This window comes from Micromonospora sp. NPDC049004, from assembly GCF_040649315.1.
Lineage (GTDB): Bacteria > Actinomycetota > Actinomycetes > Mycobacteriales > Micromonosporaceae > Micromonospora.
In genome coordinates this window covers 1-57,671 of sequence record NZ_JBEZFG010000006.1, presented here as the reverse complement: position 1 = coordinate 57,671, position 57,671 = coordinate 1, and the positions used below count along the sequence as shown (strand labels likewise).

The 57,671-nt window shown below is 70.5% G+C and carries 40 protein-coding genes and 1 pseudogene (1 of these 41 running past the window's edge); 20 read left to right on the top strand and 21 right to left on the bottom strand.

Annotated elements, in window-relative coordinates; genetic code table 11:
- On the top strand, nucleotides 1–519 hold the final stretch of the coding sequence (locus tag AB0B97_RS19035; RefSeq protein ID WP_357495060.1) for a CDP-glycerol glycerophosphotransferase family protein. Its footprint begins 1,227 nt before the window's first position; the window shows 519 of its 1,746 coding nt (coding positions 1,228–1,746); the start codon falls outside the window, past its left edge; it ends in the stop codon at nucleotides 517–519.
- Between the two features lie 53 nt (nucleotides 520–572).
- Here AB0B97_RS19035 and AB0B97_RS19030 read toward each other — a convergent pair whose 3' ends face one another.
- Together AB0B97_RS19030 and AB0B97_RS19025 are read right to left on the bottom strand one after the other, a co-directional pair.
- A complete protein-coding gene (locus AB0B97_RS19030) occupies nucleotides 573–1,115 on the bottom strand; it encodes an acyltransferase (protein WP_357495058.1) in 543 nt (180 codons plus the stop codon).
- Nucleotides 1,116–1,275: 160 nt separating this feature from the next.
- The gene (locus tag AB0B97_RS19025; protein ID WP_234582185.1) at nucleotides 1,276–1,614 is read right to left on the bottom strand and encodes a DUF952 domain-containing protein; all 339 of its coding nucleotides are present in this window, start codon (nucleotides 1,612–1,614) and stop codon (nucleotides 1,276–1,278) included.
- A gap of 103 nt (nucleotides 1,615–1,717) precedes the next feature.
- On the opposite strand from AB0B97_RS19025, the gene AB0B97_RS19020 reads away from it, so the two are divergent.
- The 3 genes from AB0B97_RS19020 to AB0B97_RS19010 all read left to right on the top strand — a co-directional run bounded on the left by AB0B97_RS19020 (nucleotide 1,718) and on the right by AB0B97_RS19010 (nucleotide 4,212).
- On the top strand, nucleotides 1,718–2,029 hold the full coding sequence (locus AB0B97_RS19020; protein ID WP_234582184.1) for a hypothetical protein: 312 nt from the start codon (nucleotides 1,718–1,720) through the stop codon (nucleotides 2,027–2,029).
- A gap of 83 nt (nucleotides 2,030–2,112) precedes the next feature.
- Nucleotides 2,113–2,769: a response regulator transcription factor gene (locus AB0B97_RS19015; protein ID WP_357495056.1), complete on the top strand. Its 657-nt coding sequence runs from the start codon at nucleotides 2,113–2,115 to the stop codon at nucleotides 2,767–2,769.
- Between the two features lie 9 nt (nucleotides 2,770–2,778).
- On the top strand, nucleotides 2,779–4,212 hold the full coding sequence (locus AB0B97_RS19010) for a HAMP domain-containing sensor histidine kinase (protein ID WP_357495054.1): 1,434 nt from the start codon (nucleotides 2,779–2,781) through the stop codon (nucleotides 4,210–4,212).
- Between the two features lie 37 nt (nucleotides 4,213–4,249).
- Here AB0B97_RS19010 and AB0B97_RS19005 read toward each other — a convergent pair whose 3' ends face one another.
- The 4 genes from AB0B97_RS19005 to AB0B97_RS18990 all read right to left on the bottom strand — a co-directional run bounded on the left by AB0B97_RS19005 (nucleotide 4,250) and on the right by AB0B97_RS18990 (nucleotide 8,630).
- Nucleotides 4,250–5,212, bottom strand: coding sequence for a TAXI family TRAP transporter solute-binding subunit (locus AB0B97_RS19005; RefSeq protein WP_357495052.1), 963 nt, complete (start codon nucleotides 5,210–5,212; stop codon nucleotides 4,250–4,252).
- 73 nt (nucleotides 5,213–5,285) lie between these two features.
- Nucleotides 5,286–5,978 (bottom strand): hypothetical protein, encoded by a 693-nt coding sequence (locus AB0B97_RS19000; RefSeq protein ID WP_357495050.1) that lies wholly within the window; start codon nucleotides 5,976–5,978, stop codon nucleotides 5,286–5,288.
- A gap of 107 nt (nucleotides 5,979–6,085) precedes the next feature.
- The gene (gene yaaA, locus AB0B97_RS18995; protein ID WP_357495048.1) at nucleotides 6,086–6,883 is read right to left on the bottom strand and encodes a peroxide stress protein YaaA; all 798 of its coding nucleotides are present in this window, start codon (nucleotides 6,881–6,883) and stop codon (nucleotides 6,086–6,088) included.
- Between the two features lie 52 nt (nucleotides 6,884–6,935).
- On the bottom strand, nucleotides 6,936–8,630 hold the full coding sequence (locus AB0B97_RS18990) for a hypothetical protein (protein ID WP_357495686.1): 1,695 nt from the start codon (nucleotides 8,628–8,630) through the stop codon (nucleotides 6,936–6,938).
- 123 nt (nucleotides 8,631–8,753) lie between these two features.
- Here AB0B97_RS18990 and AB0B97_RS18985 point away from each other — a divergent pair, with 123 nt between their 5' ends.
- Nucleotides 8,754–9,794 carry a phosphatase domain-containing protein gene (locus AB0B97_RS18985; RefSeq protein ID WP_357495046.1) on the top strand — a complete coding sequence of 347 codons (1,041 nt, stop codon included), beginning with the start codon at nucleotides 8,754–8,756 and terminating at the stop codon, nucleotides 9,792–9,794.
- Between the two features lie 69 nt (nucleotides 9,795–9,863).
- Here the strand turns inward: AB0B97_RS18985 and AB0B97_RS18980 are convergent, their stop codons facing one another.
- Nucleotides 9,864–14,312 (bottom strand): LamG-like jellyroll fold domain-containing protein, encoded by a 4,449-nt coding sequence (locus tag AB0B97_RS18980; protein WP_357495044.1) that lies wholly within the window; start codon nucleotides 14,310–14,312, stop codon nucleotides 9,864–9,866.
- A 406-nt stretch (nucleotides 14,313–14,718) separates the two neighbouring features.
- Here AB0B97_RS18980 and AB0B97_RS18975 point away from each other — a divergent pair, with 406 nt between their 5' ends.
- A complete protein-coding gene (locus tag AB0B97_RS18975) occupies nucleotides 14,719–21,033 on the top strand; it encodes an RHS repeat-associated core domain-containing protein (RefSeq protein WP_357495042.1) in 6,315 nt (2,104 codons plus the stop codon).
- Nucleotides 21,034–21,044: 11 nt separating this feature from the next.
- Nucleotides 21,045–21,392, top strand: a complete 348-nt coding sequence (locus tag AB0B97_RS18970) for a hypothetical protein (RefSeq protein ID WP_357495040.1) — start codon at nucleotides 21,045–21,047, stop codon at nucleotides 21,390–21,392.
- Between the two features lie 82 nt (nucleotides 21,393–21,474).
- On the opposite strand, the gene glgB is transcribed toward AB0B97_RS18970, so the two are convergent.
- Nucleotides 21,475–23,577, bottom strand: coding sequence for a 1,4-alpha-glucan branching protein GlgB (gene glgB, locus AB0B97_RS18965; RefSeq protein ID WP_357495038.1), 2,103 nt, complete (start codon nucleotides 23,575–23,577; stop codon nucleotides 21,475–21,477).
- A 251-nt stretch (nucleotides 23,578–23,828) separates the two neighbouring features.
- Nucleotides 23,829–25,877: pseudogene (locus tag AB0B97_RS18960) on the bottom strand (maltotransferase domain-containing protein); the annotation flags it as partial.
- Nucleotides 25,878–26,137: 260 nt separating this feature from the next.
- On the opposite strand from AB0B97_RS18960, the gene AB0B97_RS18955 reads away from it, so the two are divergent.
- The gene (locus AB0B97_RS18955) at nucleotides 26,138–27,082 is read left to right on the top strand and encodes an inositol-3-phosphate synthase (RefSeq protein ID WP_357495036.1); all 945 of its coding nucleotides are present in this window, start codon (nucleotides 26,138–26,140) and stop codon (nucleotides 27,080–27,082) included.
- A 33-nt stretch (nucleotides 27,083–27,115) separates the two neighbouring features.
- Here AB0B97_RS18955 and glgA read toward each other — a convergent pair whose 3' ends face one another.
- Nucleotides 27,116–28,321: a glycogen synthase gene (glgA, locus tag AB0B97_RS18950; RefSeq protein ID WP_357495034.1), complete on the bottom strand. Its 1,206-nt coding sequence runs from the start codon at nucleotides 28,319–28,321 to the stop codon at nucleotides 27,116–27,118.
- A gap of 72 nt (nucleotides 28,322–28,393) precedes the next feature.
- Here glgA and glgC point away from each other — a divergent pair, with 72 nt between their 5' ends.
- Entirely contained in the window at nucleotides 28,394–29,626 is a 1,233-nt protein-coding gene (glgC, locus tag AB0B97_RS18945; protein ID WP_357495032.1) for a glucose-1-phosphate adenylyltransferase, read from the top strand.
- 29 nt (nucleotides 29,627–29,655) lie between these two features.
- Nucleotides 29,656–31,299, top strand: coding sequence for a phosphoglucomutase (alpha-D-glucose-1,6-bisphosphate-dependent) (gene pgm / locus AB0B97_RS18940; RefSeq protein ID WP_357495030.1), 1,644 nt, complete (start codon nucleotides 29,656–29,658; stop codon nucleotides 31,297–31,299).
- A 54-nt stretch (nucleotides 31,300–31,353) separates the two neighbouring features.
- Here the strand turns inward: pgm and AB0B97_RS18935 are convergent, their stop codons facing one another.
- Both AB0B97_RS18935 and AB0B97_RS18930 read right to left on the bottom strand, forming a co-directional pair.
- Complete coding sequence (locus AB0B97_RS18935) at nucleotides 31,354–32,274, bottom strand: NAD(+)/NADH kinase (RefSeq protein WP_234588068.1); 921 nt, start codon at nucleotides 32,272–32,274, stop codon at nucleotides 31,354–31,356.
- A 92-nt stretch (nucleotides 32,275–32,366) separates the two neighbouring features.
- A complete protein-coding gene (locus AB0B97_RS18930) occupies nucleotides 32,367–35,468 on the bottom strand; it encodes a M14 family zinc carboxypeptidase (protein WP_357495028.1) in 3,102 nt (1,033 codons plus the stop codon).
- Between the two features lie 299 nt (nucleotides 35,469–35,767).
- Between AB0B97_RS18930 and AB0B97_RS18925 the strand changes: the two genes are divergently transcribed.
- The 5 genes from AB0B97_RS18925 to AB0B97_RS18905 all read left to right on the top strand — a co-directional run bounded on the left by AB0B97_RS18925 (nucleotide 35,768) and on the right by AB0B97_RS18905 (nucleotide 41,389).
- Nucleotides 35,768–36,307, top strand: coding sequence for an acyltransferase (locus tag AB0B97_RS18925; RefSeq protein WP_357495026.1), 540 nt, complete (start codon nucleotides 35,768–35,770; stop codon nucleotides 36,305–36,307).
- A 146-nt stretch (nucleotides 36,308–36,453) separates the two neighbouring features.
- Nucleotides 36,454–37,416, top strand: coding sequence for an NAD-dependent epimerase/dehydratase family protein (locus AB0B97_RS18920; protein WP_357495024.1), 963 nt, complete (start codon nucleotides 36,454–36,456; stop codon nucleotides 37,414–37,416).
- Nucleotides 37,417–37,424: 8 nt separating this feature from the next.
- Nucleotides 37,425–38,861 (top strand): oligosaccharide flippase family protein, encoded by a 1,437-nt coding sequence (locus AB0B97_RS18915; protein ID WP_357495023.1) that lies wholly within the window; start codon nucleotides 37,425–37,427, stop codon nucleotides 38,859–38,861.
- A gap of 19 nt (nucleotides 38,862–38,880) precedes the next feature.
- Nucleotides 38,881–40,194, top strand: a complete 1,314-nt coding sequence (locus AB0B97_RS18910; protein WP_357495021.1) for a glycosyl transferase family 1 — start codon at nucleotides 38,881–38,883, stop codon at nucleotides 40,192–40,194.
- On the top strand, nucleotides 40,187–41,389 hold the full coding sequence (locus AB0B97_RS18905) for a glycosyltransferase (protein ID WP_357495019.1): 1,203 nt from the start codon (nucleotides 40,187–40,189) through the stop codon (nucleotides 41,387–41,389). Before AB0B97_RS18910 ends, AB0B97_RS18905 begins: the two co-directional genes overlap by 8 nt.
- Nucleotides 41,390–41,405: 16 nt before the next feature.
- On the opposite strand, the gene AB0B97_RS18900 is transcribed toward AB0B97_RS18905, so the two are convergent.
- Both AB0B97_RS18900 and AB0B97_RS18895 read right to left on the bottom strand, forming a co-directional pair.
- A complete protein-coding gene (locus AB0B97_RS18900; RefSeq protein WP_357495017.1) occupies nucleotides 41,406–42,611 on the bottom strand; it encodes an O-antigen ligase family protein in 1,206 nt (401 codons plus the stop codon).
- 182 nt (nucleotides 42,612–42,793) lie between these two features.
- Nucleotides 42,794–44,140, bottom strand: a complete 1,347-nt coding sequence (locus AB0B97_RS18895) for a glycosyltransferase (RefSeq protein WP_357495015.1) — start codon at nucleotides 44,138–44,140, stop codon at nucleotides 42,794–42,796.
- Between the two features lie 334 nt (nucleotides 44,141–44,474).
- On the opposite strand from AB0B97_RS18895, the gene AB0B97_RS18890 reads away from it, so the two are divergent.
- From AB0B97_RS18890 to wecB, 4 genes are read left to right on the top strand one after another with little or no spacing between them, the layout of a single operon-like run.
- Nucleotides 44,475–45,515, top strand: a complete 1,041-nt coding sequence (locus AB0B97_RS18890; RefSeq protein WP_357495014.1) for an SDR family NAD(P)-dependent oxidoreductase — start codon at nucleotides 44,475–44,477, stop codon at nucleotides 45,513–45,515.
- A complete protein-coding gene (locus tag AB0B97_RS18885) occupies nucleotides 45,509–46,636 on the top strand; it encodes an NAD-dependent epimerase/dehydratase family protein (RefSeq protein WP_357495013.1) in 1,128 nt (375 codons plus the stop codon). Before AB0B97_RS18890 ends, AB0B97_RS18885 begins: the two co-directional genes overlap by 7 nt.
- Nucleotides 46,633–47,871 (top strand): glycosyltransferase family 4 protein, encoded by a 1,239-nt coding sequence (locus tag AB0B97_RS18880; RefSeq protein ID WP_357495011.1) that lies wholly within the window; start codon nucleotides 46,633–46,635, stop codon nucleotides 47,869–47,871. The genes AB0B97_RS18885 and AB0B97_RS18880 overlap by 4 nt, the downstream gene beginning before the upstream one ends.
- A complete protein-coding gene (gene wecB, locus AB0B97_RS18875; protein ID WP_357495010.1) occupies nucleotides 47,868–48,992 on the top strand; it encodes a UDP-N-acetylglucosamine 2-epimerase (non-hydrolyzing) in 1,125 nt (374 codons plus the stop codon). Before AB0B97_RS18880 ends, wecB begins: the two co-directional genes overlap by 4 nt.
- A gap of 103 nt (nucleotides 48,993–49,095) precedes the next feature.
- Here wecB and AB0B97_RS18870 read toward each other — a convergent pair whose 3' ends face one another.
- The 5 genes from AB0B97_RS18870 to AB0B97_RS18850 form a co-directional block, all read right to left on the bottom strand.
- Nucleotides 49,096–50,970, bottom strand: coding sequence for a nucleoside-diphosphate sugar epimerase/dehydratase (locus AB0B97_RS18870; protein ID WP_357495008.1), 1,875 nt, complete (start codon nucleotides 50,968–50,970; stop codon nucleotides 49,096–49,098).
- Nucleotides 50,971–51,108: 138 nt separating this feature from the next.
- On the bottom strand, nucleotides 51,109–51,888 hold the full coding sequence (locus AB0B97_RS18865) for a GNAT family N-acetyltransferase (protein ID WP_357495007.1): 780 nt from the start codon (nucleotides 51,886–51,888) through the stop codon (nucleotides 51,109–51,111).
- On the bottom strand, nucleotides 51,885–52,517 hold the full coding sequence (locus tag AB0B97_RS18860; RefSeq protein WP_357495005.1) for a sugar transferase: 633 nt from the start codon (nucleotides 52,515–52,517) through the stop codon (nucleotides 51,885–51,887). The genes AB0B97_RS18865 and AB0B97_RS18860 overlap by 4 nt, the downstream gene beginning before the upstream one ends.
- Entirely contained in the window at nucleotides 52,514–53,551 is a 1,038-nt protein-coding gene (locus AB0B97_RS18855; protein WP_357495003.1) for a GNAT family N-acetyltransferase, read from the bottom strand. The genes AB0B97_RS18860 and AB0B97_RS18855 overlap by 4 nt, the downstream gene beginning before the upstream one ends.
- A 14-nt stretch (nucleotides 53,552–53,565) precedes the next feature.
- The gene (locus AB0B97_RS18850) at nucleotides 53,566–54,693 is read right to left on the bottom strand and encodes an aminotransferase class I/II-fold pyridoxal phosphate-dependent enzyme (RefSeq protein ID WP_357495001.1); all 1,128 of its coding nucleotides are present in this window, start codon (nucleotides 54,691–54,693) and stop codon (nucleotides 53,566–53,568) included.
- Nucleotides 54,694–54,935: 242 nt separating this feature from the next.
- On the opposite strand from AB0B97_RS18850, the gene AB0B97_RS18845 reads away from it, so the two are divergent.
- Nucleotides 54,936–55,868: a DUF389 domain-containing protein gene (locus AB0B97_RS18845; protein WP_357494999.1), complete on the top strand. Its 933-nt coding sequence runs from the start codon at nucleotides 54,936–54,938 to the stop codon at nucleotides 55,866–55,868.
- Here the strand turns inward: AB0B97_RS18845 and AB0B97_RS18840 are convergent.
- Nucleotides 55,798–56,265, bottom strand: a complete 468-nt coding sequence (locus AB0B97_RS18840; protein ID WP_357494997.1) for a hypothetical protein — start codon at nucleotides 56,263–56,265, stop codon at nucleotides 55,798–55,800. The genes AB0B97_RS18845 and AB0B97_RS18840 overlap by 71 nt on opposite strands.
- Before the next feature lie 21 nt (nucleotides 56,266–56,286).
- On the bottom strand, nucleotides 56,287–57,171 hold the full coding sequence (locus AB0B97_RS18835; RefSeq protein WP_357495684.1) for an aminoglycoside phosphotransferase family protein: 885 nt from the start codon (nucleotides 57,169–57,171) through the stop codon (nucleotides 56,287–56,289).
- Nucleotides 57,172–57,671: the final 500 nt, after the last annotated feature.

Below are 57,671 nucleotides of genomic sequence, written 5' to 3'. Positions count from 1 at the left end.
ATCGTGTCGGGCGTGCTCGCCGCGAACGTGCGCCTGATCTACAAGCCGCACCCGCTGACCGGCACCCGCTGGAACAAGGCCCGGGCGGCCAACGACCGGATCATCGACCTGATCCGGGCCGCCGGCGGCGAGGTGGACGTGAACTCGCTGGACGGCGACGCCCACCTGGTCGTCACCGGCCGGGTGCCGGCCCTGTTCGACTGCTTCACCGTCACCGACCTGCTGATCAGCGACGTGTCCAGTGTGGTCTCCGACTTCGTGCAGAGCCAACGGCCGTACGTGGTGGCCAACCCGGCGGGCCTGCCGGAGGACGAATTCCGTAGCTCGTACCCCACGTCCCGGGCGGCGTACCTGCTCTCCGCCGACTGCGGTGAGCTGGGGAAGATCCTCGACCTCGCCCGAGCTGGCGACGACCCAATGACCGAGGCTCGGCGTGAGCTGAAGGAGTACCTGCTCGGCCCGGACGAGCCTAACCCGATGGATCGTTTCCGCGCGGAGATCGAGCGTCTCTGCGCCTGAACTGCGCCCGGTCGCCGGTGAGCGGCGCTCCGCTCACCGGCAACCGGTGCCGGTCAACCCCGATGCGGCGGGTTCGTCACGTCCCGGGAGATGACCTCGCCCTTCTCGTCGACCCAGCCCTTCGGTCGGGCCGGGTTGCCGGCCACCAGCTGGTACGGTGCCACGTCCCGGGTGACGACCGAGCCAGCGGCGATCATCGCGTACTCGCCGACCTCGATGCCGCAGACCAGGGTCGCGTTCGCGCCGATGGAGGCGCCCCGCCGGACCAGGGTCGGCGTGATCGTCCAGTCCGGATTCTGCGCCCGCGGCCGGAAGTCGTTGGTGAAGACCGCACACGGGCCGACGAAGACCTCGTCCTCCAGCGTGACACCCTGGTAGACGGAGACGTTGTTCTGGATCTTCACGCGGTCGCCGACCGTCACGGTGGCGTCGACGTACACGTTGCGCCCGATCACGCAGCCCGCACCCACCTGGGCCGACGATCGGATGTGGGCCAGGTGCCAGACCTTCGTGCCGTCGCCGACCTGGGCGCCGTCCTCGACGTCGGCGGTGGGGTGGACGAAGACCGAGGGGGCCGGTGAGGTGCTGTCAGTCATCCTTCAACTCGCATGGGTCGCAGGGCGCCGGGCGCCGTCGGTGACCCGCGCCGCCTCGGGCCGGAGACCGGGCACCGGGCGCGCGGATCGGGGCTGCCACGCTGCCCCGGGCACGGAACGTGTCGTCGGGGCGCGGGACTCGGCGTAGCATATCGACCGCTCAGCCGAGCAGCGCCGCCACCGCCTCGGCGGCCGGGGTGTCCACCGGCAACGCCTGCGCCGTCACCACCGCCGCAACGGGCAGCGACCCGTACAGGTGGGGGAAGAGTTGCCCGCCGCGGGACGGCTCCCAGCGCAGCGCGTCGCCCAGTCGCTCCTCCTCGACGCTGAGCAGGGTGAGGCCGGTGACGCCGGTGAAGTGCCTCCGGGCGGTCTCCACCACCTGGTCGCCGGCGGAGAGGTGGATGAAACCGTCCTGCCGGTCCACCGCCGAGCCGGTGAAGGTGCCGGCGGCCCGGGCGTCGTCCCACTCGGTCGTGGGCAGCAGCTTGTAGATCATCTCCGCAGCCTACGTCGGCCCGGTGGGCGTTTCGGCCGTACCGCCGCCGTCCTCGGTCGCGGCCCGGCATGCTCAGGTGGAGCGGCCCGTGAAGGGATGGACGATGGCGAGCTACGACGACGACTGGACCGACACCCAGCGCGGGTTGTACGACGAGTGCTACCGGGCCGGCGGTGAGTGGGCCGGGGACCCGGACACCCCGTCCGACGACGTACAGCATGTGATCAACCTGGCCGAGGCGGACGACGACGCCTTCGACGACGCCGAGATCGACTTCCCGCCCCTGGTCGACGCCGTCACCCAGGCCAGCGGGGTCAACGTCACAAGCGTGCCGGCCCGGCACGACGACCCCGGATTCCGGGGCTTCGCCGACGGCGTCCGCGACGCGGTCGCCGACGACGTCTTCGGTCTGTAGCCGACCCGACCGGGAGGCGGCCTTCCCGCTCGCGGCCTGCTTCTGCCACCATTCGCAGGACGGCTGCGACGGATGGGGGCACGGTGCGGATCCTGCTGGTGGAGGACGACCGCCGGGTGGCCGCCGCGCTCTCCTCCGCCCTGACCCGCCGCGGCTACGAGGTCGAGCACGCGGCGACCGTCGCCGCGGCGCTCTCCGCCGCCCCCTGCGACCTGGTGCTGCTCGACCTCACCCTGCCCGACGGGGACGGCACCGACGTGTGTCGGGAGCTGCGCCGGCGCAGCAGCCAGCTCGGCATCATCGCGGTGACCGCGCGGGGTGAGGAACGCGACCGGGTGCTCGGGCTGCGCCTCGGCGCGGACGACTACGTGGTCAAACCGTTCTCGATGGTGGAGTTGCAGGCCCGGATCGAGGCGGTGCTGCGCCGGGCCGCGCACACGGCGCCCGAGCGGCACCTGATCGAGGCGGGGGCGGTACGCATCGACGTGGCGGCCCGCACGGTGACGGTCGCGGGGCGCGCGGTCGCGCTGACCCGCAAGGAGTTCGACGTGCTGCTGTCGCTGGCCCGCCAGCCGGGGGTGGCGGTGCCCCGCGACCGCATCCTGCTCGACGCCTGGGGCACCACCTGGGCCGACCGGCACACGGTCGAGGTGCACGTCGGGTCGTTGCGCGGCAAGCTGGGCGACGCGCGCCTGGTGGAGACCGTCCGCGGGGTCGGCTACCGGCTGCGCGATGCGTGAGGGGCCGCCGTGCGCCGTCGACTGGTGATCAGTTATCTGCTGCTGATGGTGCTCGTCCTCATCGCGTTGGAGAGCCCGCTCGCCGTCACCCTGGCCAGCCGGGAGACCGAGCGGGTGCGCGCCGACCGGCTCGCCGACGCCACCCGGTTCGCCTCGCTGGCCGGGCCGACGTTGCGCGGCGGCGAGCCCGGCCCGATCGGGGCGGAGCTGCGCAGCTACGACGAGCTGTACGGGATCGGCGCGGCGGTCGTCGACCGGGACCGGGGCATCGTCGTCGACTCGGCGAGCTGGCAGTCCACGGGGACCGCCACGGTGCTGGACGTCGCCCTGTCCGGCCAGCAGGCCAGCGCGCCCGAGTCGGTCTGGCCGTGGTCGGCGGGGCCTGTGGTGGTGGCGGTGCCCATCAACGACGGCGGTGAAGTCCTCGGCGCGGTGGTGATCGTGACCCCGGCCGGCGAGATCCGCCGGGCCGTGAGCACCTGGTGGCTGCTGCTCACCATGGCCGGCCTGCTCGTCGTGCTGGCCTGCGTGCTCACCGCGTTCGGGCTGGCCGGGTGGGTGCTGCGCCCGGTGACCGAGCTGGACGCGGTCACCCACGAGATCGCCGAGGGCGACCGGGGCGCGCGCGTGCAGCACCGGCTCGGCCCGCCGGAGCTGCGCCGACTCGCCGCCAGCTTCAACCACATGGCCGACGTGGTCTCGGACGTGATGGACCGACAGCGCGCGTTCGTCGCACACGCCAGTCACCAGCTGCGCAACCCGCTCACCGCGCTGCGGCTGCGGGTGGAGGAGCTGGGTCCCAGCCTCACCGACGCGGACGGGCGCTTCGAGCACCAGTTGGCGTTGGAGGAGACCGACCGGTTGGCGCTGGTGCTCGACGCGCTGCTCACCCTGGCCCGCGCCGAACGGGAGGAGAACGAGCGCGTCACCGTGGACGCCGCCGCCGTCGCCGCGTCCCGGGTGGCCGCGTGGGCGCCCCTGGCCCGGCACCGGTCGGTCGCGCTGCGGCTGGCCACGAGCGACGCCCCGGCGTACGCGCGGACCGTGCCGACAGCCGTCGACCAGGCGCTGGACGCGCTGATCGACAACGCGGTGAAGTTCAGCGGGGCCGGCGGGGCGGTGACGGTGACAGTGGCCCGCCGTGCCGACGGGGTGGCGCTGGAGGTGCGCGACACCGGCCCGGGGATGACCGAGAGTCAGCTCGGCCAGGCCACCGAGCGGTTCTGGCGAGCGCCGGACGCACAGAACGTCGACGGCGCCGGGCTCGGCCTGACCATCGCTGCCGTGCTGGTGGACGCCTCCGACGGGCGGCTCACCATGCGGCCGGCGCACCCGCGCGGGCTGGTCGCCGGCCTGTGGTTCCCGGCGCCGGAGCCCGAGCCGGCGGGGGAGCCGGCGGACGAGGACACGGCCGCCGACCTGCGGCCCGCCCCGGCGCGCTAGCGGCCCGAGCCGGGTGCGGGGCGGCCTCCGGCGACGGTCAGGGCTTGGCGGCCCGGTACCAGGCGGCGGCGCCGGGGTGCAGCGGCAGCGGCGCGGTGGCGATCGCCGAGCGGGGGCTCATCCGTCCCGCCGCCGGATGCGCCGCGCCCAGCTCGGCCCGCCGCTCCATCAGCAGCCGGGTCACCTCGCGCACCAGCGGCTCCGGCAGGTCGGCCCGCACGATCAGGTAGTTCGGGTCGGCGACGGTGGTCACCGGGTTCATGCCGTACACCGAGCGGGGGATGTCCCGGGAGACGTAGACCTGGCCGTAGCGGGCGCGCAGCGGCTCCGTCCACTCACCGAGGTCCACGATCCGGGTGGCGCTGCGCCCGGCCAGCTCCTCGATGCCCCGCACCGGCAGACCCCCCGAGAAGAAGAACGCGTCGATACGCCCCGAGCGCAGGGCCGCGACCGAGTCGTCCAGGCCGAGCCGCTCCCGGCGTACCGTGTCGCCACCGAGCTGGGCCACCTCCAGCAGCCGGGTGGCGGTGATCTCGGTGCCGGAGCCGGGCGCACCCACGGAGACCCGTCGGCCGCGCAGGTCGCCGATCGTGCGGACCGGCCCGCCGTCGGTGGTGACCAGGTGCAGCTGGTCGTCGTACACCCGGGCCACCGCATCCACCGACGGGCTCTGCGCCGGGGTGGTGGGCAGCACGTCGGCCTGGGTGAAGCCCAGCTCGGCAGCACCGGAGCCGACCAGGCGTACGTTCTCCGCCGAGGCTGCGGTGATCACCACGCTGGCCTGGACCCCGGGCAGTTCCCGGTTGAGGATTGTCGCGAGGGACTGTCCGAACGCGTAGTAGACGGCGGTGGGGCTGCCGGTGGCGATCCGGATCTCGACCGGCGTGCCCGGGTCGTCCCGGCAGCCGGCGACGGCCAGGGCCGCGACCAGCGCCAGCGCCGCCGCCCCCGCGCGGCGTCGACCGGCCCGAGGGGACGAGGTACGACTCACGCGGTGCACTGTGCCGCGCTCCGGCGGACGCGCGCAAGCCCGTACCCGTCAGTGCCGCCGGTGGCTGCGGCGCCGGCGTCGCTCAGCAGGCCGGACGGCGGGCTGGCTCCAGCACCGCGTCGCGGGCCGGTTCCATCGACGCGCTGCGCAGGATGCGCTCCCGGTCCGGCCCGTCGGCCACGCTGACCAGGAAACAGCCGGTGCCCGGGCGGAGCACCGCCGGCACGTCGAGCACTGCCGCGCTGCGGATCAGCACGGCGGCCAACTCCCGGTCGGTGAGCCGTACACCGAGGATGTGCCGCCGTACGTGTCGCCCGCCGGCCAGCAGCGCCGAACGCCACGCCGCCGCCGCGAGCCGGGACATCCACCGGCGGCGGGCCGGCGAGGCGCCCGGCACGGGACCACCCAGCAGCTCCCGTCGCCCCTGCCACCAACCGGCGTCCACCATCCGGGCGTACGCGCCGCGGTGCTCCGGCGGCACCCAGAGCCGATGCAGCTCGTAGCGGCGGCGCAGGCCGCCGACGGCCACCTCCTGGGTGACCGGGATGTCGAGACGGGCGAGCAACTGCCGCATCCGCTGGGCGGCGTCCTCCCGGTTGAACTCGACGCTCGGCGCGTGCGACGGCGGCGCCGCGCCCGAGCGGGCAGCGGACGGCGGTGCCGTGCAGCGCAGCAGACAGGCGGCCTCGAACGCGTCGCCCAGGGTCAGCCAGTCCAGCGGGGGTGGCGTCGCCGGCGAACGGGGCCGGTCGAGCAGGGCGGGATCGCGGGCCAACTGAAGGCTCCCTTGTCGGAGTCTGGGTTCCCCTACCGTGGCCCCTGCGCGGCCGTTGCGGAACGCATCCCGCCCAGCCTTGAGGAAAACTTGCGGCTCCCGCGCCGCTACAGGTCGGTGACCACCAGGTCCACCTGCCGAACCCGGCCGGGAGCGGCGGGCTCGGCCACCACTGTGTGCTTCAGCTCCCGCAGCGTGCCGATCAGCTCCGCGGCGGTACGCGGTCGGGCCCCGGCGACCAGCAGGTCACGCACCAGCCGCCCCTTGGTCGCCTTGTTGAAGTGGCTCACGACCGAGCGGACCGGCACGCCGTCGACCTCCCGCTCGTGCAGCACCCGCACGGTCACCGTCCGCTCGGCCAGCGCGCCGCGCGGCGTCCAGGTGGCGGCGTACGCGCCCGAGCGCAGGTCGAGCACCGGGCCCCGACCGGCCGCGCCGGCCAGGACCGGCGCCAGCTCCTTTCGCCAGTACGCGGACAGCGCCCCGACGCCCGGCAGGCGGGCGCCGATCGGGCAGCGGTACGGCGGGATCCGGTCGGCGAGACGCACCGCCCCCCACAGCCCGGAACTGATCAGGATCGACCGGCGGGCCGCCCGCAGCGCCGCCGACGGGAGCGTGGCCAGCTCCAGCGCCTCGTAGAGCACCCCGGTGTAGAGCCGCTCGGCCGGCGCGGTGGCCGCCGTACGCAGCCGGGCGTTGCGGCGCAGCTCGCCGCGCTGGCCGTCGCTGAGCCCGAGCGCGGCCAGCGCGGCCTGCTCGTCCGGCCCCGCGCTGAGCGCCACGAGCGCGTCGAGCACCCGCTCGCGGGCCGGGTTCAGCTCCGGCAGCGAGAGCTTGTCGGGGGCCCACCGCCGTCCGGTGCCGGCGTCGGCCTTGCCCTCCGAGGGCGGCAGCAGGATGAGCATCGGGTCTCCTCGAACACGTGCGACGGCGGCCCGGCCAGCGTACGACCCGCCGTTACCGCCAGGGCCGCACCGGGGTGTCGGGGTGGTACACGCGATAGCCACCCACCTCGCGTACCGGTGCGGCGTCGGGCCGGTCGGCGAGCAGCCGGCGCAGCCGCCGGTCCATCGGCGAGTCGACCTGGACCACGTAACCCGGTCGGGCGGCCCGGCCGACCTGCCGCCAGTACGGGCGGTAGCGGTTCTGCCCGGGGGACAGGTCCCCGTCGAGCACACCGCAGATCACCGTCTCATCGGTGTTGAAGATCAGCCGGTTGCAGGTCCAGTAGTCTCCGTACACCTCGTGCGGCCCGTCGGCGCGCAGCGCGGCGGCCAGTTCCCGGGCCTGACGCTCCTCGGTCCGCGACGCGGCGACGCCTGTGGTCGCGAAGAGCACGGTGACCACCAGCGCCGTCGCGGCCAGCGCCGCCAGCACGGCGGTGGCGAGCGCGCCGGCCAGCCGACCCAGCGCGCCGACGGTGCCCCGCCAGCAGGCGACCGCTGCCACCCAGAGCGGCCAGAGCACCGCCGGCAGCGACAGTTGCAGCACCGACAGGTAGCGGGCGTTGTCCAGGGGACTCGTCGCGGCGAGCGGGCTGCGCACGTACGACAGCAGGGTCAACGCCGCGCCGACGACAAGCGCGAGCTGCACCACGGCCCCGACCCGCGCGCCACGTGGCGTGCCGCCGACCCGCGTGCCGGGCCCCGCGCCCTGCGTGCCGCTCGCTGCGACGGCGCCCTGCGTGCCGCTCGTCGTGCGGGCGGCCCGGCGGTACGCGAGCACCGCGAGCGCGGCGGCGGCCACCAGCAGCACCGGATAGAGCAGCCCGAACCACTGCTGCCACCTGCCGCAACCGTCGACCGGGCACAGCCCGTGCGCCAACGGCACCCCCTCCAGCAGGCCGCCGGAGATCCGGTCGGACCACTGCGGCATCGGGCCGGCTTTCGTGCTGACCTCCCGGAACACCGTCAGCGAGTCCTCACCCGGCCCGGCGCGCAGGTTGTCGACGAGCATCGGCGCGATCCCGACCACGAAGCCCGCCACCAGCAGCAGCCCGGACCAGCCGAGCAGCTCCCGCCGCACCGCCCAGAGCAGGGCCACCGCGGCGACCGCCAGGTACGGCAGGATCAGCCAGTCCGACCAGGCGGCCAGCCCGGCCAGCAGCCCGAACAGCGCGACGGCGAGTCGACGGTGGCGCACCGTCCCGGCGGCCAGCCCCACCGTGATCAGCAGCATCAGCAGCACCGCCGGCTTCACCTCCGGCCGGCCGCCGACCACTGTGAGCTGGTCGCGCACCACCCGCTCCGGTCCCAGCGCCAGCAGGCCGACGACGAGGACGGCGAACCACGGCGTGTAGAGCCGGCGGGTGAGCCGGTACACGAGGTAGAGGAAGATCGCGTACAGGGCGAGCATCGGCAGCCGCAGCACCGGCCAGCTCGGCCCGGCCACGGCGAGCAGCGGCGCGGCCAGGTACGACTCCAGCATGCCCATGTAGTGCTGGCCGTAGAGGAAGATGGGGCGTTCCCGGCCCTGCGCGATGTGCAGGGCGGCCAGGCCGAAGGTCGCCTCGTCGCTGTTCGACACCGGCACGGTGTACAGCGTGAGGACCAGCCGGTACCCGACGCCGACGAGACCGAACACCAGCGCGACGAGCGCCGGCCGGTCGAGTCGCGGACGCCACCGCCCGCGGTGCTGCTCTGGATGCGACACGACCACGCCCCCGTCGTCGTCCCGACCGGAGTGTTTCACGGACCACGGGCTGGTCGGGGTGGTTCGGCGCAGTCCGGACCGGCTCGCGTGGCCGTGTCCGTCGACGTGTGGCAGGGTTGGCGCGTGCCACCCACTCCCGCCGGCCAACTGGCCGTGCCGAACCTGCACCGGGCCGCGCGGATCGAGGACGCCGTGCACCAGCTCGTGGAGCGCCGGCTGCGGCGCACCGGCTGGCGGATGAACATCGTCGCGTACACCGGTTACGGCCGTCCGGGTTGGGTGCGGGTGATGTGCCGGGTGCTGCTGGGACGTCCGGACACCCGCCAGCGGGGCCGGCTGGACAAGGTCCGTGGTTGGCGCAGCTTCACCACGCTGCCCGCCAAGCACGTCACCGTGCAGATCGAGGCCGGCGGGGTGCGGCACGAGGCCCAGGCCGACCGCAGCGGCTTCGTCGACACGCTCGTCGAGGCCGACCTGCCGCCCGGGTGGGGCACCGTCCGGCTCAGCGTGCCCGACGCCGAGCCGGTCGACGCGCCGGTACGCATCATCGACCCGGACGTGAAGTTCGGCATCCTCTCCGACATCGACGACACGGTGATGGTGACGGCGCTGCCCCGGCCGCTGCTCGCCGCGTGGAACACGTTCGTCCTCGACGAGCACGCCCGCGCCGCCGTGCCCGGCATGGCGGTGCTCTACGAGCGGCTGGTCACCGCGCATCCCGGCGCCCCGGTCTTCTACCTGTCCACGGGCGCGTGGAACGTGGCGCCGACGCTCACCCGGTTCCTGTCCCGGCACCTCTACCCGGCCGGGCCGCTGCTGCTCACCGACTGGGGTCCGACCGCCGACCGCTGGTTCCGCAGCGGCATGGAGCACAAGCGCTCCACCCTGGCCCGGCTGGCCAAGGAGTTCCCCGACGTGCGCTGGCTGCTGGTTGGCGACGACGGCCAGCACGACCAGGAGATCTACCGCGAGTTCGCCGCCGCCCACCCGGAGAACGTCGCCGGGGTGGCGATCCGCAGGCTGTCCCCGACGCAGTCGGTGCTGGCCGGTAGCCTGCCCGCCCCGGCCGGCCGCCCCTCGTCGGGGCCGGTGGGGCAGAAGTGGCTGTCCGCGCCCGACGGCGCCGGCCTGTGGCAGTTGCTCCGCGACGCCGGCCTGGTCTGACCGCACGACACATACACGAAACCCCCGGGCACCGCGACTTTTGCGGCACCCGGGGGTTCTCGTCGCGTACTACATCAACGAGGGTGAGCCCCAGGTGACGGTGCCGATGGCGCCGTTGCCCGGGTAGAGGGTCATGGTGCCGTTGCTCCGGCGCCGGACCATTAGGTCGACCTTCCCGTCGTTGGTGACGTCGCCGAGGCTGCTCATGTCGAAGTCACGGCAGATGCCGCAGATCAGGATGCGGGGACCCCAGGTGGGGGTTCCGTTGGCGGCGGTGTTGGGGTAGACCCACATGTCGCCGGTCCCGCTGTTGCGCATGATCAGGTCGACCTTGCCGTCGTTTGTCGCGTCCTCGACGCTCACGTTGTCGTACCCGCCGCAGGAGCTACAGAGCAGCACCCGGTTACTCCAGGTGATCGCGCCGCCAGTGGGTCCGTTGCCGAGGTACGCGTACATGTCGCCGGTGCTGTTCTCCCGGATGAAGAGGTCGGTCTTGCCGTCCCGGTTGACGTCGCCGAGATCGGATACGCCGAAGTTGAAGCAGCCGCCACAGACCAGCTGGCGGGTGGTCCAGATCGGGTCTCCGACGGCGACGGTGTTCGGGTAGACGTACATGTCGCCGGTGCTCTTCTGGCGCATGAACAGGTCGACCTTGCCGTCGTTGTTGGCGTCGGCGATGTTGAACGAGTCGTAGCCGCCGCATTTGCCGCACACCACGATGCCGGCGTCGAACGTCAGCGTGCCGTCCAGGTTCGTCCCGCGGCGCAGCAGCACGTCGCCGTTGCTCTGCATGATGAGCATGTCGGTCCGGCCGTCACCGGTGACGTCGCGGATGTTGGGCGCGATGACCTGCTGGGCGTAGTTGCCCGGCGCGCTGGCCTCGGCGGGGTTGAGGGCGCGGTCCCAGTGCTGCACGTTGCTGATCTGGCCCGAGTAGTACGAGCTCGGCGCGCCCTGGTAGCGGTAGTGGCCGATCACGAAGCGCCCGGTGCTCGGCCAGGACACGGCGGCAGCGTGCTGCGCGGTGCCGGCCAGGTTGTTGTTGACGTACAGGGCCATCGTGCTCGTGGTGGCGTTGTAGGTCGCCACCAGGTGCGTCCACACGCCGAGCTGCGCGTTGGGAGCGCTCTTGGCCTGGTCGTACGACCAGGCGTCGCTGTCGGAGCGGGCCATCCCGAACCGCCAGGTGTTGTCGCTCTGCTCCTGCCAGAGGATGAAGCGGGCGGATCGTGCCCCCTCCTCGGAGAGGATGATCTTGCCGGCGGTGGTGGGTTTCACCCAGGCGGCGACGCTGAACGACTTGGTGGTGTCGATCAGAACGGGACTGGCGGCGCTGACCAGGCTGCCGGTGCCGCTGGCGTCCACGCCCGTGCCGGTGGCATCGCTGTTGAGCCGCAGGTCCGGGCTGAAGAGGTCACCCTCGTGCCATTTCGCGTTGCCGGTGCCGGTGAGGGTGCTGCCGCCGGAGATGTCGACAGCGGTCGCCGCGGTCTCTCCGGCCGCACCGCCGTTGAGCGGCCAGGTGTGCTTCGCGGTGACCAGGCCCTGCGCCTGCTGGGTGGCGATGGTGGGCGTGGTGCCGAGGCCAGTAACCAGGTACGCGGTGGTCAGGCCGTTGCCACCGACGGTCCACAGGTCGGGGGTCCCGTCGGAGTTGGCGTCGGCGGCCTGCAGGTTCAGTGCGGCGTTGCGGTTCCAGTTGGTCGAGAGCGTGTACGGCGTGTAGGTGAGCTGGGTGGTGTCCTGGTTGTAGGCCAGGTTGGTCCAGAGGTGCAGGGCGCCGGTGCTGCTGTTCCAGAGGAACATCGCGGTGCCGCTGCTGAGCTGGGCGGTGGTGATGGTCCAGTTGTTCCAGTCCACGCCGCCGGCCGGGGTCAGGGTCGTGGTGCTGCCGCCGTAGGAGTAGCCGCCGGGCGCGGAGGCCACGGGGTAGTAGTTGAGGAAGTACCCGTTCGTGGCGTCGCCGCTGGTGCCGATCAGGTCGGGAATGGTGCTTCCGGTGCCGCGGGAGTCGCCGGCGTTGGCCAACTGGAGCGGGGCGTTGCCGTTGCCGTCGACCAGCAGCTCACCCGAGACGCTCACCTGGTTGTCGTAGGGCTCGATGACCGAGCCGTCGCCGCTGCCGCGCAGGACGGTTCCGTTGCCGGCGTTGGCGCCAGCGGTGTAGTAGACGAGGACGTCCTGGAACCCGGTGCCGAAGAAGTGGCCGGAGATCGCCTGGCCGTCGTTGAAGTCGGACGGGTTCTCGTCGCCGGTGACCCCGTTACCCCGCGCTCCGAGGTCGTTCACCGTGGTGCGCACCGCGCCGCTGTTCATGCCCGTGCCGAGCCAGAGGCCGGAGGGCAGCCCGTTGCGCGCGCCGACGGTCAGCAGGTCGGCGACACCGTCACCGGTGAGGTCCGCGTCAGCCGCCGTGTCGGCGGGATTGGCGTTGAAGGCCACGGTGGCGGTCTCGCCGAAGTTGCCACCCGCCGAGAGGCTGGTCACCGCCAGCGTGTTGGTGAACCGGGTCGGCGTCGTGATGACGGTGGCTGCACCGGCCGTGGCGGAGACGGTGACCGGGGGCAGGCCGTTGAGCTGGTAGCTGTAGCTGGCCGGCTGGGTGCCGGTACTCGGCGGTGTGATGGCGAAGCTGACCTCTTCGCCGATCTTCGACTGTCCCTGCGGCCGGCTGATGTCCGGAGCGCCGGTCCGGGTGGGGTCGAAGGTGAAGCTGCAGGTCGCCGACCAGTCGCTGGACGCCCCGAAGTCGGTCGCCTGGACCTTCCAGGAGAAGTTGGTGATGGCGCCGCCAGCGGCGGCGCGCAGCGTGGCAACCGGCACGACCAGCACGCCCGTGCTGCCCGACGAGTAGGTCAGCAGGTTCGGGTTGGACGATGCCAGGGCGGTCTGCGCGGAGTCGGAGGTCTTCCAGAGCTTGAAGCTCACTCCGAGGGTGCCACCGTCGGGGTCGGAGACCGGGGCGTAGAGGTAGACCGGGTTGTCACCGATCGTCGATCCACCGGCACAGGCGGTACGCGGTGAGGTGGTCATACCGGTCGGCTTGTTGGGTTTGTGGTTGTAGCGGATTTCGAGCGTGGGGCTGGTTTCCAGGAACTCTTTCCAGCTCTGGGCGTCGCTGGCCTCGTTGGCGGCGACCATCCACAGGGTGCGGGTGGCTCTCTTGTTGGTGACGTCGGTTTTGATCTGGCCGGTGATGTCGAAGGACACGCCTGCGGCGTTGCAGCCGCTGTAGCCGTAGGCGAAGCTTTGCGAGGCGGCGAGGGGGCTCTTGCTCTGGCCTTCCCAGTAGTTCCAGGTGGCGTTGGACTTGCTCAGCGTCGCCGCGGGGGCGTAGACGTTGACTGTCTTCTTGGTGCAGCTCCAGGACCGGGTGTTGGTGATCTTGAAGGTGGCGTCGTTGATCTCCGCGCCCGCGAGGGTGCCGTAGGGCACCGGGAAGTTGATCAGCGTGTTCGAGCGCTGCTCACCGGAGTTGCCGACCTGCATCCGGCCGATGGGGTCGGGGGTGTTGTTCCAGTAGTTCGAGGACTGGTGCTGGTAGGAGATGCTGGCCCAGCCGGACATCCTCGGTCCGGTGACGCTCCAGTTGAAGCTCGGGTCGATGTAGACGGGGTAGACGGTCGCGGTATCGGTGAGGAGCGTGCGGTCGGGCCTCAGACCGAGCTTGCCGGGGGCAATGGAGACGCCGATGGCGGCGGTGCGAGCGGCCCGGCCGGGTGCTGCGGTCGTGGAAGCGGCGCCGCTGCGCGCGGTTGGTCCGCCCGTGCTCCGCGCGGAGGAGTCCCACATGACGGGTGCGGGTGCGGTGATGACGGCGTCGCCGGTACGGTCCCGACCGCTGATGTTTCCGGCGGCGTCAGCGTCGAGGGTGAAGCCTGTGGCGGTGGTGGCCAGTTCGAGGTTGGCCAGCTTCGGGTTCGCCGCGGCTTTGGCATCCTTGACCACGAAGACGTGGGAGAACCCGCCCTGTGCGTTGACCGTCACGGTCAGGTCCACACCGGGCAGGACGTTGGCGTACGTCGCGGTCGGCCCGGCGAGCGTGGGCGCGGGCAGGGCGACGGGGGCGGTCAGGGTCAGTGAACGGTCGCCGCTGACCAGGTGGGCCATCGGGCCGCTGCCACTGCCGGACAGCGTGATGTCGTGTGTGGTGGTGATCGCGGTGACGGCACCGTCGGCCCGTCGGTAGAGGGTGGGATCGAGCTGCTTCCAGTCGGTGCCCACGCGTTTGCGGGTCGGCACGGCGCTTTGGCTGAGCAGGATCTGGCCGTTGGGAAGGGCGGTCAGTTTCTCCGTCGAGGTGGTGGCGGCGGTCGCTTCGACCTGCTTGTCGGTTTGCTTGGCGTGGGCCAGGGCCGCGTCGACCCCGAGCGGTGCGGCCGGGGCGGCAGCGGGTTTCGGCGGGGCGGGGGCGGCAGCGGCGGCCGGTGTCGTGAGCGGGGCCGTGGCCGTGGCGATAGCGACGGCGGCCACCGCACCCGATGCGACAGCGCGTAGGCGCAGTCGTCCTCTGATCATGTGACGTACTCCCCGTGAGTGACGTGAACGCGCGGACGCATCCGATCGAGCGGCCACAGTGAAGCAGTCGCGGCGGCCTACGGGAAACGTCTCTGGTCACTCGGTGCTGTCCTTTTGGCACTCACTGAGATGGGTTTGATGGCATCGGAAGCTGATCATCGTTATCGTTTCGTGACCTAGCGGGATGGTTGGACATGAAACATTGTTCGCGCCACGGGGGTGCATGATCGATCACTCTGTGTGGCCTCTCATTCCATCGCGCAGAGGTGAGGTCAGCATGGCCGTCCACGGGGGATCCCGCCTGCTCAAACGTCCCAGACGTCTGGTTGCGACTGTCGCGGCCGCGGCGGTCGCGGCCAGCCTGTTGTCGGGTTCGCCCGCGGTAGCGAAGCCCAAGGGTCCGGAGGTGGCGAAGGCGCCGGCGACATCGCCGGGCCAGTCGGTCAAGGGTGTGAAGCCGTTGCCGACGAAGTTCGTCACGCCGCCTGATGACGCGAAGTCGACGTACCGGCCGACGCGTACGGCGTGGCCGAAGGCCGTGTCGGCGAAGGTCGACCTGCCGGCCGCACCGCTTGCTGGGGCGCGGGGCGCGGCTGCGGCGAAGGTGCGCGTGGCGGATGCGCCGGTGTGGGTTCAGCCGGTCAGGGAGAAGGCTGGTCCGCGCAGCCTGGCGGTGAAGGTCGCCGACCGCAAGGCGGCCGAAGCTGCCGGCGTGGACGGCGTGCTGCTTTCGGTGGCTCCGGACGTGTCCTCAGGCGCCGTGCGGGTGGGTGTGGACTACGCGGGGTTCGCCGAGGCGTTCGGCGGCAACTACGGTTCGCGACTGCGGCTGGTACGCCTACCATCGTGTGTCCTGACGACGCCGACCCGCAGCGAGTGTCGGGTGGCGACGCCGTTGGCGTCGACGAACGACGCCGCGGAGAAGTCGGTGTCGGCGGAGGTGCCGATGGCGACGGACGCGCGGGCGCAGGCGGTCGGCGGCATGACCGTGTTGGCGGCGGTTGCCGCGGCCGGCGAGGAGGGCGGCAAGGGCGGCACGTACGCGGCCACGGACCTGAAGCCGTCGGGTTCCTGGACCGGCGGGGGTAGCACGGGTTCGTTCACGTACTCGTATCCGGTGACCGTGCCGCCGGCGGCGTCGGATCTGGTGCCGACGGTGGCGTTGTCGTACGACTCGGGCAGCGTGGACGGGCAGACGGCGTCGACGAACGCGCAGGCGTCGTGGGTGGGTGACGGCTGGTCGACGCCGCGCTCGTTCGTGGAGCAGACGTTTGCGTCGTGCATGGACGATCCGGGTGGCAGCGCGTCGCCGGTGAAGACGCCGGACCGCTGTTACGACGGCCCGATGCTGACGCTGTCGTTGAATGGTTCGTCGACGGCCCTGGTGTGGGACGCGTCCAAGAATGTGTGGAAGCCGGAGTCGGACAACGGTGAGGTCGTCACCCACGTCGAGAATTCCAACAACGGTTCGGGGACATACAACACCGACTACTGGCGGGTGACGCTGCGCGACGGCACGAGCTACGAGTTCGGCCGCAACCGGCTGCCGGGCTGGGCCTCGGGCAAGGCGGAGACGAAGTCGGTGGACCACTCGCCGGTGTACTCGCCGCACTCGGGCGACCCGTGTTACAACTCGGCGGGATTCTCGTCGTCGGTGTGCACCATGGCGTACCGGTGGAACCTGGACTACGTCACCGACACCCACGGTAACGCGATGGCGTACTACTACAACCAGGCTACGAACTTCTACGGCCGCAACAAGGGCGCCTCGGACGTGTCCTACATCCGGGACAGCAACCTGGCACGCATCGACTACGGCTTCACCGACGGCGGCGCGTACGGCACGGTGGCGAACCGGGTGGTCTTCAACACCGGCGACCGCTGCCTGTCGGGGACGTGTCAGCCGTTGAACTCGACGAACAAGGCGAACTGGCCCGACGTGCCGTTCGACCTGATCTGCGCCTCGGGAACCGACTGTGACGACTGGAGCCCGTCGTTCTTCTCCACGGTGCGCCTGACCTCGATCGAGGCCCAGCAGTACAACACGGCCACCAGCCAGTACGAGAAGGTCGACTCCTACGCCCTGTCGCACAGCATGCCGGCGACCGGTGACGGCACGTCGCCGACGTTGTGGCTGACCTCGATCGCGCGTACCGGTCACGACACCAGCGCCGGCGGCTCCACGGCGGCGATCACGTTGCCATCGGTGTCGTTCACCGGCATCAAGCTGCCCAACCGGGTCGACATCACCGGCGGGCTGCCATCGTTCTACCGGCAGCGCATCGCCACGATCACCACCGAGACCGGTTCGGTCATCTCTCCGTCCTACGAGCTGCCCGTGCCGTGTACCGCCCCGGTCACCACCGACCCGGCGACGAACACGAAGTCGTGCTACCCGGTCTACTGGACCCCGGACGGCTACGTGAACCCGTTCAAGGACTGGTTCAACAAGTACGCCGTCACCCGCGTCACGTCCACCGACCCGACCGGCGGCGCGGCGGCCCTGTCGACCAGCTACAAGTACCTGGACGGCGCGGCCTGGCACTACGACGAGAACGAGGTCGTCAAGGCCAAGTACCGCAGCTACGGCCAGTTCCGCGGCTACGGCAAGGTCCAGACGTTCACCGGCGACGGCGTCAACGACCGCCGCACCCAGGCCGAGACCGTCTACTACCGCGGCATGTCCAAGAACAACAACACCACCGTGCTGAACCTGACCGACTCGGTCGGCGGCAAGCACGAGGACGTCGACGAACTCGCCGGCAAGGAACTGGAGAGCACGAAGTACCTCGGCGAGAACGGTCGCGTCGACTCCTCCACCATCACCTCCTACTGGGTCTCCGGGGCCACCGCCACGCGCTCGCGCACGGGACTGTCGGCGTTGACGGCGCAGTGGGTCGCACCGATTAAGACGTACACCCGCCAAGCCGTCACCAGCGGCGGCTCGGTGACCTGGCGCAACACCGGAACCGACAACAGCTACGACGCGAACATCACCAGCGCCACCTTCGGTGAGCTGAAGAACACCTACACCTACACGGTGCCGATCGACGCGGCGTACAACCAGTGCACCACCTACACCTACGCCCCGACCAACACCAGCAAGAACCTCGCCGGCCTGGTCAGCCAGACCGAAACCGTGTCGGTGGCCTGTGGCGGCTTCACCCAGGGCAGCCCCGCCTCGGTGCCCGGCAGCGTCAACACCCTGACCGCCCCCGGGACGGTCAACCGCCCCGCCCAGGTGGTAAAGGCCGAACGCAGTTTCTACGACGACCAGACCTTCGCCACCACCTTCCCTCAGACGACCGCCCCGTCCAAGGGCGACGTCACCCTCACCCAGGCCGCCAAGGACTACACCTCCGGCGCGTACGTCTGGCAGACCACCGAACGGTCGACCTACGACAGCTACGGCCGGGTCACCGACTCCTACGACGCCAAGGGCAACAAGACAAGCAGCGGCTACACCATGAACGCCGCCAAACTGGTCACCGCCACCTCCAGCACGAACGCCGCGGGGCACGGTGGGTCCGTCACGCTCGACACGAAGCGCGGCATCCCGCTGATCAGCACCGACGCCAACGGCATCATCACCACCCAGCAGTACGACGCGATCGGTCGCGCGACGTCGGTATGGCTGAACTCGCGGGCCACCAGCCTCGGTGCGAATCACAAGTTCAGCTACACGGTGTCGAAGACCGGGGTGTCCGCCACCACCGCGGAGACCCTGAACAACTCCAACGGCTATCAAAAGTCGGTCACCATCCTCGATGCCCTGCTGCGGCCGCGGCAGACCCAGTCGGTCACGCCGACGGGCGGCCGGATGATCACTGATACGTTCTACGACACGCACGGGTGGACCCGCGCGTCGTACAACGGCTGGTGGGACGACGGGTCGTTGCCGACGGTCAGTACGCCGGTGTCGGCGGCGGACCTGAGCAAGCAGGTGCCGAATCAGACCTTCACCACCTACGACGGTCTGGGCCGAGCGGTCATCGTGACGTCGGCCAAGAACGGCGTCACGGTGTCGACGACGACCACCGTGCACGGCGGCGATCGCACCACAGTCGTTCCGCCCACCGGGGGCGTCGTCTCCGCCACCCTGACCGACGCGATCGGTCGGAAGAAGGAGTTGCAGGAGTACAGCGTTCGTCCGACGGTGACCACGCCAGCGGACACCTTCACCGGCACGTTCACCGTGACCGGTGGCACCGCGACGGTCAGCAAGTACGGCTACGACGAGCACGGCAACCAGTCGACGCTCACCGACGCCAGCAACAACGTGTGGACCTCGACGTACAACCTGCTCGGTCAGGTCGTGGCGAAGTCTGACCCGGACGCCGGCGCCAGCAGCATGAGCTACGACGCCAACGGCAACCTCGAGCAGTCCACCGACGGCCGCGGTAAGACCCTGTCGTTCACCTACGACGTCCTCGGCCGCAAGACCGGCGAGTACGCGTCCGCCGTGGCGAACCAGTCGTCGGCGAACCAGCGCGCGGCATGGGTGTACGACAACAGCAACAACGTCGCGGGCGTCACCAACGCGCTCGGGAAGCTGACCACCACCATCGCCTACCGGGGTGGACAGGCGTACACCACGCAGCAGAAGGCGTTCAACGTCTTCGGCAGCTCGCTGGGCACGACGGTCACCATCCCCGACACCGAGGGCGCCCTCGGCGGGTCGTACGTGTTCGGGCACACCTACTCCTCGACGCTGGGCCTGCCCCTGAGCGACACCTACCCCTCCAAGGGTGGCCTGCCCTCGGAGACCGTGCTGCACGGCTACACCGGGGTCATGGACCTGCCCACCACCCTCGGCGGGTTGGCCGGCTACAGCCAGAGCGTCAGCTACGACGCCTACGGCCGGGCCAACCAGCAGACCCTCGGCATGAACACCAACCTGGCGTATGTCACCAACACCTACGACCCGCACACCAGCCGGCTGACCAACCAGCTCGTCACCCGTTCGACGGCAACCCCGTCGAATGTCGACGAGCAGGAGTACAAGTACGACCTGGTCGGCAACATCACCCGCAAGATCAGCAAGCGGCTGGGTGCCACCACCCCGGCGGAGACGCAGTGCTACGGCTACGACGGCCTGGCCCGCCTCACCGAAGCCTGGACCGGCACCGACGCCTGCGCCGCAACGCCCACCGACGCCAACAAGTCAATGGTCGGCAACAGCATCGGCGCGGGTAGCGCCTACTGGACCAGCTGGCAGATCGACCTGATCGGCAACCGCACCCAGCAGACCGAGCACAGCCTGACCGGCGGTACCGACACCAAGACCACCTACACCTACAACGGCAACGGTCAGAACAAGCCCCACACCCTGACCTCGACCACCACGACCGGCGGAGCAACCGGCACCACGTCGTACACCTACGACAACGCCGGCAACACCACCGGTCGCAACGCCGCCCAGGGCAACCAGACCCTCACCTGGGACGACGCTGGCAAGCTCGCCGACGTCACCGGTGGCACGAGCGGCAACAACAGCTTCATCTACGACGCCGACGGCAACCTGCTACTGCAGAAGGAGCCGGGCAAGAACACCCTGTACCTACCCGGGCAGCAACTCACCCTCAACACCGCCACCAGTGTCGTCACCGGCAGCCGCTACTACGCCCTTCCTGGCGGCGGTAGCTGCATCCGCACCGGCAGCGGCACGGCGTACACCTTCGCCATCGCCGACCACCAGGGCACCCCGTCGCTCTACCTCGACAGCACCGCCCAGAACCCGACCTGGCGGCAGTACACCCCGTACGGCGGTGCCCGAGGTGCTGCCGTCGCCGCACCCGACAACCGCGGTTTCCTGAACAAGCCGATGAGCCCGACCGGACTCACGACCGTCGGTGCCCGATCCTACGATCCCGCGATCGGCAAATTCACCTCCGTTGACCCACTGCAGGCAGCCGGGCAGCCGCAGCAGTGGAACGGCTACTCCTACTCCAACAACACGCCGGTCACGTCGAGCGATCCGACCGGTCTGATCCCGGAAGACTGTCGGCACTTCGACTGCTACGGCTACGACCCCCGGCCTCTGAAGAAGGGCGATGGCCGCGGCGCTGGCGGTTGTCCCGGTGGCTGTGGAACTGCGAAGAACAAGGCTTGGGGGAAGGCGAACCACAAGTCCTCCACTAAAGCAAAGATCGTTGACAAGCATGTTCCGCCGCGGCGCGAGAAGCCGAAGCCGGGGCCTGGGCAGGACCCGAACCCGGACGTGTCCCAGCGTCTGGCGGGCACCCCCGATTCTGGCCCGATTGGTTGTTGGGCGGCGAAGCCGACGGACTGTACGGCCGAAGAGCCGCTGATCGCGAATGTTAAAATGGAAGGAATTTGCCTGACGGGAAGTTTCGCGGGCATTCTGGGCGGTGGGGTCACGGGGTGTGTGGCTTTCGATCGCCAGGGCGTGGGTTGGACCTACACGAAGAGCATCGACATCGGGCCCAACTTTGGAGTGTTCGGAGGTGTGGGCTCTGTGGCTTCCGACGGGAACATCGACGATCAGCCCGGCGTGTCCCAGTATTGGCAGGCCGGCGCCGGCGCCGAGACCTCCGGCAGCGTGTCCTTCACGGCTGGCACCGGTAAGTACGGGCAGCCGGTCCACAGCGTCGGCGCGAGCGCCGGAGTGGGCGTCGGCGGCGGCTATACGGAGGGCGGCTCAAAAACGGCTTCGGGCCGCTGGTTTGATTGGTCCGATCTGACAGGTCTACTTGGATGAGGAGTTAGGCCTTGAGCGACATCATGGCTGAGGCGAGAGGACGAAAGTCCTACCGCCTGCTGGTATGGGCTGGGCGAGCGGTGCTTCTGTCGGCTACCGTGCTGGTTCTGACGCAGGTCCTGTGGGCCAACCACTTGATCAGTCGTCCGACGATGGTGGCGGTGATCGCGCCGGCCGTGTTGGTATTCCTTACATCCGTGCTGGTCGCGATCCCGGCGCTCGCTATTCAGGCTGCGTACTTCTCTGCCAATCCACTGGGCAGGGGGCCGATCGAACGTCAGACACGTTTTAGCCAGATGTTCGTGACGGATCTCCTGGCCATTCCGCCGAGCCGCGCTAGCAAAGGCGGCAAGAAATAGGTTGCGCCCCCTTGTGTCCTGCCGCGCGGCAGGGCACAAGGGGGCGCTATTGGCAGTCGCTGTCACAACCGAAGCGCTAGATTCAGCCCTGGCGGAGCCAAATGACGCCCAGCGGTGGGACCTGGAGTGCCGCCGACGCCACCATCCCGTGCCACGGCACGTCCTCGGCGTGCACCGCACCCAGGTTGCCCACGCCCGACCCGCCGTAGTGGTGCGCGTCGGTGTTGAGCACCTCGGTCCACGTTCCGCCGGCCGGCAACCCGATCCGGTAGTCGTGCAGCGGCTGGGCGGAGAAGTTCGCCACGCACACAAGCGTCGAGCCGTCCGGGGCGATCCGGACGAAGGACACGGTGTTGTTGGCGACGTCGTCGCCGGCGATCCAGCGGAACCCGGCGGGCTCGGTGTCCTGTGCCCAGAGCGCCGGGGTGTCCCGGTAGACGCGGTTGATGTCACCGACGAGCCGCTGCACCCCGGCGCGGGCCGGGTCGTGGAGTAGGTACCAGTCGAGGCCGCGTTCCTCGCTCCACTCCCGGTCGTCGGCCAGCTCGGAGCCCATGAACAGGAGTTGCTTGCCCGGGTGCGCCCACATGTACGCGAGCAGCGCCCGTACGTTGGCCAGCCGCTGCCAGGTGTCGCCGGGCATCTTGCCGGCCAGTGAGCCCTTGCCGTGCACGACCTCGTCGTGGCTGATCGGCAGCACGTAGTTCTCGCTCCAGGCGTACGCGAGGGAGAACGTGAGCTGGTGGTGGTGGTGCTGGCGGTAGATCGGGTCCTTCGAGGTGTAGAGCAGGGTGTCGTGCATCCAGCCCATGTTCCACTTGAACCCGAAGCCCAGCCCGCCCTCGGCGGTGGGCCGGGTGACGCCCGGCCAGGCGGTCGACTCCTCGGCGATCATCACGACCCCGGCGTGGTGCTTGTAGACCGTCGCGTTCACCTCCTGCATGAGCGCGATGGCCTCCAGGTTCTCCCGACCGCCGTACTGGTTGGGGGCCCACTGGCCCTCGTCGCGGGAGTAGTCCAGGTAGAGCATCGACGCGACCGCGTCGACCCGCAGCCCGTCGACGTGGAACTGGTCGCACCAGTAGAGCGCGTTGGCGACCAGGAAGTTGCGCACCTCGCTGCGGCCGTAGTCGAACACGTACGTGCCCCAGTCGGGGTGTTCGCCCCGGCGCGGGTCGGCGTGCTCGTAGAGCGGGGTGCCGTCGAAGCGGGCGAGGGCCCACTCGTCCTTGGGGAAGTGCGCGGGCACCCAGTCGAGGATCACGCCGATGCCGGCGGCGTGCAGGGCGTCGACGAGGTGGCGGAACTCATCCGGGTCACCGAAGCGGGACGTCGGCGCGTAGTAGCCGGTCACCTGGTAGCCCCAGGAGCCGCCGAACGGGTGCTCCATCACGGGCAGGAACTCGACGTGCGTGAAGCCCAGCTCGGTGACGTACGCGGTGAGCTGCTCGGCCAGTTCGCGATAACCCAGGCCGGGCCGCCACGAGCCGAGGTGCACCTCGTACACGCTCATGGGCTCCTGGTGCGGCTGCCGCTCGGCCCGGCGGGCCAGCCAGTCCGCGTCGTTCCACCGGTACGTCGAGTGGTGCACCACGGACGCGGTGGCCGGCGGCACCTCGGCGTACGCGGCCAGGGGGTCGGCCTTGTCCCGCCACTGCCCGTCGGCGCCGAGGACCCGGTACTTGTAGCGGGCGCCGACCCGGGCGTTGGGGACGAACAGCTCCCACACGCCGCTGGAGCCGAGCGACCGCATCGGCCAGCCGTCGTCCGGACCCCAGCCGGTGAAGTCGCCGACCACCCGCACGCCCCGGGCGCTGGGCGCCCACACGCTGAACGCCACGCCCTCGTCGAAGACGCGCGCGCCGAGCGCGTCCCACAGCCGCTCGTGCCGGCCCTCACCGATGAGGTGCAGGTCCAGCTCGCCGAGGGTGGGCGGGTAGCGGTACGGATCGTCGTGGACGGTGCCGTCGACCTCCACCCGGTAGTCGAGCACGGTGCCCTCGACGTGGCTCTCGAAGACGCCCACGTCGTGCACGCGCTTCATCGGGTGCCGCTCGTCGCCGATGAGGAGCAGCACGTCGCCCGCGCCCCGGCGCAGCGTGCGGATCGTCGTCCACCCGTCGGCGGGGTGCGCGCCGAGCAGCGCGTGCGGGTCGTGCGTCACGCCGGTGATCAGCTGGTCCATCGGTCGTCCTTCGGGGCGGCGTCGGTCGGTGCGGAGGCGGGCGGGCGGGGCTTCGCCGAGCGACCCCCGGCCGAGCGGGGAGGGGCCGGGCGGGGGCCGGACGGGCGGGGAGCGGACGAACGCGCCGCCGTCCCAGCGCCGGTCGTCAGGCCCGCGCCGGTCGTCGGGCCCGCGCCGGTCGTCGAGGCGTCGGCCGTCGAGCCAGCGCCCGTCGTGTCAGCGCCGGCCGTCGTGTCAGCGCCCGCGGTCGGGGCCGGGGTCGTCGGGGCGGTGCCGCCGGACAGGTCGTCCGGGACGTCGGTGACGGTGAGGTCCGCCGGTTCGACGGCGGCAGGGGCCGGCGCGGTGGGCGCGACCGGGCGGCGGACGGTCAGCACGTGCGCCGGTTGCAGGTACGGGTCGAGGCGTACCGCGTTGCGCTGACCCCAGTCGTAGCTGGTGCCGGTCAGCTCGTCGTACACGGTGAACCGCTCGTGCCAGTCGAACCCCAGCTCCGGCATGTCGAGCGTCGTGTTGCCCCACTGCACCACACGTGGGTCGAACGAGCAGATCACGATGACGGTGTTGCCGGTGTCCGGGTCGTGCTTCGACCAGCACAGCAGCGCCGGGTTGTCGATCTCGTGGAAGCGCAGGTTGCGCAGCTGGTGCAGAGCCGGGTTGTCCCGGCGTACCCGGTTGAGGGTGGCCAGGAACGGCGCCAGCGAGCGGCCCTGCGCCTCGGCGGCGGCCCAGTCGCGGGGGCGCAGCTCGTACTTCTCGTTGTCCAGGTACTCCTCGGCGCCCGGGCGGGCCACGTGCTCGAACAGTTCGTAGCCCGCGTACAGGCCCCAGGAGGGGGAGAGCAGCGCGGCCAGCACCGCCCGGATCTTGAACATCGGCGGGCCGCCATGCTGCAACGAGGAGTGCAGGATGTCCGGCGTGTTCGGCCAGAAGTTCGGCCGCATGTGGTCGGCCGACGCGACAAGCTCCTCGCAGTACTCCCGCATCTCGGCGGCCGTCGTGCGCCAGGTGAAATAGGTGTACGACTGCGTGAAGCCGATCTTGCCGAGCCCGTGCATGATGGCCGGCCGGGTGAACGCCTCGGCGAGGAACAGCACGTCCGGGTCGACAGCCTTCACCTCGGCGATGAGCCAGTGCCAGAAGTCGAACGGCTTGGTGTGCGGGTTGTCCACCCGGAAGATCCGGATGCCCTCGCTAACCCAGTGCAGCACCACCCGCAGCACCTCGGCGCGGATGCCCTCCGGGTCGTTGTCGAAGTTGACCGGGTAGATGTCCTGGTACTTCTTCGGCGGGTTCTCCGCGTACGCGATGCTGCCGTCGGCCCGGGTGGTGAACCACTCCGGGTGCTCGGTCACCCAGGGGTGGTCCGGCGCGCACTGCAACGCCAGGTCCATCGCCACCTCCAGGCCCTGCGCCGCGGCCGCCTCGATGAAGGCGCGGAAGTCTGCCGGCGTACCCAGGTCGGGGTGGATCGTGTCGTGGCCGCCCTCGGCGGCGCCGATCGCCCACGGCGAGCCCACGTCGGTCGGTCCGGCGGTGAGCGCGTTGTTGCGGCCCTTGCGGTTGACCCGGCCGATCGGGTGGATCGGCGGCAGGTAGAGCACGTCGAAGCCCATCGCGGCCACACCCGGCAGCCGCTCGGTCGCGGTGGCGAAGGTGCCGGAGCGCCCACCCGCCGCTCCTTCGGAGCGCGGGAAGAACTCGTACCAGGCCGAGAAGAGGGCCCGCTTGCGGTCAACCCACAGGGTGTACGCCTCACCGGCGGTCACCAGCTCCCGCACCGGGTGCTCCCAGAGCAGGTCGGCCAGGGCCAGCGCCGGGTCGACGCGCTGCGGCAACGGAAGGCCGGTGTCCACGAGGGCGGTGAGCGCGTCGGCGAGGCGGGCCCGGTCGGCGGCCGGCACCAGCTCGCGGGCGGCGGCCAGCACACGTGCGCCCTCGGCCAGGTCGTTGGCCAGGTCCTCCGGCCCCTGCCCGGCGGCGATCTTCTTGGTCACCGCGTTCTGCCAGGTCAGGTACGGGTCTCCGAACGCCTCGACGGAGAAGGTCCAGGAGCCGACGGCGTCCGGGCGGATCGTGGCGTGCCAGCGGTCCTGGCCGGGCTCGCCGGGGCGCATCCGGGTGAACGGCCGTTGCTCGCCGTCCGGGCCGCTCCACACCACGTTGCAGCCCAGCGCGTCGTGCCCCTCCCGGTAGGCGCGCGCCGACACCGGAACCGGCTCGTCGACGACTGCCTTGGCCGGGTACCGCCCGCACGAGACGACGGGGGAGACGTCTTCGATCGGGAACCGTCCTGTCACCCCGCCAACCTACTGTGCGAGATCGGCTCGCGCGCGGCCAAGCCCGCCAGGTGCCCTTCTGCGCGATGACATCGGATGCCCAGGTGTTCCAGGGCGTGTCGCGGGACCTACCCCGCGCCCCGCCCGGATCGTTGGCACCTCAGCAGCAGCACCCTCGGCGCGTCGAATTGCTCAACTGACAACGATCGAGGCCCGTCGCCGGGCTGGCCGGAGCGGATCACCGCACCACGGTGTGCGCGCAGGTGCCGTAGCCTCCGGCCATGATCGAAAAGGTGAAGGTCGCGGTCGTGGGCGTCGGCAACAACACCTCCGCGCTGGTGCAGGGAATCGCTCTCCACCGCCACAGCGGCAGTCTGGTGGGTGTCCGCAGGCCGATCGTCGACGGGCTCGCGGTGGGCGACATCGAGTTCGTCGCGGCCTTCGCCACCTCCCGGGAGAAGATCGGCCGGGATCTGACCGAGGCGATCTTCCTGCCGCCCAACAACTTCCCCCGACTCGACTGCGACCTGCCCGAGGCGGGTGTCGCCGTCACCGAGGGACTCGTCGACTCGGCCGGGGTGGACCGGGTGGCGGCGGCACTGGCCGGGGCGGAGGTGCTGCTCTACTCGGCGCCGAGTGGCCGACCGGAGACCGCCCGGGCGTACGCCGAGGCGGCGCGTACCGCAGGTGTCGCCTTCATCAACACCACCGCCGACCCGATCTCCCGCGATCCGGACGTGATGAGCGGGTTCGAGGCGGCCGGCCTGCCGCTGCTCGGAGACGACCTGGCCAGCCAGTTCGGCACCTCGGTGGTGCACAACGCGCTGCTGCGGTTGCTCCGGGAACGGGGCCTCACGCTCGTCAGCTCCTACCAGGTCAACCTGGGCGGCACCGAGGACTTCCGCAACCTGGTCGAGAACCCCAGCACCAAGAAGCAGTCCAAGCTCAACGCCCTGCCGGACGCCGACCGGGTCGAGGTGGCCCCGCTCGGCTATCTGCCGCACCTGGGATCACAGAAGGTGGCGCACCTCAACATCGAGGCACAGGGCTGGGGCGAGACGGTGGTGAGCCTCGACGTGAAGCTGAAGGTGGACGACCCGAGCGGCGCCGCCGGGGTCAACATCGACCTCATCCGCATAGCGGCGAGCGCGCTCCGCAACGGGCACGGTGGTCACCCTGCTGAGGCGACGTCGTTGCTCAAGTCCCCACCCGGAACGGCGATCTAGATCGGCCGGGCATCGTCGACGGGCTGGGCGCTGTCAGGCCCCCAGCACCGAGCGGTACACGTCGAGGGTCTGCCGGGCTATCGCGTCCCAGGAGAAGTGCTCCACCGCGCGCCGCCGACCGGCCAGGCCGAACCGCTCGGTACGCGCCGGGTCGGCGAGCAGCGTGTTGATCGCCGCCGCCAGGTCCGCGACGAACGTCTCCGGCTTCAGCGGCGTCCCCGACCCGTCGGTGGCCTGCTCGATCGGCACCAGCAGGCCCGTCTCGCCGTCGGCCACCACCTCGGGGATGCCGCCGGTAGCGGTCGCCACCACCGCCGTCTCGCAGGCCATCGCCTCCAGGTTGACGATGCCCATCGGCTCGTACACCGAGGGGCAGACGAAGACTGTCGCGTGGGTGAGCACCTGGATCACCTCGGGCTTGGGCAGCATCTCGGCCACCCAGACCACGCCGGAGCGGTTGGCCCGCAGCTCGGCGACCAGCTCCTGGACCTCGGCGGCGATCTCGGCCGTGTCGGGTGCGCCGGCGAGCAGCACGAGCTGGGTGTCGGCCGGCAGTTCCCGGGCCGCCCGCAACAGATACGGCAGGCCCTTCTGCCGGGTGATCCTGCCCACGTACACCACGCTGGGCAGCGTGGGGTCGATGCCGAGCCGCTCCAGCACGTCGGTGCCGGAGTCCGGCGCGTACTGCACGGTGTCGATGCCGTTGTAGACCACCCGGACCCGGTCCGGGTCGACCTGCGGGTAGGCGGCGAGCACGTCGTTGCGCATTCCCGCACTGACCGCGATCACCGCGTCGGCGGCCTCCATCGCGGTGCGCTCGATCCAGGAGGAGAGCGTGTAACCGCCGCCGAGCTGCTCGGCCTTCCACGGCCGCAGCGGTTCCAGGCTGTGCGCGGTCAGCACGTGCGGCACCCCGTGCAGCAGCTTCGCGGTGTGCCCGGCCATGTTCGCGTACCACGTGTGGCTGTGCACCACGTCGGTGCCGGCGGCGCCGGCGGCCATCTCCAGATCCACACCCATCGTCCGCAGCGCGGCGTTCGCGCCGGTCAGGCCGGGCGGATCGGTGTACGCCGTGACGCCCGGCTCGGTGCGCGGCAGGCCGAAGCAGTGCACGCGTACGTCGGTGAGGTGGCGCAACTCCCGGGCCAGGTACTCGACGTGCACACCCGCGCCGCCGTAGACCTCCGGTGGGTACTCGCGGGTGAGCAGATCGACGCGCAGCGGGGTGGGTTCCGTCATGACCCCGCACCCTAGTGCAGAAGACTCCCCGTACGAGTGGTGAAGTCCGACGCGGGTGGATAGCGTCGGGGCATGGCTGCCAAGGTGCTCGCGATCGTCCTGGCGGGTGGGGAGGGCAAGCGCCTGATGCCACTCACCACGGACCGGGCCAAGCCGGCCGTCCCGTTCGGCGGGATGTACCGCATGGTCGACTTCGTCCTCTCCAACCTGGCCAACGCCGGCTATCTCAAGATCGTCGTGCTGACCCAGTACAAGTCCCACTCCCTCGACCGACACATCACCAAGACTTGGCGGATGTCCACGCTGCTCGGCAACTACGTCACCCCGGTGCCCGCGCAGCAGCGTCGTGGCCCGTGGTGGTTCGCCGGCTCGGCCGACGCCATCTACCAGAGCTTCAACCTCATCAACGACGAGCAGCCCGACTACGTGATCGTCTTCGGCGCCGACCACATCTACCGGATGGACCCGCGGCAGATGGTGGAGGACCACATCGCCTCCGGCGCGGCGGTGACCGTCGCCGGCATCCGGCAGCCCCTCTCGATGGCCGACCAGTTCGGTGTCATCGAGGTAGGCGAGGACGGCCGGAAGATCCGTGCGTTCCGCGAGAAGCCCACCGACGCGGTTGGCCTGCCGGACGCGCCCGACGAGATCTACGCCTCGATGGGCAACTACGTCTTCACCACCCGCGCCCTGTGCGAGGCGGTCGAGCGGGACGCGGCCGACAAGTCCAGCAAGCACGACATGGGCGGCAGCATCATCCCGATGCTCGTCGAGCGGGGCGAGGCGAACGTCTACGACTTCCGCGACAACGAGGTGCCGGGCAGCACCGACCGGGACCGTGGCTACTGGCGCGACGTGGGGACGCTCGACTCGTTCTACGACGCGCACATGGATCTGATCAACGTGCACCCGGTGTTCAACCTCTACAACTTCGAGTGGCCGATCTACACGGAGCAGCCGCCGTGGCCGCCGGCGAAGTTCGTCCACCAGTGGGGTGAGCGGGTCGGCCGCGCGGTCGGCTCGATGGTCTCGCCGGGTGTGGTGATCTCCGGCTCGCTGGTGGAGAACTCGATCGTGTCGCCGAAGGTGCGGGTGCACTCCTGGGCGCACGTCGAGGGCTCGGTGCTGATGGAGGGTGTCGAGATCGGCCGGCACGCGGTGGTGCGCCGGGCCATCCTGGACAAGAACGTGTTCGTCCCCGAGGGCGCCGAGATCGGCGTCGACCTGGAGAAGGACCGGCAGCGCTACACCGTTTCCGACAACGGCATCGTGGTGATCGGCAAGGGCCAGCGGGTCGAGCCGTGACAGTCGCACTATCAAGGAGGTAGACCCCCGTGACCCATCCCCGTGCCGGCCAGCCCGCCGAGCCCGCCGACCTGGTCGACGTGCCGCGCCTGGTGACCGCCTACTACGCCGAGCATCCGGACCCCGCGGACCCGGCGCAGCAGGTGTCCTTCGGCACCTCCGGCCACCGGGGCTCCAGCCTGCGCAACGCGTTCAACTCCGACCACATCCTCGCGGTCACCCAGGCGCTCTGCGACTACCGGCGGGAGCAGGGCCTCGACGGCCCGCTGTTCCTGGCCCGGGACACGCACGCGCTCTCCGCGCCGGCCGCCGTGGACGCCCTCGAGGTGCTCGCCGCCAACGGGGTCACCGTGCTTGTCGACAACCGCGACGGGTACACCCCCACGCCGGCGCTGTCGCACGCGATCCTCACCCACAATCGGGGTCGCACCAGCGGGCTCGCCGACGGCATCGTCATCACCCCGTCGCACAACCCGCCCGACGACGGCGGCTTCAAGTACAACCCCACCAACGGCGGGCCGGCCGACACCGACGTCACTCGCTGGATCCAGGACCGCGCCAACGCGATCCTCGCCGCCGGGCTCAAGGAGGTCCGCCGGATCACCTACGCGCGGGCCCGGGCCGCCGACACCACCGGGGAGTACGACTTCCTCGCCAACTACGTCGACGACCTGCCGGCGGCGATCGACATCGACGCGATCCGCGACGCCGGCATCCGGATCGGCGCCGACCCGCTGGGCGGGGCCAGCGTGGCGTACTGGGGCGAGATCGCCGAGCGGCACCGGCTGGACCTGACGGTGGTCAACCCGACGGTCGATCCGACCTGGCGGTTCATGACCCTCGACGGGGACGGCAAGATCCGGATGGACTGCTCTTCGCCGAACGCGATGGCGTCCCTGATCGCCGCCCGCGCCGACTACCAGATCTCCACGGGCAACGACGCCGACGCCGACCGGCACGGCATCGTCACCCCCGACGCCGGCCTGATGAATCCCAACCACTTCCTGGCGGTGGCGATCGGGCACCTGTTCCGGACCCGCGCCGACTGGGGTCCGGCCGCCGCGGTGGGCAAGACCCTGGTCTCCTCCTCGATGATCGACCGGGTGGCCGCCGACCTGGGCCGGCCGCTGCTGGAGGTGCCGGTCGGTTTCAAGTGGTTCGTGCCCGGCCTGCTCGACGGTTCGGTCGGCTTCGGCGGTGAGGAGAGCGCCGGGGCGTCGTTCCTGCGCCGCGACGGCTCCACCTGGACCACCGACAAGGACGGGATCCTGCTCTGCCTGCTCGCCTCCGAGATCCTGGCCACCACCGGGCGCAGCCCGAGCGAGCACTGGGCGGAGCTGGCCGAGCGGTTCGGTGCGCCCGCGTACGCCCGGATCGACGCCCCGGCCACCCGGGAGCAGAAGGCCGTGCTCGCCAAGCTCTCCCCAGATCAGGTCGACGCCACCGAGCTGGCCGGTGAGCCGATCACCGCGACCCTGACCACCGCCCCGGGCAACAACGCCCCGATCGGCGGCCTCAAGGTGAGCACCGAGTCCGGCTGGTTCGCCGCGAGGCCCTCGGGCACTGAAGACGTCTACAAGATCTACGCCGAGTCCTTCCAGGGCCCCGACCACCTGAAGAAGATCCAGGAAGAAGCCAAAACCCTGGTAGACCAGGCCCTGTCCCAAGCCTGACCCACCCACCCCACCCCACCCCGGCCCGCGCCCGGGTGGGGTGGGTGGGGTTGGTTAGCAGCGTGGGGGGATTTCGTTTTCGTTGGGGTTCTGGAGTTCCTTCGGGAGTAGTGCCTTGAGCTGTTCGGGAAGGAACGGCAGGTCGAGCAGGCTCATCTTCAACTGGTTGCGTTCCTGGTACCGCAGCGGGTCGAAGCGCACCACCAGCCCCGCGTTGCGCCGGTAGCTGATGTCCACCGCGCCCTCGTCCGCCGCGTCCCGGAACACCAGCCCGTCCATCTCCACCACGACTGCCGACGAGTGCGGCTCCAGCTCCAGCCGGATCTTCTCGTCCCCGGAGAGCACCACCGAGCGGGAGATGCCGGCCATCGGCGCCGACGGGGTGACGACCACCGCGTCCGCCGCCGGGGAGATCAGCGGACCGCCGGCGGCATAGCTGTACGCCGTGGAGCCGATCGGCGTGCTCACCACCACGGCGTCGGCCCGGTAGTAGCCGTACTCCTGCCCGTCGATGGCCAGGGTGGCGGTGACGAAGCCCGAGCCGGGCCGCCGGACCAGCGCGATGTCGTTGAACGCCACCACGTCGTCGCCACACACGTCGCAGGCCAGGCAGGCGTGCGACTCGATCGTGAAGTCCTTCGACAGCAGCCGGCTCAGCGCCTCGGGCAGCGCCGGCGGCTCGATCTCGACGAGAAAACCGAGCCGGCCCAGGTGCACGCCGAGCACCGGCTTCGGATCGCGGATGGCGGAGCGCAGCGCGCCCAGCATGGTGCCGTCGCCGCCGATGCTGATCAAGGCGTCGGCGCGGACGGCGACCTCGTCCTCCGGCAGGGGCTCGACGTTGGCCGGCACGCGGTGCTTGTCCTGGGCGCGCACGTAGAGCGACTTGTGGTGGCGCGTAGCCCACCGTTCGATGATCCCGACCACCTCGGTGACATCCCGGGTGGGGTGCAGTACCAGTCCCAGACCCGACACCCGTACAGCTCACCACACCGGCGTCGGACGCGTCCGGCGTACCGGGGAAGGTGCGCCGGCGGTCCACGGACCGCCGGCGCCCCGTCGTGGCGTCAGCGGCGCGGCCGGCCGGTCAGGTGGGTGAGCGAGCGGGCGACCAGGTCGTTGCGGGCCGCCGGCGGCAGACCCTCCAGCCCGAAGCCGAGGTACACGGTGTCCGTGGTGACCACCACCGACCCCTCCTCGAACGCCTGCTGGCTGCGGGACCAGTCGGTGGTGTTGCCCCCGGAACCCGCGGGCGGCCCGGCCACCGCCCAACCACCCAGGTCGGTGGACTCGAACGAGGTCTCGGTGACCGTGGCCCCGTCGACGAGCACCCGGGCGTCGTCCAGGAAGACACCCAGGCCCTGGGTACCCCAGTCCGAGACGTACGAGATCGACACCTCGACCTGCTTGCCGGCGTACGCCGACAGGTCGATCGAGAAGTCCTGCCAGCCGCCGGACGCGCCGGTGACCGCGTGCCACTCCCCGGTGCTGCCGGTGGCCGAGCAGTCCGCGCCCTGGTAGTGCCCCAGGAACGGGTGCAGGGTCTGCCAACCCGACTCGCAGCTCTCCCCGGTCTCCCGGCCGGTGTGCCCGTTGGCGTCGGGCAGGGTCGTCCAGTCGTCGCTGCCCACCTCGTGCGCCTCGACGATCATGAAGTCCCAGTTCGCTTCGATGTCGTACGAGGCGGCGAACCGCAACTCACCGCTGGTGGCCCCCGAGAGGTCCACCGTGCGGGTGAGGCGCTTGTACGACTCGTCGGCCTGCCCGCTCCACAGGTACCAGTCACCGGTGCGCGGGTCGAACGGCGCCGACCCCGGGCGGACCCAGTCCACCGGCGCGGAGCTGGCGAACTGGGGGAACTGGTCGACCGGCAGGAAACTCGACGTGGTCAGGAACGAGGCCGTGTGTTCCTGGTTGCCCGCCGAACCCGCCGCGTTGAGGGTGCCGTCGAAGCCGGCGAACGCCCCCTCGGAGCCGTGGATCGGGAACGGACCGTCCGTGCCGGTGCCGCCGTCGCTGACGTAGGTGTGGGCGCCCAGCCAGTACTGCTGGAAGTCGTTCAGCAGCGGCAGGCAGGTGGGATCGTCGCCGTCGGTGCACTCCGGCGGCGCGTCCGGGTGGTAGACGTACGATCCGTTGGCGCCCTGGGCGTAGAGGGCGTACTGGCCGCTGACGAGCAGCTTGCCGCCCTCGTTGAGGTAGTCCCGCACGGCCAGCTCGGTGTCCAGCGCCGCCTTGGCCGCAGTGCCGGCCACCTGGCCGGGCGAGCGCAGGATGACGTCGTCGCCGGTCTCCCAGACCACCGTCTTGTAGTGCGACAGCACACCGAGCGGGTGCGGGGCCGCGCGCCGCATGGCGTCGAAGTCGTACACGTCGCTGCTGCGCCCGGCGGCGGTCAGCGACGCGGCGACCTCGTCGGCGTACTTCGCTGTGGTGCCGGTCTGCGTCGGGCTCAACCCGGTGACGTCCTCCATGGCGAGGACGAGTACGTCACCGCCGATGTCGGTGTGCACCCGGTAGGTGAAGTGTTCGCTGGCCACCACCCCGGCGCGTTGCTTGACGCCGGTGAACCAGACCTCCACCCGGTCGCCGGGCTTCGTGCCGGTGACCGTGCCGCGCAGTTCGGCGTAGTAGTCGTCGTTGGTGTCGCCGTACCGCTCGCCGCCGCGCCACTCGCGGACCCCGACGGTCTTCGGTCGGCCACCGTTGACGACGTAGTGCATCCGCACGTTCTTCAGGGCGCGGCGGGTGATCGAGGCGACCTGCTGGGTGCGCCCGTACGAGGTGTCGAAGGCGTCCACCACGAAGTCCGGGGTGCTGCGGCCCACCACCGACACCGGGTCGTCCGGGTCGGCCGCGGACTTCGCCACGGCCAGCGCGAACGGCAGGTTCTTGCTCACCTCGCCGGCGATCAGCGTCTCGTCGTCGGGGAAGATGAAGTCGCTGACGCAGTCCTCCGGGCGCCACTGGTCGTCCGGGTCGACGTTCGCTGCGGAGTCACAGGTCGACATCTCCGGGGTGAAGCCCAACGTGCCGTACCGGACGGTGGCGTGGCTGTCGGTGTCGCCGTTGGTGGTGTACAGCTCGGCGGAGATGTCCGGGTCGTAGCCGGGAACGGCCGGGTGGGCGTCGTCACCGGCCATCGCCTGGTAGATCACGTCGTCGGGTGTCGGCGTGCTCACCTGCCAGCCGACGCCGTAGAGCAGCAGTTGGGCCGCCGAGTGGTAGTTGACGAAGAACTCGAAGCCGACCCGCCGCAGCAGCCCGTCCAGCGCCTTCGTCTCCGGCTCCGAGGCCGGGCGCGGGCCCCGGTAGGTCTCGCTGTTGGCGTCGGGCGAGGAGCCCTCGTTGTCGTACCCCCACTTGTAGGCGAAGTTGCGGTTGAGGTCGACGCCGTCGCCGGGGCCGATCTGGCCGTCGCCGTCGTTGTCGCGCAGGTTCTTGCGCCACAGCCGGTTGCCGGGGGTGAAGGTGTAGTCGTAGCCGTCCGGGTTGGCCACCGGCAGGAACCACAGCTCGGTCGTGTCGAGCAGGCGGGTGATCTCCCGGTTCGTGCCGTAGCTGTCGAGCACGTGGTGCATCAGCCGGCGGGTCATCTCCGGCGTGATCCACTCGCGGGCGTGCTGGGCGCCGGCGTAGAGCACCGCCGGTCGCTGACCGTCGCGGACCTTCCTCGCGTCCCTGGTCACCTTGACGGCGAGGATCGGCTTACCCTGCTGGGTCCTGCCGATGGTCTCCAACTTGGTCAGCTTCGGGAACCGCGCCGCCGTGGCGCTGAGCTCGTCGCGCAGGCCACCCGGCTCGCTGTACGGGCGAAACGCCGACCAGCCCGCCGCCGACTGCTCCCGCAGCGCCTGCGAGGCGTCCTTGCCGCGGACCTTCTTCACCCGCAGGGGTACGCCCCGGTCGGTCAGCCGTTTCGCCTGCCGGGGAGTGAGGACCGTCTCGACGGCGGTGCGGCCGGTGGAGTCCGCAGTGGCGTCGTGACCGAGGTCCACCCCGGCCTCGCGCAGCAGGTCGCGCTGCTTCGCGTCGACAGTGCCGACGTACACCTCCAGGCCCTCCCGGGCACCCGGATCCGATGGTGGCCGCGCGCTCGCCGGCGGAGCCAGCGCCACGGCGCCGAGCAGGGTGACCACGCCGGCGATCGCCAGTCGTCTCGGTCTCATCGCGCCTCCTTGGGTGAAGGACCTGTAGGCGCGAGCCTTCGGTGCGGCGTGACCGGTGTCAATAGGTCGATGGGTGCGAGGTCGCTGAACGTGTCGATGCGGCTGCCTGACGTGACGGTCAGCGGCGTCGGCGCGGGAGTGGCCGTACTGCTGCCCGTCGACGGCCAGGGTGGCGCTGGCGGCCGGGAAGCCTGCGCTGGTGTCCGCTTAAGCATGAATAACGGCATTTGCCCGTCTCTGCCCAGGTCGGGGATCGTTGCGGCTGGTGTTCAGGTGGGTTTTTCGAGTTGAGGAGAGCCGTGCGCAGCCAGTTTCGTGCCGCCGTCAGGCTGATCCGGGGTCGATGGGTCGCGGCCCGTGACCCGCAGGCCTACGCCCGGATGGTCGGCGTCAACATGAGGGGGCGGGTGACGTTCTATGGCATGAGCCTGGGCATGTTCGGCTCCGAACCCTGGCTGATCACCCTTGGGAACAATGTTCACGTCACGGCCGGCGTGCAGTTCGTCACGCATGACGGCGGGACGCTGATCCTGCGAAAGGAGTGCCCGGACCTGGAGTGGACCGCTCCGATCACAGTTGGTGACGACGTCTACATCGGGATGCGGTCGCTCATCATGCCGGGCGTCGCCATCGGAGACCGATGCGTGATCGGAGCCGGAGCAGTTGTCACCACCGACATCCCCGACAACACCGTGGCCGTGGGTGTGCCGGCTCGGCCCATCCGCACCACAGACGAGTACCTCGCTCGACTTCAGGAGAAATCCCTGCGGATCGGGCACCTGCCAGCTCAGGCCAAGGCCGAGGCGATCAAGAAGATCTACGGCATCGCGACCCACTGACGGGCGTGGCGCAATGCCGGTGCCGCCGGTCCTCGCCGTCTGCTGGCCGAGCCCAGTTGCCCGACTCACCTGCCGTGACCTGCGCGAATCCTGTTCGTTGCTTGAAGGAGACGGACTCGGCCGCTCCCGGTCGCCGTGGCCGCAAGGTGAGCGAGGAGAACGTCTTGAAGGTAATCGTCACGGGGGGCGCGGGATTCATCGGTGCCAACCTCCTCCGGGAGCTCGTCGACAACCCGCTGATGGACGAGCTGATTGCGGTGGACGACCTCTCGACCGGATCGGTGGACAATCTCGCTGATCTACCAGTCCGGTTGCTGCGCGGCACGGTCCTCGATACGAAGGTCCTCGATGAGGCGCTGACCGGCGCGGACTGTGTGGTGCACCTCGGTGCGTTGGGGTCCGTCCCGAGGTCCATCGACAACCCTCTTGCCAGCCATCACGCCAACGCGACGGGCACCTTGATGGTGCTGGAGGCGGTACGACGGCATGACGTCCCGCACGTCATCGTCGCCTCCTCGTCGTCGGTCTACGGCGCCAACCCGATCCTGCCCCGTCAGGAGACGCTCCGGCCGATGCCGGTGAGCCCGTACGCGGTGTCCAAGCTGGCGACGGAGGCATACGCCCTCGCCCACTCCTCCTGCTATGGCCACGCGGTCCTGGCGTTCCGCTTCTTCAACGTCTTCGGTCCGCGGCAGGCCGCGCACCACGCGTACGCCGCCGTGGTGCCGAAGTTCGTATCCGCGGCTCTGGCGGGCCAGCCCCTGCGGATTCACGGCGACGGCGGGCAAACTCGTGACTTCACCTACGTCGGTAGCGTCACTTCCACCATCATGGACGCGATCGTCCGACGAGTCTCCGCGCCCGATGCGGTGAACCTGGCCTTCGGAGCGCGTGTCTCCCTCCTCGAACTGGTAGCAGAGCTGGAATCCGTGCTGGGACGCCCGCTTGACCGGGTGCACGAACCGGCCCGCCCGGGAGACGTCCGTGACTCGCAGGCAGATTCCAGCCGACTGCGCGAGCTGTTCCCCTCCCTGCGTCGCTACTCGATGCGGGAAGGGCTGGAGGCGACCGTCGCCTGGATGTCTGAGCGCGTCTTGGCCGCACACTGACATCCGACATGCATCGCGCACCCCAGGGAACCCTCGCCCCCGACGTCTCGCAGAACGGGAGCCCTCAGCGGGCCGACGCTTCATCCTCTGACGATCGGCAGGGTGCTGAACGTAGCCGTCGCCTCGCGGCCGGGATAGCCACTGCCGTTGCTGGCCGGGCCCTTGGCGTCGTGGTGCCGCTGCTCCTGATTCCCGTCACCCTGTCCTACCTGGGCCCGGAGCGCTACGGCCTGTGGGCTGCCGTGCTGGCGCTGGCCGGGATGGCCGCGTTCGCCGACCTCGGCCTGGGTAACGGCTTGATGACGAAGCTGACGTTGTGCCACGGTGCGGGCGACAGCGAGGGTGCCCGCCGGTACCTGTCCAGCGCGTACTTCCTCCTGGTGCCGCTGGCGGTGATGCTGTGCGTGCTGCTCTGGCTGATGGCGCCGGTGGTGCCGTGGGCTTCCCTGCTCGGTCTGCCGGGCAACATGAGCCCGGCAGACGTCCGCGGCATGGTGCTGGTCGGCTTGACCGCCGTGGTGCTGAACATTCCGCTGTCGTTGATCATCCGCGTTCAGTACGCCTTCCAGCAGGTCTCCATCAGCAACATGTGGCAAGCGGCGGGCGCTGTGCTGGCCCTGCCGCTTGTGTTGTCGGCGGTTTGGACGAAGCAGCCGCCCGTCATCGTGGTCGGAGCGGCGGTCATCGGTCCGCTTCTCGCGAACCTGGCGAATTCCGTGTGGGTCTACGGGCATCGGATACCGGAGATCTGTCCGCGGCTCAGTCAGGTGGACCGGACCCTCGCCCGAAGGCTGCTCCGGCTCAGTGGAATGTTCTTCGTGCTGACCGTGGTGATGTCGGCGGCCAACAACGCGGATACCTTGATCATCGCGCAGACCCTGGGCCTGGAGCAGGTCACTGCGTACGCCGTGCCGGCCAAGGTGCTGGCTCAGGCCGGAATGCTGGTCGGCCTGGTGAACGTGCCGCTCTGGCCGGCGAACGGCGAAGCCCTTGCCCGACACGATCTGGCATGGGTTTACCGGACGGTACGCCGGATGACGTTGATCTCCACTGCCATAACTCTCGTGCCCTCGGTGGTCCTGGTGATCGTCGGAGGGCCGTTCTTCGCTGCCTGGCTCTCCGTTCCGTTTGGCGGGGACCGGTGGCTCCTCGGCGGTCTGGCGCTGTGGTGGGTGCTGCTCGCGGGCATCTCGCCCCGGTTCATGGTGCAGAACGCGATGGGAGTCGTTCGCCCGCAACTGCTCGGGTGGGTGGCCTACCTGGTTCTCTCGCTGATCGGGAAGTGGTGGGCCGCGACCCTGTGGGGAATCACCGCGCTGCCCTACGTGGCCGTGGCCGCGTATTTGATCACGGTGCTGCCGGCCGCCATCTACGGCTACCGCAGGGCGCTGACGATGTCCGAACCGCAGTCGACCGAACGTGAGGTTGCGCTTGAGACTCGATGATGGTCACCCACGAGTTCTGGTGGTGGGGGCGAAACCGTTCAGCCGTTCGACGAATGAGGGGATCACGCTCTCCAACCTCTTTCAGGGGTGGCCGGCCGATCGGCTCGCGCAGGTGCACACCGTCGACGCACCACGCACCACTGACGTGTGCACGTCGTTCTACCACTTCGGGCTACGGAACTATCCGGTCGACCACGCTCTGCGTTCGATGCTCGCCGCCTCCGGCGGATCGCGAGCCACGCTGGGAGCACCAGGGGCGCTGGCGGCCAACCGAGGTCCCACGTCTCGCCTCGTCGCGCAGCTGCGCGCTGCGGCTGACCTGACCCCCTGCCGGTTTCCGGACGATCTGGCACCGTGGCTGCGCCGACACCAGCCCGATCTGGTCTACTCACTGTTGGGCAGCGTCCGTGTGAACAGGCTCGCCACGAAGATCGCCCGATCTGTGGGCGTGCCCCTCGTACCGCACTTCATGGACGACTGGCCGACGACCAACTACGGCTCGGGGGAGTTGTTCGGGCTGGCCCGGGCATCGTTGCTGCGTACGCTTCGCGCGGCGGTGCGAAGAGCACCGCGCGGCATGTGTATCAGCCTGCCCATGGCCGAGGAGTACCAACGGCAGTACGGCATTCCCTTTGGCGCCTTCGCCAACTGTGTGGATGACGCCGACTTCGCCGACGGCTCGGCCCAGGACAGCTCGCGCCCCTCCTCGCAGCCGCTGGAACTGGTCTACGTCGGTGGGCTGCATCTGGGCCGATGGCGGCCGCTGGCGCGGATCGCCGAGGCACTGGACCAGTTCGCCAGCGACCTACCGCCGCTGCGGCTCACCGTCTATGCACCGGAGCGCGACCTCGCGCAGTTCCGCGAGGCGTTCACCGGAAGCCGATCCGTCCACCTTGACCGTTGGCTGCACAGCGACGAAGTGCCCAAGATTCTCAAGGCCGCGGATGTCCTCGTACACGTCGAGTCGTTTGCGCCCGGCCACCGGCGCTACACCCGACTGTCGCTGTCCACGAAGATCCCGCAGTACCTCGCGGCCGGGCGCCCGATCCTCGGCTTCGGCCCCGAGGAACTCGCATCCATGCGACACATTGCCGAGGCGCGGGCTGGTGTCGTGGTGGGAGCTGAAGGGTCGGAGCCGATGACGCGTGCTCTGCGGCTACTCCGAGATGCGGGTCTGCGCCACACCTGGGGCAGCAACGGCCTGGGGTACGCCCGCCGGCACCACCGCCGGGAGACGCTCAGCAAGCGCTTCGCCGAGTTCCTGGCCGAGGCCAGCAGGACCGACGCGGGCGCTGTCGCGGAGCTGAGTGAGCGGGAGCGCAGCAATGGATGAGTCCATGGTCCGCCACCGAGACTGGTTGGCGTACGTCGGTCCGTTCCAGTTTCCCTGGGGGCAGCCGGGCTCCCGGCGTGTCGTCGGCATCGCCAGCTCACTCGCCAGCTCCGGGTACCACGTTGTGGTAGCGAGCGGCGAGGATGGCCCTCAAGCCATCAGCACGTTGGAGGGCGTCGACGGGCCAGGTTCCGTCTCCTATCTCGGGCTCGGGGAGACAGCCTCCGTCGGAGGCTCGCTGCTGGCCAGGGCCGCCCACTTTGCTGTACGGCTCGGGCGGCGCACGGTCGACTGGTTGGACGCCCAGCCGACGCGACCGTCGCACGTGATGGTCTACGGCGGTGCCGCGCAGTACATGCTCCACTTACGCCGCTGGTGCCGGCGTAACCGGGTTCCGCTGTTGGCCGACGTCGTGGAATGGTACGACCCTCGGCACCTGCGCGGCGGTTTCCTCGGCCCGTTGCATCTGAGCTCGGAATCCGCGATGCGCTACTTCTATCCGCGTTGTGCCGGCATCGTCGCGATCAGCTCCTATCTTGAGGACTACTACCGCGGGCTCGGCACGAACGTGGTACGCGTACCGCCAACGCTCGACGTGCGTACCCTGCGGGTCGGTCCCGCCGTACGGCGTCAGGCGGCCGACCTGTCCCTGGTCTACTTCGGCACTCCAGGTCGCAAGGACCTGCTGGGCACGATGGTCCGTGCGGTCGACCGGCTCGAGCGACAGGGGGCCGCGATCGAACTGCACATCTACGGCCCCACGGCGACGCAGGTGCGGGACCTTGCGGGGCTTGAGCGGCTCCCGAAGGGCGTCGACGTGCGGGGTCGGCTCGCTCAGCAGGAGATGCCGCAGGCACTGAGGGAAGCCGACTTCAGCGTGATTCTGCGTCGGCCGGAGCGGTTCGCGCAGGCTGGTTTTCCGACGAAGTTCTGCGAAAGCCTCGCCAACGGCACACCGGTGATCGCTAATCTGACCAGTGACCTTGGTGACTATCTGCGTCACGGCGTCGAGGGCTTGGTCTGTGACGGCTGGTCCGAAACGGAACTGGCCGACGTCTTACACGCCGCGCTGGAGTTGGCCCCGGCCCAGCGGGATGCCATGCGAGGGGCTGCCAGGGCGCAGGCGCTGGAGTCGTTCGATTACCGCGGCTACGCTCCGCAGCTTTCCGTGCTTCTGGAGACGGCTCGACCGTGACCATTGGTACGGCCGGTCACCGCACCGGCCTGGCAGGTCGTATCCCGTAAGCCAGAGGACGGCTGACGCCCCCGAACTCGTCCCGGAGTTCCGTCGATCGATGACGCCCGCCATTCTGCAGGTGCGCGTTCGAGGCAATCCCGACGACGGAGAGAAGCGCCAACACCAGCCAGGCGCCTTGTGCGTACTCCCAGTGCCCGCTCAGCCAGATCGGCAGCAGACTCGTCGCGAAGAGACCGGCGAGCACTCGACCGGTGTGACCGGCGTTTCGGGCGGCGTAGGTCAGGGCTGCGATCATGGTCGACCCGTAGAGGAGAACGCCGATCAGACCGAGATCGGTACCGACGGTGAGGAGGAGATTGTGCGGGCCGATCTGGTAGGGATTCTCAAGTCGGAAGACGCCAGGACCGAGGCCCGCGAACGGATGCTCCATCCACGCCGATATGGCGACCGGCCACACTTCGAGCCTGCCGGACAGGTCGCCGGTCTCACGGCCGAAGAGACCGTCGAGCCGTTGCGCCGTCGAGCTGAAGAGGCTGGCAGCGGTGAACGGAAGCAGCAGGATCAACACCGGAACGCAGACGCGCGTCATCGTCCAGGCGAACTTCGACGTGATGCGGGACAGAGCGAGGATCGCCGCGCCCAGTACGAGCCCGAGCGTGGCGCCTTTGGAACCCGTCAGTAGAACGCCGTATGCCAACGCCAGAAGGGTGACGACGAGCACCGCCCGCATCGCCCGCGAGCGGGGGCCGACGTGTAGTAGGACGACTGCGAGCACCGCCCCGGTCGCCAGACTGTACGCGGTGTAGTTGATGTTGATGCCGTCCACGCCGTACCGAACGTTGTAGTCGAGGATCGCGTCGCGCTGGTCGGCATTGCCCCGCGCCCCGGTGATCAACGTGAAACACGTGGCGACGCAGCCGGCCAGGTGCGCGTAGGCCACCGTGATGAAATACGACTTGTTCCTGATGATGTGCCGCGCCGCGATGAAGACCAGACATGCCGATGCGTACATGTAGGCAAGCCAACGGGTGGCTGGAGGGTCAACTGTGTCGAGCAGCGCGCTGCCAAGTGCCCACACGGCGGTGAGACCCGCAAGCACGTCGGGAAGACGAAATCGTGGGAGATGTGAACTCAGCAGGACGGCGGCCACCGCCAGTGCGCCTCCGTAGGTGTTGGCCAGCTTCGGCGACCAGGCCGCCATGAAGGCTGCGGCGCACATCAACGCCAGGCCCGGAACGTCTCTGCTCAGCAGTTTCCCGGCTGGGTTCGGGGCGTACCGAGCGCCATTTCGGAATCTGTCCGACGCGTGACGCGGAGCAGAGAGGTGGGGTGGTCGGCCTGGGCCTTGGCCTGGGCCTGAGCGGGCAGGGCTGCTGGGGCTGAACGACGTCGTGAAGCTGCTCATCGAACTGCTTCTCCCTCAAGCGCTGTCGAGGCCGAACCGTCACGACGCGATCTCTGGTGCAAGATTCGCTCCATCTCGCAGTCCTGCTCGGCGGCGGCTTCCCGCACAGCCCGATAGAAGTCATTGCGTCGTCGATCGAGCGTGGCCTGGGAGAAGTCCCGGGCGCGTGTCAGGTTTCGAGCCGAAGCTTGGGCCCGCCGTGCGGGATCGTTCAGTAGTCGCCCTATCGCATCCGCCAAGGTAGCAGGGTCATCTGGAGGCACGATGTCCTCCTCGGCGAGCAGTTCCGGGATGCCGCCCACCGAGGATCCGATGGCAGGCAGTCCGCGAGCCATTGCCTCGACCAGCGCTTTGGGGAGACCTTCGGTCCGCGACGGCAAGGCGAACACGTCGGCCGCGTCAACGTGTTGGCGTACCTGCTCGCCTGCGGGCACGGATCCGAGGAATTGAATCTTGTCCCGCACGCCGAGTTGCGTGGCGAGCCGTTCCAGGTGAGCCTGTTGTCGGCCGGTTCCGATATGGACACAGCGCACCGGCAGCCCGGCCGCGAGCAGCCGGGAGAGTGCCCTGATCAAGGTGTCGATGCCCTTGTACAGCATTTCCAGCGACCCGACGGAGACGATGACGTACTCGTCGCGGTGCCGAGGCAGGGGCGGTGCGGCCACGTAGGCATCGGGCGGCATTTCCACGCTTGAGTACGCGGCGGTGACGGCGTGTGGGCCCGGCGGGTACCGCAACTGCAGGTACCGCTCGGTCACATACGAAACACCTGTCGCGGCCCGGCACTGGCGCCGGAGCATGTTCGTGTATCGCCGTCTCAACAAGGGGCGTAGTGGGTGGTTGACCACTCCCGGCGCGTAAACCGTGAAGGGGTCCGCCATCACCTCGACTGCGTAGGGGAGGCCCGAGCGGTCACGCGTGGTGGCAAGCAGCGATCCCAGTACCGTGGGCGCGCGAAGTATGAGGACGGCATGTGGATCGTCTGCCGCACGCAAGGCGCGAACGACAGCGCGCCGGCGCCGAAGGTACTGCCAGGGCCCGAGGTAGTGGGGGACAGGCCGCACCGTCACCCGGTGTCCGTCAACCCGATGGGAGCCGGGGGCCACGGATGCCACGTCCGCGACGCGGGCGAGTACCACCACCTCGTCGAAGGCAGACAGGTAGCGGGTGAAGAAGCCGTAGGCGGGTCCTTCTCGCGTCCAGATCGCCCCATCCGGTGTCCTGACGAACCTCGCTTCGACGGCGACCAGTGCCTTGACGTCGGTCTTTTCCTGCGGCGTGCAGGGTTCACCCAGGTGTACCAAGCCGTGCGCCGGCGTGTGCTCTGGGCTGCGGTCAGGCATGTTGCTCCTAGGGCGGGGCGGGGGTCTCGACGTGCGACGGCAGGTACCGGCAGGGGCGATGCGCCAAGGCTTCGGCAGATGCGCGTGGAAGACGCTGAATGAGTCCTACCAGTTTCTATCGTGGCGATTCGGACTTTCACGATTTTCTACCGACATCGGCCTCACGAGTCGGACAGCTCGACCTCTCCGGGGAGCTTCACGGTCGGCACTCACTAATGCGAACTTTGGGCGTTTCCGTGGCCGCTTGGGCTCGTTGCCCGATGTGTGACCGGCGGCCCGGCTGACGTGCCCACCGGCATGTGGACCTCTGCCAGAGCGAGACGGAGAGCAAGCTGTGACTTTCTCGACCACCGGACGCCGCGTTCTCATCACCGGCGGTACGGGTTCCTTCGGCCAGACCATGGTGCGCCGGCTCCTCGACCGTGGCGCCGGTGAGGTCCGGGTGCTCAGCCGGGACGAAGCCAAGCAGGACGCCATGCGTCGGTTGTTCGGCGACGAACGGGTTCGCTACTACGTCGGCGACGTGCGCGACTACGACTCGGTGCTCAAGGCCAGCCGGGGCATCGACTACGTCTTTCACGCCGCCGCCCTCAAGCAGGTGCCGTCGTGTGAGTTCTTCCCGCTGGAGGCCGTACGGACCAACGTGCTGGGCAGCGCCAACGTCATCGAGGCCGCCGAGCGCAACGGCGTCGGATCGGTAGTCGTGCTCAGCACGGACAAGGCCGTCCAGCCGGTCAACGCGATGGGCATGAGCAAGGCCCTCATGGAGAAGGTCGCCCAGGCGCACGCCCGGAACAACCCAAACAGCAGCACCACCGTCTCCTGCGTGCGCTACGGCAACGTCATGTACTCGCGGGGGTCGGTGATCCCCCTGTTCATCGAGCAGATCAAGGCCGGTCGTGCGCCCACCGTGACCGACGCCGGGATGACCCGGTTCCTGATGTCGCTCGCCGACTCGGTCGAGCTGGTCGAGCACGCCTTCCACCACGGTCGGCCCGGCGACATCTTCATCCGCAAGGCCGCCGCCTGCACCGTCGGCGACCTGGCCGAGGCGGTCTGCCACCTCTTCGACGTGCCCGCCAAGCTCGACGTGATCGGCGTGCGGCACGGAGAGAAGCACGCCGAGACGCTGGCCAGCAGGGAGGAACTCGCCCAGGCCGAGGACTTCGGCGACTTCCTCCGGGTGCCGCTGGACGCCCGCGACCTCAACTACGCGCTGTACGTCTCCGAGGGTGACCTCAGCGAGGGGCCGAGCGAGGACTTCAACTCGGCCAACGCGCCGCAGCTCGGCGTACCCGAGATCATCGCGCTGTTGAAGACGCTGCCCGAGGTACGCGCGGAGCTGGCGCTGCGGGATCCGGTGCTGGCGTGCTGAGGCTCGCCGTCACCGGCGCCGGCGGGTTCCTCGGCTGGCACGTGCGCGTGCTGCTGCGGGCGTTGGACTGGCCCGAACCGGTAGTGCTCACCCGGGCCGACCTCACCGATCCCGACGTGGTCGCCGCGAAGGTGGCCGGGGTCGACCGCGTGCTGCACCTGGCCGGCGTCAACCGGGGCGAGCCGGCCGATGTCGCGGCCGGGAACGTCCACCTCGCCGCGCAGCTCGCCGAGGGCCTCAAGCGTTGTGCGAATCCGCCCGCCCGGGTGGTCTACGCGAATTCGGTGCAGGCCGGCAACGGCACCCCGTACGGCGACGCCAAGGCCACCGCCGCGCGGGTGCTGGCGGCCACCGGCATCGAGGTCGACGACGTGCTGCTGCCGAACCTGTACGGCGAGCACGGGCGTCCGTACTACAACTCGGCAGTGGCGACGTTCTGCCGGGTGCTCGCCGAGGGTGGCCGGCCGGAGGTGCACGCCGACCGCGAGCTGAGCCTCGTGCACGTCACCGACGCGGCCGCCCGGCTCGTCGGCGTGCCGGCGGGCGGCTCGTGGGATCCGGCCATGCCGCCGGTGCGGATCGGCGTGCAGGCTCTGGCCAGCCTGCTCACCGGCATGGCCGCGACCTACCGGACCGGGGAGTTCCCATCCCTGGTGGGCCGGCACGACGTGCGGCTGTTCAACACCTACCGGTCACACTGCTTCCCGGCGCACTACCCGCTCGCGCTGCCGCGCCGGGCCGACGCCCGGGGCGAGCTGGTCGAGACGGTCAAGGCGCACGGCGGCGCCGGGCAGACGTTCTGCTCCACCACCCGCCCCGGCATCACCCGCGGTGAGCACTTCCACCTGGCGAAGGTGGAACGGTTCGTGGTGCTGCGCGGCTCGGCCGAGATCAGTCTGCGCCGGGTCGATGACACCGAGGTGCTGCGGTTCCCGGTCAGCGGCGACGAGCCGGTGCTGGTGGACATGCCCACGATGTGGGCGCACAAGCTGGTCAACACCGGCTCGGACGACCTGGTGACGATGTTCTGGACCAACGAGCTGTTCGACCCGGACCGACCGGACACCTGGCCCGAGCCGGTGGAGGCGACCCGGACGGCACCGGTGGCGGTCGGCGGGTGAAGGTTGGCCTGATCAGCCAGTGGTATCCCCCCGAGGGGGCGTTCATCCCCGGCAACCTGGCCACCGGGCTCGCCGATCGGGGCCACCAGGTGCGGGTGCTCACCACCTTTCCCAGCTACCCGTACGGCCGGATCTACCCCGGCTGGCGGCAGCGCTGGGGGCACCGCGAAACCGACGGGCCGGTGGCGGTCCGGCGGGTGCCGGCCTATCCGAGTCATGACGCCTCCGCCCTGCGGCGGGCGTTGAGCCTGCTGTCCTTCGGCGCCAGCAGCGCGGTGCCCGGGGCGCGGTGGCTCGCCGACGTCGACGTCACGTACGTCTACCACCCGCCACCCACGGCCGTCGCCGCCGCGGCGCTGCTGCGTGCCACCCGGCGGACACCGATGGTCCTGCACGTGCAGGATCTGTGGCCCGACTCGGTGACGCACTCCGGCATGGCGCCCACCGGCCGGGCCGGTCGCTCCCTGGACGGGGCAGTCGGGGCCCTGATGCGGGCGACGTACCGGTTGGCGGACACCATCGTGGTGATCTCGCCGACGATGGCCGAGCGGGTGGTGGCGGGAGGCGCCGACCCGGACCGGGTGCGCGTGGTCTGGAACTGGACCGACGACGCCCTGTTCCGGCCGGTGCCGGTCACCGCCGAGGCTCGTGCGGTGCTGGGTCATCGGGGGCGGTGCACGGTGATGTTCGCCGGCAACCTCGGGCTGCTGCAGGGCCTGGGCACGGCCATCCGGGCGGCGGCCGCTGCCCGGGACCGGTTGGACCTGGTGCTTGTCGGTTCCGGCGCGGGCGAGGACGCGGCCCGTCGGCTGGCGGCCGAGCTGGGCGCCGACAACGTGCGGTTCATCGGCAGGCACCCGCCCGATCAGATGGCCCAGCTGTCCGCGGCCGCGGACTGGCAGCTGGTGTGTCTGCGTGACGTGCCCGCCCTGCGGGCCGCCGTCCCGTCGAAGCTCCAAGCGGCGTTGGCCTGCGGCATGCCGGTGATCGCCGCGGCGGGCGGCGACACCGCCGCCCTCGTCCGCTCGGCCGGGCTGGGTCTGGTCTGCCCGCCGGAGGACTGGCGGGCGCTCGCCGACCAGTTCGTGGCGGCGGCCGACCTGCCCAGCGACGTCCGGCGTGAGATGGGTAGCCGGGCCCGACACGTCTACCAGGAGCGGATGTCGCTGCGGGTGGGCGTCGACCAGTTCGAGGACATCCTGACCAAGGTGGCTGCGCAGAGAGGACGGGCATGACCAGGATCATGACTGTGGTCGGCACTCGACCGGAGATCATTCGGCTGTCGCGGGTGCTCGCCCGGCTCGACGACACGGTCGACCACGTTCTGGTCCACACCGGGCAGAACTGGGACCCGACGTTGTCCGACGTGTTCTTCACCGAGCTGCGGCTGCGCCAGCCCGACCGGTTCCTGGAGGTCGACACCTCGTCGCTCGGCCGGGTCCTCGGGGGCGTGCTGGTCGGCATGGAGCAGGCGATCGCCGAGCTGCGGCCGGACGCGCTGCTGGTGCTGGGCGACACCAACAGTTGCATCGCCGCGCTGATGGCGCGGCGGATGCGGGTGCCGGTGTACCACATGGAGGCGGGAAACCGCTGCTTCGACCTGAACGTGCCGGAGGAGACCAACCGTCGGCTGGTCGACCACGTGGCGGACTTCAACCTGGTCTACACCGAACACGCCAGGCGCAATCTGCTCGCCGAGGGCCTGCACCCGCGCCGCATCCTGCACACCGGCTCGCCGATGCGGGAGGTGCTGGAGCACTACCGGGCGTCGATCGCCAGCTCGACGATCCTGCGGCAGTTGGAGCTGGAACCGGGCGGGTACTTCCTGGTCAGCGCGCACCGCGAGGAGAACGTGGACCGCCCCGACCGGCTCCGCCGGCTGCTGGACTGCCTGGTCGCGGTGCGCGACAGGTGGGGCTTGCCGGTGCTGGTCTCCACGCACCCGCGGACCCGCAAGCGGCTGGAGGCGCTGGCCCCGGACGCCACCACGCTGGACGGCATCGCCTTCCACGAGCCGTTCGGCCTGCTCGACTACGTGCACCTGCAGACCAGGGCGTACTGCACCCTGTCGGACAGCGGGACCGTCAGCGAGGAGTCCGCCATCCTCGGCTTCCCGGCGGTGACGCTGCGCGAGTCGATCGAACGCCCGGAGGCGCTCGACGCCGGCGGCATCATCATGACCGGTCTCGACCCGCAGGGCGTGGTCGAGGCGGTCGAGGTGACAGTGGCCCAGGTCGCCGCGCAGGGGGTCCCCTGCCCGGTGGACTACCAGGTGCCGGACACCTCCCGGCGGGTCGTCGACTTCATCCTCTCCACAGTCCGCCGGCACCACGACTGGGCGGGCATCCGCCGCTGACCCCGCCGGCGCCGAACCAGCCGGCGCCGAACCGGGCAGCATCAGCCGGACAGGCGACAGGGCCGGTCACCGCGAACCGCGGTGGCCGGCCCTGTGGCAATCGTCAGCGTGACTGCAGCGGTACGCCCAGCGGACCGTTCACCACCGGCGGCGTCGGCTGGGCGCAGAGCAGGGCGAGCTGCTCGACGACCTTCGCCGGCTCGGCGTACGGGTCGAGCCCGCGCACCTCCCTCGGGTCCAGCGTTGGAACCGTCACGTGTGACACCAGAGGGTGCAGCGGCCGGGTGTCGATCTCGCCGGCCCCGAGCAGGTCCTCGTGCAGCTTCTCGCCCGGCCGCAGGCCGGTGTAGACGATCGGGACGCTGCTGGTGGCATGGTCGGCCATCTGCCGGGCGAGGTCGGCGATGCGCACCGGCTCGCCCATGTCCAGCACCAGAGCCTCCCCGTCCCGGCCTATCTCCGTGGCCTGGAGAACCAGATGGACGGCTTCCTGGAGGGTCATGAGATAGCGGGTCACGTCCGGGTGGGTGACGGTCAAGGGGTTCCCGGCCTCGATCTGCCGTTGGAACGCTGTCACCACCGAGCCCCGGCTGCTCAACACGTTGCCGAACCGGACGCTGAGGAACGTGCCCGGAAACCGCGACGCGGCGTGCGCGGTCAGCAGCTCGGTGATTCGCTTCGAGTAACCGAGGACACTGATCGGGTTTGCCGCCTTGTCCGTGGAGATGTTCACGAACTTGGCCACGTCCCGGCAGGCGTCGAGGACCGACAGCGTGCCCCAGACGTTCGTCTTGACCGCCTCGCCGGGGTGCCGCTGGAGCAGGGTGAGGTGCTTGAGCGCCGCCGCGTGGAAGATGACGTCCGGCCGGCGTTCGCGGATGATCCGGCGGATGCCCTCGTCGTCGCGCAGGTCGGCGAGGATCAGCTCCGGGCCGTCGAGCAGGGCACGACCGGCCAGCGACATCTGGAGGCTGTGCAGGGCCGTCTCGTCGCGGTCCAGCATCATCACCTCACCCGGGTCGGCCTTCATGACCTGTCGGCAGAGTTCCGAGCCGATCGAGCCGCCGGCGCCGGTGACGAGGATCCGCAGGCCGGTCAGGCTGTTGCCGCTCAGCGGCAGGTCGGCGACGACCTGACGACGGCCGAGCAGGTCACTGATCTGCACGTCGCGGACGTCGGTGACGGTGATCCGGTGGTCCACCAGGTCCCGCACGGGCGGCAGCACCTTGAAGGCGGCGCCCGTCTCGAGGGTCGCCTCGCGGATCTGACGGATCAGGGCGGCGTCGGCGTTGGCGACCGAGAAGATCACGGCACCGGCTCCGGTACGTCGGACGGCAGCGCCGACGTCGTGGCGGCCGCCCAGCACCCGCACCCCGCCGACGCGCAGGTCGCGCTTCTCCGGATCGTCGTCGAGCGCGCCGACCGGCAGGTACCGTCCGCGCGGGTCGCCGAGCATGGCCCGCAGCAGGCCCTGGCCCGCGTCGCCCATACCGAACAGCAGCACCGGCGTCGCCGAGCGGACGTCGGGGCGCATGGCCAGATCGTGGCGGTGCCGGTAGACGAACCGCGCGGCGAGCATGAACAGCACGGCCAGCGCGCCACCGATGAGGGGGGTGCTGGCGGGTACCGGTCGCTCGGCGAGCGGCAACAGACCGACGGTCAGGATGCCCGCGATCGTGATCGCCGTGCCGACGACACGCTGGACCTCGTGGAGGCTGCCGACGGGGTGCCGGCCCGAGCGGAGCCGCCGCAGCGGCACCAACCCGGTGTGCAGGACCGCCGCGATGCCACCGAGGGTCACCGCGCGCGTCAGTTCGCCAGCGGTGAGGGCGAACTCGTACCGCGCCCAGGTGGCCAGCACAACCCCGACGATCCAGGCGCCACCGTCCGTGCCGAGGAGCACAGCCGCCCGGGGCACCGCCCCCCATCGCACTCCGGCCCGTTCCGAGCGTCGTTCTTCTTCGATGTGCCGCGGCATGTGTGTCCTCGTCCCAATCGTTCGGCCGCCAGGACCGGCGGTGGCTTTTACGCCTTGTGTAGTGATACCTCCTATTTATTGATCAGTTGTCTTTTTCGCGTACTGCCTCGCCGGGCGCTGTGCTCAGCTCCGGAGCTCTCAGCCCCGCAGCTCGACCGGACGCGACATCCGGGCAAAATGAGCGAACCCGTCGGCCGTCCCGGCCTCGGCTTTGCGGGTCGAGCTGATCCGATAGCAGCGGCTGGTCGGCACGACCTCCGCCAGGGCGGCGGCGAGACCCGGGCCGGGCGCGTCCGCGGCGAGACGCAGGGACGCGCCGACGACACGGACGCTCGTCGTGCCGGTCGCCCACCCGATCCGAAGATCGCCGAAGCCGTACGCCGAGTGGTGCGCCGCGAACGACGGCCAGTCGAGCAGGCGGACGGTGGGATCGGGTGCGACTCCATCGAGTCGCACCTCGGTCCACTGTGCGTACGACTCGTCGGTGAAGCCGCGTCGCTCGTAGAGGCGCCGCGCCCGTGGGTTTCCCAACGACACGTCCAGCGCGAGGTCGGCGCACCCGAGGTGGCGTGCCAGGTCGTACCCGTCGTCGAGCAGCAGTCCGCCCCACCCGCGTCCCCGCTGCCCGGCGGCGACAGCTATGCCGTTGAGGAAGAGTCGCCGCCCCAGCACCCGCCAGTCGGCGACCGCGCGTACCCGGGAGGCGTCGCGGACGCAGCGCAGCACGACCGTACGGAGATCGCTGGGCGGGGCGACGGCCGCGCCGAGGAAGGCGGCGAAGTCGGTTGCGTGGTACGGCGTCAGACCCGCGCACCCGGTGGGTATGGACTGGCGGAGCAGCTCCACGATCCCGTCGAGGTGCGGATCGGTCGGCTCGTCGACGGTGACGATGCCGGTCCGCGGCACCAGGACTGTCACGTCAGCATCCGCTCCCGGTCGAGGTCCAGCATCTGCGCCGACGGGTCCGTCGCGACGCCGGCACCGCTGAGGACCGCGCGGACGGTGCGGGCGATGATCCGCAGCTCCAGCCCGAGCGACCAGTTCGTGACGTAGACGACGTCCAGTTCGAGACGCTCGTTCCAGGCCAGCCCGTTGCGCCCGTGGATCTGCGCCAGCCCGGTGATCCCCGGGGGCACCTCGAAGCGCAGCCGTTCCCGTTCGGTGTAGAACGGGTCGTACCGGGGCAGCAGCGGGCGCGGCCCGACCAGGCTGAGCTCGCCCTTGAGCACGTTCACCAGCTGGGGCAGCTCGTCGATGCTCGCCCGCCGCAGCAGCAGACCGATGCCCTTGCACCGTTCCCCGTCCGGCAGGAGCATGCCGTGCGCGTCGCGCTCGTCGGTCATCGTGCGCAGCTTGTAGACGGTGAACGGGCGGCCCGCCCGGCCGGTCCGTTGCTGGCGGAACAGGACCGGGGCGCCCAGCTGCCGGCGGATCAGGACCGCGGCCAGGGCCAGCACCGGAGAGAGCACGACCAGGATGGTCAGGCTCACCACGACGTCGATGAGCCGTTTGATCCGACGTTGCGTGTCGAGGGTCGCCGTGTTCATGCGACACCCGCCCGGTACGCCGGGAAGTAGCCGCTGGACTCCAGGTCCTCGGCCGTACGGCCCAGCCGTCGGGCCCGCGCGGCGACCAGCTCCCGGTAGCGGGCCGGGACGATGACAGCGGAGCCCGTCCAGAACGGGGTGCGGGCGCCGCCGAAGGAGCGCTTGAACTGGAAGAGCCCGTCGTCGGCTCGGACGCCGCCGCCCAGGTGGACCAGCCGGCACCCGTGTTCCGCAGCCCACTCCAGGATGCTCCAGACCAGCAGGTTGTTGGCGCCGGCGCGCGCGGCGAGCGGGTCGGACCCGGCCAGGTGGTAGTGGGCCCGGTCCCGGTGCCGCAGCACGAGGGCGGCCGCCACCACGGCGGCGTCCGCGTCGCGTACCTCCACGATGGACAGCGCCTTGTCCAGCCCGGCGGCAAGGTGGCGGTAGTAGCGGTCCGGGAACAGGTACCAGGGCTGGCTGCCCAGCCGGATCATTGTCGACTCGTAGAGCCGGCGAAAGGGCGTACCGGGAAGCAGGTCCTCCTGGCGGGCGGGACGGACGGTGCCGGTCAGACCACTCTTGCGGGCCTTGCGGATGGCGGTGCGGGATCGGCCCTCCATCCCGTCCCACACCTCGTCCGGCCCCGGCGACACGTCGACGGTGACGGTGTCGGCTCGGCGGGTCAACTCGACGGACGCGAGCCCCCGGACCGCCTCGACCGAGGCGGGATCCAGCGGCGAGAAGCGCAGGAAGAGCGTGACGACGCCGGCGTCCCGCCAGTGGGCGACCGCACGGGACCAGAAGCGGGCCAGGTCCGCGGGGGTGCAGCCGGCGTCGACGTGCAGACCCGAGTAGCCGTACGGGCTCGCGGCGTCGGCGTCGGTGTCGTTCACCGACCGCAGTACGTGGGGCAGCATGAGTCGGTCGTACTCGTGGATGGTCTGCCAGCTGCCCGATTCGGTCTCGGCGGCTGCCCGGCCGTAGCCGGCGGTGAAGTACACGTCGGGGCAGGAGGTGTCCAGCAGGGCGGCCGGGGCGCCGGGACCGGTCACCGCGAATCCGTCGGTCACCGGCGGCCCAGGAACTCGTCGATGGCCCGGCGGACCCGCTCGCCCTCGTGTTCGGCCATCGCCGAGCCGCTGGGCAGGGTGAGGCCGGTGGCGAAGAGCCGTTCGGCAGCGCCGGTGAGCACCGCCTCCGCCCCGGCGTGCACGGGTTGCAGGTGCATCGGCTTCCACACCGGACGCGTCTCGATGTCCTGGGCGGCGAGGTGCGCGGCCAGTTCCCCGGGCCACCACCCGGAGATCTCCGGCTCCACCACGATGGTGGTCAGCCAGCAGTTGGCGCCGGGATCTCCGTCGCCGAGCAGCCGAACCCCCGGCACCGAGGCGAACAGCTTGGCGTACCTGTCGCGCAGCTCGTGGCGGCGGCGGATCATGCCGTCCAACCGGGACAGCTGCGCCCTCCCGATCGCCGCCAGCACGTTGCTCAGCCGGTAGTTGTAGCCGATGTCGGTGTGTTCGTAGTGCGCGACGGGCTGTCGTGCCTGGGTCGCCAGGTACCGGGCACGGGCCGCGAGCTCGGCGTCGTCGGTGAGCAGCATGCCGCCGCCCGACGTGGTCATGATCTTGTTGCCGTTGAAGGACAGCACCCCGGCGCGGCCGAACGACCCGGCGGCCCGGCCGGAGCGGGTGGCGCCGAGCGCCTCGGCGGCGTCCTCGATGACCGGATGGCCGGCGCGGGCGCACACCGGAAGCAGGCGGTCGTAGTCGGCGCAGACGCCGAACATGTCCACCGGCACGACCGCCGCGACCCGCCGCCCCTCGGCGTCGAGCCGGTCGAGCAGCGACTCGAGCAGGTCCACGTCGATGTTGCCGGTCATCGGATCGCAGTCCACGAAGATCGGCTCGGCGCCGGTGTAGACGGCGGCGTTGGCGGTGGCCGCGAAGGTCAGCGTCGGCATGACGACCACCTGCCCGGGGCCGGCGCCGACCGCCAGCAGCGCCAGGTGCAGGGCGGCAGTGCCGGAGCTGGTGGCAACGGCGTACGACGTCCCGATCCGCTCGGCCAGCTCGGCCTCGAAGGCGTCGACATCGGGACCCAGCGGCGCCACCCAGCCGGAGCGGATGGCGGCAAGCGCGTACGACTCCTCAAGCTGACCGACGTCGGGCGGGGAGAGGTAGACCTTGCTCATGCTCGGATGACTCCCGCCGTCGCCGGGCCAAACTGACAAACCGGTTGTACCACCAGCACAGCTCCCATACATGCGTTTTGGCCTTTCGAGGCCGATTCCGGGATATACCACTCGCCGTGGGGGTGTCGGTCCCGGAAGACTCTTCGCGTCGAGCCCCCGTCAGCGGCGGCTACAGTGCTGCGAGCCGCGCCCACCGGTGGGCTCAACGCGCGAAGGGAGCCTGTGGGTGGCTGCATCTGAGGGTGATCGCTCCGAAGGACCAGTCGGAGGCGGTCGCCGACCTGCTGGCCGCCGACCCCGGCGTGACCCACCTGGTGGTGCTGCCCGGTGTCGCCCGGCAGCCCCGCGGTGACCTCATCCAGTGCGACGTGGTCCGGGAGAGCGCCGACAACGTGCTCCAGGGCCTTCAGCGCCTCGGCGTGGAGGCGCGCGGAGGGATCGCCGCCGACGATGTCGAGCTGACCATCTCGGCGGCGGCCGACCGCGCAGCCGAGGAGGCGCCCGGCAGTGGCGCCGACGCGGTGGTCTGGGACGAGATCGCCGCCAAGACCGGCGAGCAGACCGAGCTGTCCGGCACCTACCTGGTGCTGATCATCGTGGCGACGATGATCGCCGGCATCGGCGTACTGCTGGACCAGCCGATCCTCATCGTGGGCGCGATGGTGGTCGGCCCCGAGTTCGGCCCGCTCGCCGCGCTCTGCGTGGCGCTGCTGCGCCGCCGCCTCGGCGTGATCGGCCGGTCGGTGCAGGCCCTGACGGTCGGCTTCCTGGCGGCCATGGTGGCGACCGTGCTGAGCACCTGGGCCCTGACCGCCGCCGGGCTGGTCGGCAAGGAGATGCTGCTCGCCGATCGGCCGCTCACCGACTTCATCTGGCGACCGGACGCGCTGTCCTGGGTCGTCGGCCTGCTCGCCGGCGTGGCCGGCATGCTTTCGTTGACCTCGAAGAAGTCGGGCAGCCTCGTCGGGGTACTGATCTCGGTGACGACGGTCCCGGCCGCGGCGAACGTGGCGGTCGCCGCCGCCTACGGAGTGTGGGACGAGGCCGGCGGCTCGGCCCTCCAGTTGGTGATCAACGTGTGCGCGATCGTCGTGGCCGGGCTGCTCACGCTCGTGGTGCAGCAGCTCTGGTGGTGGAACCTGGCTCGTCGGTCCCGTCGGTCAGCCGCCGGTTGAGCAGGGTCCGCAGCGGGATCGACTCGCCGTCGCGGCCACCCGCCCCCACCACCAGCGGCGGCGGGCTGGGCTGCGGATCGACGCCGAGGAGTCGGGCCCGCAGGCCACCCGGCACGGTCAGCAGGTGGAACCGCCCGGCCACGTCCACCGCCCGCGTCTCGGCCCGGTCGACGTACCAGCCGGTCAGCCCGGTCCGGTAGCGCCCGCGCCCGTCGTACCCCCGGGCGACCAGGCGCGTGGTCGGCAGCCCGCGCCGGGTGGCCTCGGCCACGAACCAGGCCACCAGTTCCGCGGCCTGCGCCTGTTCGGCGGCCCGCCGCCGCGCGTCCGCGTCGGCGTGCGCCCGCACCGCGCGCTGCTGCCGCTCCCGCCACTCGCGGCCGTCGTCCTCACCCACGAGCCGACGGTACGCCCCGACTCAGTCGAGCACGGCCCGCAGGGTGTGCCGGGCGATGCCGGCCATCACGGGGTTGGTGTCGACGTAGTACGGCAGCGCGTTGATCGCCTGCTCCAGGGCCCAGCCGCGCCCCCGCTCCCAGGTGGCGTCGTCCACGCCCAACGCCCGCCGGTACGTCTCCCGCGGCCCGAGGTCCAACAGGTTCCACGCCGGCATCAGATCCACCGCGGGGTCGCCGACCGTGACCGACTCCAGGTCGATGACCGCGACCAGCCGCCCGTCGCGGACGAGCAGGTTGCCCGGCATCAGGTCGGCGTGGATCCACACGTCGGCCGGATCGTTCCGGCGCGCGCTCCGGCACCGGTCCCACACCTCGGCGAGCGCGTCGGTGTCGGTGAGTTCGCCGCTGACGGCGAGGGCGGCCCGTACGCCGGCATCCTGGTCCGCCAGGGGCCCACCCCGGCCGGACCCCGGCCACGACCGTCCGCCGGTGTCGATGCCGTGCAGGGCGACCACGACGGCGGCCAGGTCACGGGCGAAGACGTCCGGGTCGTCGATCCGGTCGGCCCGGGCCGTCTCCCCGGGGATGAACCGGTACGCCGTCCACGACCCGGGGTAGCCGTCGCCCGGCGCACCGAGGCCGAGCGGTTCGGGCACCGCGATCGGCAGGTGCGCGGCGAGCAGCAGGGCGTGTTCCTGCTCCCGCCGCAGCTCGTCGCGCAGCGCGGGGTCGGCAGAGGGCCGCAGCGGAAACCGCAGCACGAATTCGGTGCCGAGCCGGAACAGGGCGTTCACGGTGCCGGCCGAACGGAGGGGCCGCACCGACAGCCCCCGCCAACGCGGAAACTGTTCGGCCACCAGCGCGGCAACAACGTCCGCGCTCACGTCCATCTGGTCGGCATGCATCCGCACCGCGAGATCATCACCCAGACCGCCACGGACACGCGACCCGTTTCCGCCCGCCGCCCTGCCCTGCCCTGCTCGCCCTGCCCTGCTCGCCCCGCCCGCTCTGCTCGCCCCGCCCGTTCTGCTCGCCCCGCCCTGCCCGCCCCCGCTCGCCTAGCCGCCCGTCGCCCGCTCGCGGTCGGCTCGCCGTTCGCCCGGCCGTGCGCTCGCTTGCCGTTCGCCCCGCCGTGCGCTCGCTCACCGCCCGCCGCCCGCTCGCCCGCCGCACGCGGCCGACTGACACGGTCACGGCTGCCGCGCTCGGGACCCAACCTTCCCCAGCGTCGCCTGTCGAGCTGCCCCAGATCTGGGGCAGGCCGGCTGACGACGCCGACAACTCCAGATCTTGGACAGTTTCCGTTCGCGCGGCGGGCTCAACCGATGGTTGCAACACCCTTTCGTGATCGTCGTTGGGGTGGTTATGGCGTCGAGGTTGAGTCCGCTGGAGCGGGAGCAGATCG

Bases quoted from the DNA above. Each gene is read 5' to 3' on its own strand.
- AB0B97_RS19030 (WP_357495058.1), bottom strand. From the start codon at position 1,115: ATGACTGACAGCACCTCACCGGCCCCCTCGGTCTTCGTCCACCCCACC.
- AB0B97_RS19025 (WP_234582185.1), bottom strand. From the start codon at position 1,614: ATGATCTACAAGCTGCTGCCCACGACCGAGTGGGACGACGCCCGGGCC.
- AB0B97_RS19020 (WP_234582184.1), top strand. From the start codon at position 1,718: ATGGCGAGCTACGACGACGACTGGACCGACACCCAGCGCGGGTTGTAC.
- yaaA (WP_357495048.1), bottom strand. From the start codon at position 6,883: ATGCTCATCCTGCTGCCGCCCTCGGAGGGCAAGGCCGACGCCGGCACC.
- AB0B97_RS18980 (WP_357495044.1), bottom strand. From the start codon at position 14,312: ATGATCAGAGGACGACTGCGCCTACGCGCTGTCGCATCGGGTGCGGTG.
- glgB (WP_357495038.1), bottom strand. From the start codon at position 23,577: ATGGACCAGCTGATCACCGGCGTGACGCACGACCCGCACGCGCTGCTC.
- AB0B97_RS18955 (WP_357495036.1), top strand. From the start codon at position 26,138: ATGATCGAAAAGGTGAAGGTCGCGGTCGTGGGCGTCGGCAACAACACC.
- glgA (WP_357495034.1), bottom strand. From the start codon at position 28,321: ATGACGGAACCCACCCCGCTGCGCGTCGATCTGCTCACCCGCGAGTAC.
- glgC (WP_357495032.1), top strand. From the start codon at position 28,394: ATGGCTGCCAAGGTGCTCGCGATCGTCCTGGCGGGTGGGGAGGGCAAG.
- AB0B97_RS18930 (WP_357495028.1), bottom strand. From the start codon at position 35,468: ATGAGACCGAGACGACTGGCGATCGCCGGCGTGGTCACCCTGCTCGGC.
- AB0B97_RS18915 (WP_357495023.1), top strand. From the start codon at position 37,425: ATGCATCGCGCACCCCAGGGAACCCTCGCCCCCGACGTCTCGCAGAAC.
- AB0B97_RS18905 (WP_357495019.1), top strand. From the start codon at position 40,187: ATGGATGAGTCCATGGTCCGCCACCGAGACTGGTTGGCGTACGTCGGT.
- AB0B97_RS18900 (WP_357495017.1), bottom strand. From the start codon at position 42,611: ATGTGCGCCGCAGCCTTCATGGCGGCCTGGTCGCCGAAGCTGGCCAAC.
- AB0B97_RS18895 (WP_357495015.1), bottom strand. From the start codon at position 44,140: ATGCCTGACCGCAGCCCAGAGCACACGCCGGCGCACGGCTTGGTACAC.
- wecB (WP_357495010.1), top strand. From the start codon at position 47,868: ATGACCAGGATCATGACTGTGGTCGGCACTCGACCGGAGATCATTCGG.
- AB0B97_RS18870 (WP_357495008.1), bottom strand. From the start codon at position 50,970: ATGCCGCGGCACATCGAAGAAGAACGACGCTCGGAACGGGCCGGAGTG.
- AB0B97_RS18860 (WP_357495005.1), bottom strand. From the start codon at position 52,517: ATGAACACGGCGACCCTCGACACGCAACGTCGGATCAAACGGCTCATC.
- AB0B97_RS18850 (WP_357495001.1), bottom strand. From the start codon at position 54,693: ATGAGCAAGGTCTACCTCTCCCCGCCCGACGTCGGTCAGCTTGAGGAG.
- AB0B97_RS18835 (WP_357495684.1), bottom strand. From the start codon at position 57,171: ATGCATGCCGACCAGATGGACGTGAGCGCGGACGTTGTTGCCGCGCTG.